Below are 57,671 nucleotides of genomic sequence, written 5' to 3' on the forward strand. Positions count from 1 at the left end.
GACGTCAATCGCCAAAGCCATTCTCACCCTGGAGCGGCAACGCTGAAGAGGCTCAATCACACACACCGGGCACCGCACAACGTCCTGATCAGCGTGTTTGTTGCCAGCAGTCACTGGCGTCGTGTGTGCACTCGGTGAAGCCGTATTACCGACGGGTACCCAAAGCCTCCGTCGCCGCATACCCTGCGCCTCATGACGGACGCGCAGGCCGCTGAGAAGACGGCAGAGACCGGCACGGCACAGACCGGTACGAACCCCCTCGCCCCCGCACCGGAGGGCGCCCGCACCGCCGCGGACGTGGTCACGCCCGAGCTGGTCGCCCAGCTCACCAAGGGCGTGGCCGGCTCCGGCCGGACCGCCAACCACACGCCGTTCACCGGTGAGAAGCTGGCCGACCTCCCCGAGTCGACGCCCGAGGACGTGGCGGAGGCCTTCGAACAGGCCCGCGCCGCCCAGGCGGTGTGGGCGCAGACCCCCGTACGGCAGCGCGCCGCCGTCCTGCTCCGCTTCCACGACCTGGTGCTGGAGCGCCAGGCCGAGGTGCTCGACCTCATCCAGCTGGAGACGGGCAAGGCCCGGCTGCACGCCCACGAGGAGGTCCAGGCCGTCGCGGTCGCCGCCCGGCACTACGGCCGCAAGGCCCCCGCCTACCTCCGGCCGAAGCGGCACGCCGGCGCCATGCCGACCCTGACGAAGGTCACCGAACTGCGCCACCCGCGCGGTGTCATAGGCCAGATCGCCCCCTGGAACTACCCTCTGGAACTGTCGGTCGGCGACGCGCTCCCCGCCTTCGTCGCGGGCAACGCGGTCGTCATGAAGCCGGACACGGAGACCTGCCTCACGGCCCTGTGGGCCCGGGACCTGCTCATAGAGGCCGGCCTGCCCGCCGACGTCTTCCAGGTCGTCCTCGGCGACGGTCCGGTCGTCGGCCCCGAGGTCGTCCGGCACGCCGACTACGTCTCCTTCACCGGCTCCACCCGCACCGGCCGCGAGGTCGCCCAGGGCGCCGCCGCGCGGCTGGTCGGTGTCTCCCTCGAACTCGGCGGCAAGAACGCCATGCTGGTGCTGGAGGACGCCGACATCGAGAAGGCCGCGGCCGGCGCCGTCCGCGCCTGCTTCTCCTCCGCCGGCCAGCTCTGCATCTCCATCGAGCGGCTCTACGTCCACGAGTCGGTCGCGGACGCCTTCCTGGAGCGCTTCGCCGCCCGCACGAAGGCGATGCGCCTCGGCACGTCCCTGGCGTACGGCGCCGACATGGGCTCCCTGGTCGGCGAGCGTCAGCTCGAGACGGTCACGCGGCACGTGGAGGAGGCCGTCGCCAAGGGCGCGAAGGTCGTCGCGGGCGGTGTGGCCCGCCCCGACATCGGCCCGTACTTCTTCGAGCCCACGATCCTCGACGGCGTCGCCACGGACATGTCCGTCTGCGGGGAGGAGACCTTCGGCCCGGTCGTCTCGGTCTACCGCTTCACGGACGAGGACGAGGTCGTCGAGCGCGCCAACGCGACGGCGTACGGCCTGAACTCCTCGGTGTGGACGAAGAACGGCCGCCGCGGCCAGGAGGTCGCCGCCCGCCTGCGCACCGGCACCGTCAACATCAACGAGGGCTACGCCCCCGCCTACGGCAGCGTCCAGTCGCCCATGGGCGGCATGAAGGATTCCGGCCTCGGCCGCCGCCACGGCTCCGAGGGCATCCTCAAGTACACCGAGGCCCAGACGGTGGCCCACCAGCGGGTGCTCCCGATGGCGCCCTCGCTGGGCATGGACGACGAGAAGTACGCCCGGTTCATGAGCAGGAGCCTCCGCCTGATGAAGGCGTTCCGCTTCAACTAGACGACCCTTCGGGGGCGCGGGGAACCGCGCGCTCCACCACAGACGGCCCGCACGCGACACTCGACGAGGAGAACACGTGCCTCAGGACGCTTACGACTACGACGTCATCGTCGTGGGTTCCGGATTCGGCGGCTCGGTGACCGCCCTGCGCCTCACGGAGAAGGGCTACAAGGTAGGCGTCCTGGAAGCCGGCCGCCGCTTCACCCGCGAGACCCTCCCCAAGAACTCCTGGGACCTCAAGAACTACCTCTGGGCCCCGAAACTCGGCATGTACGGCATCCAGCGCATCCATCTGCTGGGCAACGTCATGGTCCTGGCGGGAGCGGGCGTGGGTGGCGGCTCCCTCAACTACGCCAACACCCTCTACGTCCCGCCGAAACCGTTCTTCGAGGACCCCCAGTGGCGTGACATCACCGACTGGCAGGACGAGCTGAAGCCGTACTACGACCAGGCACGGCGCATGCTCGGCGTCCGGCTCAACCCGACCATGACCCCCTCCGACGTGCACCTGAAGGCCGCCGCGGAGCGGATGGGCTGCGGCGACTCCTTCCACCTCGCGCCCGTCGGCGTCTTCTTCGGCGACGGCGAGGACGCCGACGGCACGGCGAAGGCGAAGCCGGGCCAGGAGGTGCCCGACCCCTACTTCGGCGGGGCGGGCCCGTCCCGCAAGGCCTGCGCGGAGTGCGGCGAGTGCATGACGGGCTGCCGCCACGGCGCGAAGAACACCCTCAACGAGAACTACCTGTACCTCGCCGAGAAGGCCGGCGCCGTCGTCCACCCCCTGACGACCGTCGTCTCGGTCACCGACGACTCGCGCGGCGGATACGCGGTCGCCACCCTGCCCACCGACGACCGCCGCAAGGCGAAGGGCCGTACCTTCACGGCCCGCAAGGTCGTCCTCGCCGCCGGCACCTACGGCACACAGACCCTGCTCCACCGCATGAAGGCGGGCGGCCGGCTGCCGCACCTCTCGGACCGGCTGGGCGAGCTGACCCGCACCAACTCCGAGGCCCTGGTCGGCGCCCAGACCGACGACCGGCGCTACCGCAAGGCCCACGGCGTGCCGAAGGCCGACTTCACGCGGGGCGTGGCCATCACGTCCTCGATCCACCCGGACGCGAACACCCACATCGAGCCGGTCCGCTACGGCAAGGGCTCCAACTCCATGGGCGGCCTGTCCATCCTCCAGGTCCCCTACACCGGGCGGAACTCGGGCACCTCGCGGGTCCTGGGCTTCCTCGCCCACGCGGCGAAACACCCCTTGCTGGTGCTGCGTTCGCTGTCCAACCGCCGCTGGTCGGAGCGGACCATCATCGGTCTGGTGATGCAGTCGCTGGACAACTCCCTGACGACGTACGTGAAACCGTCGGGCGTCGGCCGCGGCCTGCTCACCGCCCGCCAGGGACACGGCGCCCCCAACCCCAAGCAGATCAAGGCCGCGACGGAGAGCGCGTCGGCACTGGCCGCCGAGATCAACGGCTTCGCGGGCTCCAACGTCGGCGAACTGATGGGCACCCCGCTCACGGCCCACTTCCTGGGCGGCTGCCCCATCGGCGACTCCCGCGCGTCCGGCGTGATCGACCCGTACCACCGCCTCTACGGCCACCCCGGCATCTCCGTCGTCGACGGCGCCGCGGTCTCCGCCAACCTGGGCGTCAACCCGTCCCTGACCATCACGGCCCAGGCCGAACGGGCGATGTCGTTCTGGCCCAACAAGGGCGAGCCCGACCCGCGTCCCGAGCAGGGCACGGCCTACGAACGCCTCCAACCGGTCGAGCCGAAGGCCCCGGCGGTCCCGGCGGAGGCGTTCGGCGCGCTGCGGCTGCCGTTCCTGGGCCTGCCGGCGGTGCCGCCGAAGAACTGAGCGACAGCGGGATACAGAAAAGGGACCTGATACAGAAGAGGGACCTGCGCCCCCCTCCGAGCGCAGGTCCCTCTTCTGCTTGGTGCTACGGCCTGTGGGCCGTCATGGCTTACGCCTCAACGCCGGCCTTGCGGCGACGGACCACGAAGATCGCGCCGGCACCGGCGACGACCGCGGCACCACCGACGAGGCTGATCATCGGCAGGGCGGAGCTGGAGCCGGTCTCGGCGAGGCTGCCGGTGACCTCCGGCGTGTTGCCGCTCGGCTTCTCGTCGGTCACGGGCGCCTTGCCGCCCTCCTGCGGCTTGGTGCCCTCGGTGTCCGTACCGGAGGAGACGATCTGGAACTTGTACGACACGTCACCGAAGCCGACGCACTCGCCGTCGCTGTCGCCGTAGATCGTCGCGCCGAGCGAGAAGCCGGAGCCGACCGGGGCGGACGGCTTGACGTTGAGGCGCAGCGGGATGTTGACCTCGTAGTCGGGCTTCAGCTCGTCGGTGTAACCGACGTAACCGACCGCGTAGCCGCCCTCGTTGAGGTCGACCCAGATCTTGTCCTGGGGGTCCCAGGCCTGGAGCTGGACCTGCTTGCTGGAGAACAGCTCCTCGCCGTTCTTGTCGGGGGAGGCCCCGGCGAAGAAGTCGAGGTCGTTCAGCGTGGAGTCGGAGTTGTTCACCACGTTCAGCGAGAACTTGTGCCAGCCGCTGCCCGCCGCGATCTTGCCGGACAGACCGGAGATGCCGACGTCGACCTTGGTGTCCTCACACACCGAGGGCTCGGGGTCCGGGGACTCCGACTCCTCGGGCTCCTCGGGCTCGGAGGCGCTGGGCGCGGGGGAGGACTCGCTCGCGGACGCGCTCGGCGAGCTGGACGTCTCGGGAGCGGACTCGCTCGCGGACGTGCTCGGAGCCGGCGTCGACTCGGGAGCGGACTCGCTCACCGACGGCGAGCTGGACGTCTCGGGAGCGGACTCGCTCACCGACGCGCTCGGGGTGGGCGTCGTTTCGTCGGTCGCGTACGCGGCCGGTGCCGCGAGCAGTGCCACCGGGGCTATGACCGCCGTAGCGGCCGCTGCTGCCATGGCGCGGCGAAGCTTCATGAAGACCTCGGAGAGTCCGGCGTACCGCGGGCTGCGGTACGAACGTTGGGGGAGGCCTCCGCGTGTGGGGCGCGGGTGTGGCCCTTGGTTCGGCAGGTTTGATCAGTGAGACCTGTGAATGGTTGTGCTGGCATTCACAGGATTCTTATGTGGCCTGAGTCACACCCGGGGTCTTCTTGTGAAGATGCGTTCCACACGCTTAGATCTTGGCTTCGTGTCTGAAAAGCCCTCCGACGACGCGTCGGCCTCGGAGATCCCCGACGACGTCTGGGAGCAGTTCACCCGCGACACCGAGCGGGACATCCGCACCTCCGCCCCGAAGGAGCCGTCCGCCCGAGCGCGCCTGGTGACCGAACGCCTGCGCGGGCAGGACGCCCGGGGCGAGTTGCCGCCCGGGTGGCGCACCGGACCCGCGTGGCAGGAGATGAACGGCAGGGCGGCCCGGCGCCGCAAGCTGTGGGCCGTGCTCGGCGTGCCGGTCGCCGCGGCCGTGGCGCTGGTGGCCATGAAGCCGTCGCTGCTGCCCGGCGACCCCTTCGGCGCCGGGACGGCCGAGGCCGCCGACGCCTCGCCCCTGCCCGAGGAGACGGCGCCGCCCACCGCCGCGCCCGGATCGCCGGATCCCGAAACCCCCACCCTGGACGAGCCGTTCGCCGGCTCCCCGGCCCTGCGCTGGGCCGACGGCGACGCCGGCATCGTCCTGCCCGCCGCGAAGGCCGTCGGCCCGGTCTCCAAGGACCGTGTGGAACAGGCGCTGAAGCTGACGAAGAAGCTGCTGGTGGGTGCCAACCTGGAACCGAAGGCGCTGCGTGGCGCACGCCCCGGGGCCGCGTTCTCCGTGCTGGACCCCAAGCAGCCGGACGTCGTCGACCGTCTCGACACCGCCCTGCGTTCGCCGAGCAGGAAGAACGACCCGGTGGCCCTGTTCAGCCGGTTCGACCCCGACGAGATACGGCTGGTCGGCGACGTGATCAAGACGCGTGGGCACATGACGTTCGAGAAGGGTTCGCACGGGGGCGTGGCCGTGCACGCCGACTACACCTTTGTCTACCCGGTGAGCCGCGCGGACGGTTCCACGGAGGTCACCCGCACCATCGTGCGCCGCGTCCTCACGATGGAACTCGCCGACCCCGCCCGGTACCAGGTCACCCCGGGCCGGCTGCTCGTCGTCGAGTACGACCAGGAGATAGGCAACTCCTCGTGCTTCGTCTACGACGGCTACCTGCACCCGGAGTTCTCGTCGAGCGCCTCTGCGGGCCCGACTCCGAGCGGCCCGGCCGTGGATCCGTACGACCGGAGCAGGGACATCGACGACGGCGACCGTGAGGACTGCGGGACCGTGACCCGCACCTGACGCTCCGCGGACAACCGCCGACGCAGAGCGAAGGGCCCCGCGGGGTGGAGCCGCGGGGCCCTTCTTCTCGTCAGCACCGACGTCAGGGCAGCGCCGGTGCCTGGAAGCGGCGCCGGGGGGTTGCGCCGCTGGCCTGTACCTCTGGCGTGGGGCAATGCGGGTGCCCACGGAGGGACTTGGACTGTCTACGCATCGTGCTGGATGAACGCGGCGCCCGCAACCGTTTGACCCAGACTTGTGCATTTATGCAAGGTCCGCCGGTCGGCCCCGGGCGTCCCCGGAGCCGGCCGTTCTCTTGGGTGACCGGGCTGCTGTCCCCTGCCGTCCGGTCACTTCCCTGGAGCGAGGTCCCACGACGCACGGCACGATCCGTGCGCCTCATCGCCCCAGTGAGCCACGCGTGGTTCTTTCGGGCCCGCGCCTGGCTGGCACGGACACCGGGACCAACGAGGCGGTGCGGGGGCGGTCACGCGCCGTACGGGTGAGAACGGTGCGTACGTCTGTCCCGGGAACACGGATCCCGGGCCCGGGGGCGGCGTCAGATCTTGCCGCGGCACAGCTCCAGCAGGGTCATCGCGAGCGTGGTGCCCGGCTTGCCCAGCGCCTCCCTGTAGTGGCCGAGGACGTCCATCTCGCGGGACAGGTTCACGCGCCGGCCGCCGGAGGCGATCCGCGCCTCCTGGATGACGGCGGACACGGCCACCCGTTCCTGGATCAGGCCGATGATCCGGTCGTCCAGCGCGTCGATCCGCTCGCGCGCGCCGGTGATCACGTCGGCGGCCTCGGGGGTGCGGGCGCCGGTCACGTCGATGGCGGTCATGGGGGCTCCTCGTCGTCAGGGGCTGCCCCGGGGCGGCACGGCCCGGACGACGGCAGGCGCCCCGGGCCTTGTCGGCCCGGGGCGCCTGGGAAGTCGCTTGTCAGTAGCTCAAGCAGCACGACCATGGCGTCCGGCGGGCCGGATGCCATAGGTAAAGACGAACGTCTGGTGCTTGAACATGGGGGCAAGTATGCACCGCGTACCGGACCCGTCCAAGCCGGTTCGCATCCTGAGACGGGGTGGGTGTCCGGCACACGGAAGGAGCCCGGCGGCCCCCCGGTAGAATCAGGTGGCACAAGACCCCCGCCCCACCGCCGGAAGGCACCCCGTGTCATCAGCGACTCCCGCTGCCAACGCCGCCGACACCGTCCTGGTCGTCGACTTCGGCGCGCAGTACGCCCAGCTCATCGCCCGTCGTGTCCGCGAGGCGCGGGTCTACAGCGAGATCGTGCCGAGCACCATGCCGGTCGAGGAGATGCTCGCCAGGAACCCCGCGGCGATCATCCTCTCCGGCGGCCCCTCGTCGGTCTACGAGGAGGGCGCGCCCAGCCTGGACCGCGCGCTCTTCGAGGCCGGCGTCCCCGTCTTCGGCATGTGCTACGGCTTCCAGCTGATGGCGCGGATCCTCGGCGGCACCGTCGACAACACCGGCGCCCGCGAGTACGGCCGCACCGGCCTGCACGTCTCCAAGGTGTCCTCCACCCTCTTCGAGGGCACCCCCGCCGAGCAGGCCGTCTGGATGTCCCACGGCGACGCCTGTTCCGCCGCCCCCGAGGGCTTCGCCGTCACGGCCTCCACGGACGTCGTACCGGTCGCCGCCTTCGAGAACGACGAGAAGAAGCTCTACGGGGTCCAGTACCACCCCGAGGTGATGCACTCCACGCACGGGCAGCAGGTGCTGGAGCACTTCCTCTACCGGGGCGCGGGCCTGACCCCGTCCTGGACCACGGGCAGCGTGATCGAGGAGCAGGTCGCCGGTATCCGTGAGCAGGTCGGAGACCGGCGCGCCATCTGCGGCCTGTCCGGCGGCGTGGACTCCGCGGTCGCCGCGGCCCTCGTCCAGAAGGCCATCGGCTCCCAGCTGACCTGCGTGTACGTCGACCACGGCCTGATGCGCAAGGGCGAGACCGAGCAGGTCGAGAAGGACTTCGTCGCCGCGACCGGCGTGCAGCTGAAGGTCGTGGACGCCGAGGAGCGGTTCCTCGAGGCGCTGGCCGGGGTCTCCGACCCCGAGGAGAAGCGGAAGATCATCGGCCGCGAGTTCATCCGGGTCTTCGAGCAGGCCCAGGCCGAGATCATCGCCGACCAGGGCCCGGCCGTGGAGTTCCTCGTGCAGGGCACGCTCTACCCGGACGTCGTCGAGTCCGGCGGCGGCACCGGCACGGCCAACATCAAGTCCCACCACAACGTGGGCGGCCTCCCCGAGGACCTCGAGTTCCAGCTGGTCGAGCCGCTGCGCAAGCTCTTCAAGGACGAGGTCCGCATGGTCGGCCAGGAGCTCGGCCTGCCGGAGGAGATCGTCCAGCGCCAGCCCTTCCCCGGCCCGGGGCTCGGCATCCGGATCGTCGGCGAGGTCACCAAGGAGCGCCTGGACCTGCTGCGCGAGGCCGACGCCATCGCCCGCGAGGAGCTGACGGCGGCCGGCCTCGACCGCGACATCTGGCAGTGCCCGGTGGTCCTGCTCGCCGACGTCCGCAGCGTCGGCGTCCAGGGCGACGGCCGGACCTACGGCCACCCCATCGTCCTGCGCCCCGTCTCCTCCGAGGACGCCATGACGGCCGACTGGTCGCGTCTGCCGTACGAGGTCCTCGCCCGGATCTCCACGCGGATCACGAACGAGGTCAAGGACGTCAACCGTGTCGTCCTCGACGTGACCTCGAAGCCGCCGGGGACGATCGAGTGGGAGTAGGCCCTAGGTGCGCTTGATCACGCGCAGGGGCTCACCGGGCTGCCAGACCTGGACGACGAGGTACTTGTCGTCCTCGACGTAGGTCCTCACGACCTCGGTCAGTTCGGTACGGAAGAGGTGGAACGGCTCCGGCGGTTCCACCTCTTCGACGTACCCGGCCTTGGCCGGCGCGTCGTCGACCTCGATCGCCCGGCCGCTGATCCGGACGTCGCCGCCGCCCATGCCCGTGCCCTCCCCGGGGTTCGCCTGGAGCGCGAAGCGCGGGTCGCGCCGCAGGTCGAGCGCCTTGAGCGAGCCCTGCATTATGCCGAGCCACAGTTCGCCGTTCAGGAACCGCACCTCCAGGCCGCTGGTACGGGGCGAACCGTCCTTGCGGAGGGTGGCGAGGATGTGGTGGGTGTAGACGCCGAAGCGCTTCTCGACGGTGCCGGCCAGATCCGGTTCGGCGGTGGCGAAAGCCGCCCAGTTCGCTGTCATGGAGAGAGTGTCGCGCCGAAATCCGACATCCTCTGTCGGCTATTCGTGGGGTTGGGGAGCCAGGGGGCACACGGGTGGGCACACGGTGCTCACAGGGGCGCTCGGGTCATCTTCACGAAACGCTTCTGTTCTTCCCGGCCTCACGGACGGTAACTTCCGCCCGTACGCAGAACCAGTGCTGGAGGACCTATGCACGGGCCCACCCCGCCCCTGCCGTTGCCCACCGACCGGCTGCGGTTCGCCATGCCGCCGATGCACGAGTCGGTCGAGGACGAGCGCCGGCACCGCAAGGAACGGCTCGCGGGCGCCCTGAGGATCTTCGGCCGGTTGGGCTTCGAGGACGGCGTGTCCGGGCACATCACCGCACGCGACCCCGAATTCACCGACTGCTTCTGGGTCAACCCGTTCGGGATGCCCTTCCGGCACGTGACCGTGAGCGACCTCGTGCTCGCCAACCAGGACGGCCAGGTCGTCGAGGGCGGCTACCACGTCAACCAGGCCGCCTTCACCGTGCACGCCCAGGTCCACGCCGCCCGGCCCGACGTGGTCGCCGTCGCCCACTGCCACTCGGTGCACGGCCGGGCGCTCGCGGCGCTCGGCGAACTGCTGGAGCCGATCACCCAGGAGAGCTGCGCCTTCTACGAGGATCACGCCCTCTACGACACCTACACCGGCGTCTCCGTCGACGCCGAGGAGGGGCGGCGCATCGCCGCCGTGCTCGGCTCCCGCAAGGCGCTCGTCCTGCGCAACCACGGGCTGCTGACCGTCGGCGACTCGGTGGACGCGGCGGCCTGGTGGTTCGTGTCGATGGAGCGCTCCTGCCAGGTGCAGCTGATGGCGCAGGCGGCCGGGCGGCCGGTCCGGATCGATCACCGGATGGCGGTGGCGACACGGGAGCAGCTGGGCGGCGACCTGGTGGCCTGGATCAACTACCAGCCCATGTGGGAGGACGTCAGCCGGACCGAGCCGGGCCTGCTGAGCTAGGCCGACCCCTCAGAGGCCCCCCGGCACCACCGCCTTCGTCCTCGCGAACTCCTCGTCCGTGAGGACGCAGGTGTCAACGCGCCTCATCGACGGCACCGGCACTCACCCACACTCGCCGACACGCGCGTGCGCTCGGCCGGGCGGCAGCAGGACCAACCCCGGTCCGGTCGGCGTCCACCGTCAGCCGGTAGGGATCGGCCGCGTCCGGCAGCCGCCCGCCGGTGGCCGGACCGCGTCTCCGTCGAGGCCCAGGTCCCGTCCCGCTGGATGCTCTCGGCTATAGGGGAGTTCTCCCAGCCGGGTCAACAGGGCACGCCGAACTTCACTCGTGTTGACCAGACCGGGCGGACGTGAACCGGGTGGTGTAGGGCACAATTCGCTGTCGTCGCAGGGGAGTCGCACAGCGGTGTTTCCGGGGTCCGGAAGGCCGGCGGTGGTTGGGTCGCGGGAAGGCGGGCGTCGGGCGTGGCGGTGCGGGAGGCGGGACAGGGCGGCGCGGACGCGGGCGGGTACGCAAGTACGCGTGCGGGTGCTGGTGCTGGTGCTGGTGCCAAGGGGTATGCGGGCGGCTATGCCGGTGGGTACACCCTGGGGCAACCGGGCGGACCCGGAGGTGCCCACGGGGGTGGGTGCGCCTGCGGGGACTGCCCGCACGGGGCGCGCGAGGGACATCGGCGGGCCGTCGCCGCGTTCCTGCGCCGGCGCGACGAGTTCGCGGCGGGGCAGGGGCTGCCGGCCGCGGTCGCCCACTCCGCGTCGGCCTCCCGCCAGTGGGTCTCCGAGGAACTGGCGCAGTCCGCGGAGCAGGTCGCCGAGAGGGGGCGGGCCGAGGGGCAGGCCTGGCTGACGGGCCTGTGGCGGCGCACGGCGGGTGTCGTGTGGGCCGCTGTGGTGCTGTTGCTGCTCGGTCAGGCCCTCACGGCGGTCGGGGCGGGCTGGACGGCGGCGCGTACGGCCGGGCTGGCCGCGGCGCTGGTGATGGCGCTGTCGCTGACCGCCGCGTCGTGGTTCCACCGGGCGAAGGGTGGGGTGCTGGCGCCCGTGATCGGTGAGGACAACCGGCTGTCCACGTCTCGTGCGGTCGCCGCCGCGTGGGTGCTCTTCGTGGCCTACGCGGTGCTCGTCCTCGCGGGGCGGCTGGCCGCCGCCTCCCGGCACCGGGAGCGGGACGCGCTGATCTCCGGGCTGGAGCTCGCCCGGGGCGCGGGGGCCGTGACCGTGCTCGCCGTGGTGTGCGGGATCGCCGTGCTCGTGCGGCGGGTGGTCGGGCTGCGGGTGCTGGGGCAACGGCTGCAGAAGGTACGTGCCGACCGGCCCCGGGCCGCCGACCTGCTGACCGACGACGCGGGGCGGGGCGCCTTCGCCGACATCCAGTACGTCGTCATCAGCGGTGTCGCCCTGGTCTTCGCGGCGGTACGGCTGGCCAGGCGGCCCGAGCAACTGCCGGATCTGCCGTGGGGGCTGGCGGTGGTGGTACTGGTGTCGGCGGCTACGTACCTGGCCGGCAAGTACGCGGAGGGCGGCCGGCCGGTCATCCTCTCCGTGGTCCGGTCCCGGGAGGCGGGCGACCTGGACGGGCCGATCCGCACGGGAGACGACATCGAGATCCGGGGCGCGGGCTTCGTGCCGCCGGGGGCGCAGGGAGCCGACCGGCTGGCCCGGATGGTCGTGCGCGTGGGCGCGGTGCACGTCCACGTGCCGTTGGTGCCGGTGCCCGGCGGGTTCCGCAACCCCACGGACACCCTGCTGACGGTGCCGGTGCCGGCGGATGTGGAGCCGGGGAGGATCGAGGTGCAGGTGGTCACCGCGGCCGGGGTGGAGACGAACCGGTACGCGGTCGACGTGACCGAGTGAGTGACCCCGCCTCTGAGGCACCCCGCGGCACCGGCGCGTCGAGAAATGCCGTTCGCGCAGGATTGAGCGCGGTTCGTTCGTCGTACGTATCGTCTGTCGAGGGGGTCTCGGTACCGGCGGCGAGAGGCGGCTTGCAGCGATGACTCACGGTAGGCGAACGGACACGCACGACCCCCGTTTCGGCAACGGGGGAGGCTGGCGGGACACCGCCACCCGCTACGCCCTGCTGCCTCTGCGTATCTTCCTCGGCGTCACCTTCATCTACGCCGGCCTGGACAAACTCACCGACAGCGCCTTCATGAAGGACTCCGGTGCCGGGTCGATCGGCGACATGATGCGCGCCGTACGCGACTCCTCCGCCATTCCCGCCCTGGTCGACCTCTCCCTCAAGAGCCCTGTCGGCTTCGGCTACGCCATCGCCTTCGGGGAGCTGGCCGTCGGCATCGGTACGCTGCTCGGTCTGCTCGCCCGTCTGGCCGCACTCGGTGGCGCGCTGATCTCCCTCAGCCTGTGGCTGACCGTGAGCTGGGCCTCCGACCCGTACTACTACGGCAACGACCTCGCCTACCTCATGGCCTGGATCCCCCTGATTCTCGCGGGCGCGCCCCTGCTGTCCCTGGACGCCGCACTGCGGTCGCGGCGAAGGCAGCGGAGCGGCGGGTACCGGTAGCAGGCCGCTCACCGTCAGGCGAGGTCCGCGCCCGCACGGCCTCCCCGGCGGCGCCGGCGCACGCGGCCCGTCAGGAGCGCCACCGCACCCGCCAGGCACAACCCGCCCGTGACGAGGGGGATCGCCACGAACCACGGGATCTCCCAGGCGCCGCCCGCGTCACCGGCGTAGAGGACGCCCGCCAGCACGAGGACGGTGCCGGCGATCAGCTTTCCGGGCTGGAACTCATGGCGTAGCACGGGTCACCTCCGCCTGCCCCACGCCGACCTGGAGATCCAGGTCGATGGTGCCGGACTTCTCGACGCCCTCGGCGGGAGAGAGGGTGATCTCCCTGCGCTGGTCAGGCTGCACGTCCACGTCCTTCGGGTCGTCACCCGGCAGCTGGAGGTCGCCCATGCCCACCTCCACGTTGAGCCGCACCGTCACGTCCTCGGGTACGAGCACCTTGATCCGGCCCATGCCGACCTCCGCCCGTGTCGTGACCGTCTGTTTCCCGGACACGTCCAGCCTGCTCAGATCCAGGGTGCCGACGCCGGTGCCCAGGTCGTAACGCTGCCGTACGTCCGCCGCGGTGGCGGGCGTCCAGGTGGTGCGTGCCCAGTGGGTGTCGATGTCCTTGGGTAGGGCCGCAGCCCCGGCGAGCAGGCCGGCCGTGATGATCGCCAGGAAGATCGAGCCCGCGCCGGTCCGGCCCAGCAGGGCGCTGACGGCTATGCCCAGGCCCAGGACGGCGAGCGCACAGGACAGGCCCGTCTGCAGGCTGGTGCCGAGCGGATGCCCGTCCCATGTGCGGCTCGTGCCCAGGGCTCCCGCGAGAAGCGCCAGCAGGAAGACCCAGCCGCCGATCCAGCGGGGCCCGCGCGGCGCGGGGGGCCCGGGACGCGGGGCGGGTATGTCCTCGCGGGCGCCGGGCCGGGTGCCGAGGCTGATGTTGACGGCCGCGGCGACATCCAGGTCGTGGGTGTCGCGCGGGCCCCACAGGTAGCCCGTGCCGCCGATGTGGGTGCCGTCCTTGACGATCGGGTCACGCCACCAGGAGGGGGCGGTGAGGAACACCGGCGGCGCCTGGGGCTCCGGCGGGGCGTCGGCGACGGCCTGGGCGGCGATGGGGTCGGGGCCGGGTGCGCCGCGCTGGCGCGACCAGTAGCCGGCGCCGGCGAGTATGACGGAGAGGACGACGGCGAAGGTCAGCACCCCGCCGTTGTTCAGCATGGTCAGGAACACCCCGCAGCCGACGAGCGCGAACAGCACGGCCGTCAGGGCCTGGCCGTCGACACGGCCGGTGAGCAGCTTGCGGACCTCGTTCTCGTCCTCGTCGTCGTACGGGACGAAGAGCCAGGCGAAGCCGTAGAAGAGGAGGCCGATGCCGCCGGTGGCGGAGAGCACGGCGAGGGTGATGCGGAAGATCACCGGGTCCATGTCGCACTGCCGCCCCAGTCCCGCGCAGACGCCGGCCAGGGCCTTGTGGCGGCGGTCGCGGCGGAACGCGTGGGGCGGACCGGCCGGGGCCGCCTCCTCGGCGGGGGCGGCCGTACCGGGCGCTCCTCCCCGCTCTCCCGCGTCCGCGCGCCCGGGCGCGGAGCCCGCGGCGGGCGCGGCATCCCGCGGCCCGGCGCCCCGGGCGGGGCGCGGGCCGGAGCCGGGTCCCGGACCCGTCGCGGCGTGCTCGTGATCGGTCATGGGTCCATGGTGACGGGCGCGGCGCCCCGGCGGGAGTCGGAACGACCCTGGCCGGACCCTGATATCGGCCCTGAGAGGCGGCTCGGGAAGCGTTCGAGGAGCGGCACGCCGAGATCAGGGGAGTCTTAGGGGACGACCCTGATGCTCCGGCTTCCCGCACGTGTGACCATCAATGGCATGTCGGAAGCCGCAGCAGCGCCACTCGCCGAACCGCGGCCGCCGCGCAAGCTCTACCGCAGCAGTGACGGACGCTGGCTCGGGGGCGTGGCGCGAGGCCTCGCCGGGCACCTCGGGCTGCCCGTGATCTGGGTACGGCTCGTCTTCATCGGCCTGTTCATGGCCGACGGCCTCGGCACGCTGCTGTACGCCGCGTTCTGGTTCTTCGTCCCGCTCGGCGTCGGCGGTGTCGAGGCACAGAGGCCGCTGTCGCCGGCGGCCGCGGAGACGTCACCCGACGGCCGCCGCAGACGCGTCGCGCGCAGGCCCGACAAGGGCCAGATCGTGGCCCTGCTCCTCATGGTCGTGGTGGCCATGGTCTTCGTGGGCAACGTGAACCTCAGCGGCGGCGCCAGGGCGTACCTCTGGCCGATGGTGCTGGTCGGCGCGGGCGTCGCCCTGGTGTGGCGGCAGGCGGACAACGCCCGCCGGGCCCGCTGGGCCGAGGTCGGCCGCCGCCGGCGCACGGTCACGCTGCTGCGCTCGGTGGGCGGGGTGCTGCTGGTGACGGCCGGCGTCTCCGGCATCTTCGTCCTGCAGGGTTCCGCGGCCCACCTCGGCTCCGTCCTGCAGGCGGCTCTCGCGGTCCTCGTCGGGATAACGCTGCTCGCCGGGCCGTACCTGGTGCGCATGACGCAGGACCTCTCCGAGGAGCGCCTGATGCGCATCCGCGCCCAGGAGCGCGCGGAGGTCGCCGCCCATGTGCACGACTCGGTGCTGCACACCCTCACGCTGATACAGCGCAACGCGGAGAACGCGAACGAGGTCCGCCGCCTGGCCCGCGCCCAGGAGCGCGACCTGCGCACCTGGCTCTACAAGCCCGAGGGCACCGGCAAGGACGAGGCCGACGAACCGACCACCCTCGCCGACGCCGTCCGGCGCAACGCGGCCGAGGTGGAGGACAAGCACGGCGTGCCCATCGAGGTCGTGGTCGTGGGCGACTGCCCGCTCGACGAGAGGACCGCCGCACAGATGCAGGCCGCGCGGGAAGCAATGGTGAACGCCGCCAAGTACGGTGGCGAGGGCGGCGCCGTACAGGTCTTCGCCGAGGTCGAGGGGAAGACGGTCTTCGTGTCCGTCCGGGACCGCGGCCCCGGCTTCGACCTCGACTCGATACCCGCCGACCGGATGGGTGTCAGAGAATCGATCATCGGCCGTATGGAGCGCAACGGCGGCACGGCGCGGCTGCGCGCGGTGCCGGACGGCGGCACGGAGGTCGAGCTGGAGATGGAGAGGGCGGAGAAGACGTCATGAGCGACCCGACCGAGGCGAACGGTACGGCGGGACCGGCACAGGCGGCAGGGCCCGCGGAGTCGGGCGGCGGCCCCGGGCGTCACGTGCGCGTGGTCCTCGTGGACGACCACCGCATGTTCCGCACGGGGGTGCAGGCCGAGATCGGGCAGACCGAGCAGACCGGTGTCGAGGTCGTCGGCGAGGCCGCGGACGTCGACCAGGCGGTCACGGTGATCACCGCGACCCGGCCCGAGGTGGTCCTCCTCGACGTGCATCTGCCGGGTGGGGGCGGCGTAGAAGTGCTGCGCCGCTGCGCCCCGCTGATGGGCGACACCGAGCAGCCGGTCCGCTTCCTCGCGTTGTCCGTGTCGGACGCGGCGGAGGACGTGATCGGGGTGATCCGCGGCGGGGCCCGCGGGTACGTCACCAAGACGATCACCGGCACGGACCTCGTGGACTCCGTCTTCCGCGTCCAGGAGGGCGACGCGGTCTTCTCTCCCCGGCTGGCCGGGTTCGTCCTGGACGCCTTCGCCTCCACGGACGCGCCGCCGGTCGACGAGGACCTGGACCGCCTGACCCAGCGCGAGCGTGAAGTGCTGCGGCTCATCGCGCGGGGCTACGCGTACAAGGAGATCGCCAAGCAGCTGTACATCTCGGTGAAGACGGTCGAGTCGCACGTCTCGGCGGTCCTGCGCAAGCTCCAGCTCTCGAACCGGCACGAGCTGACGCGCTGGGCGACGGCTCGCCGGCTGGTCTGACACCGGCGCTCACACCACCCGTGTCGCCCCCGCGTACGGCATCTCGTCGAGCGGGGCGACGCGTACCGGCGCCGAGGGGTTCGGCGCGTGGATCATCCGGCCGTTGCCCACGTAGATGCCGACATGGCTGATGCCGGTGTAGAAGAAGACCAGGTCACCCGGGGCGAGTTCGGAGCGGGAGACGCGGCGGCCCGCGGCGATCTGGGAGTACGTCGTGCGGGGCAGGGAGACGCCCGCGGCCCGGTACGCGGCCTGGACGAGGCCCGAGCAGTCGAAGGCGTTCGGGCCGGTGGCGCCCCAGACGTACGGGCTGCCGAGCTTCTGGTAGGCGTAGGAGACGGCGGCGGCCGCCCGGGAGTTGGGTGCCTGGGACGAGCCGGAGCCGGGGGCCGCGAGGGTGCCCCGTGCGCTTGTCGAGCGCGAGGCGCGGTCCTGCGGTGCGCCGGGCCGGGAACGTTCCTGCGGGTCGAGCCGGGACAGCAGCTGCCGCGCCGAGCCCAGTTTGCCGGTGATCGTCTTCTTGTGCTGTTCCAGCTCCGACCGGCGCGACTTCAGGGAGGTCAACTCGATGTGGGCGGCCCCGCGCAGCTGCTCGATCTCCCGCAGCTGCTTGCGTACGCCCGCGACGGCGGCGTTCTGCCGGCTGCCGGCCCGCTCGACGAACTCGGCGTTCTCGAGGTACCGGTCGGGATCGTCGGACAGGGCGAGCTGCACCGCGGGGTCGAGGCCGCCGGCGCGGTACTGGGCGGCGGCGACCGAACCCAGGGCGTCACGGGCGGAGTTGAGCCGCTCCTCCTTGCGAGCCGCCTGGTCCTGCAGGTCCTTCAGCCGCTGCCCGGCCGCCTCGGCCTTCTCCTTCGCGCCGTTGTACTTCTCGGTGGCGACCTCCGCCTCCTGGTACAGCTTGTCCACCTTGGCCTTGATCTGGCCGGGGGTGAGCTGTGGTTCGGCGTGTCCGGTTCCGTCGAAGCCCGTCGCCGTCGCCGCGCCCGCGAGGGCGATCGTGGCGGCCGTACGGGCCTTGCCGCCACCCATCGAGCGCTGTCGGGGCTTGCGGTGCGCTGCCACCTGGAGGCCACGTCCTTTCCTCGACCGCCGACGGTGTGTGCGGCCGCCGGGTGGGGAGCGGACGGGCGGCCTGCGCGTCCGGCGACGGCCCGCACAGGGGGAGCGGACCGCCGCCGGACTTCTCGGCGGTGGTGTCCGACTGCCGCCCCTGGCCCGGGCGGCGGTGGGGAGCCGGGCACCTGGTGGAGGACGCTAAGTGGCGCCGGGGCGGCCCGGTGGCAGGTGTGCGGAAGTGACGTGAGAGGACCGGCGGTGACCGTATGCGACCGTGGATCCACCCTGGCGCCGTCGACTTCACTCAGCGTGATGACCGATGTGTCGAATCGTGAGTGAGTGACCGTGATCGGGTGCTATGGGGCGCATGTGTGCATCACTGGCCCGGTGCCGGATGGCTCCGGAGCACCTGGTTAGGCTCCGGCCTCATGGACGTACTCATCCACCTCTTCGTCGGCCTCCACATCATCGGCATCGCCTCGCTGCTGGGCGGCTTCCTCACCCAGGTGAAGGCGATGGGCGAGGGTACCGCCCGCTTCACCCCCGCGATGCTGCACGGCGCGCTCACGATGCTGGTCACCGGTGTGGTCCTGGTCGGTCTCAACCAGGCCGACGACCAGTCCGTGAACAACATCAAGATCGGCGTGAAGCTGGCCCTGCTGATCGTGGTCCTCGGTCTCGTCTACGTGAAACGGGACGACGAGAAGGTGGACAAGGGCCTCTTCGGCCTGGTCGGTCTGCTGACCACGGCGAACATCTTCATCGCCGTGCTCTGGACCTGACCCGGGAGCGCCGGGCGCCGGCCCGGGCCGAGGCGAGGGCCCAGGCGGTGCACCCGAGCCAGGCGGCCACCGCGATCCACAGCAGCACCTCTCCGGCGACGTCGAGCCAGGGGACGTCGAGGGCTGCGGCGACCGCCAGCGCGGCCGTGGCCGTCACGGCCGCGGCGAACACGGTCGCCCAGCGTCGCACGTCGTAGTGGTGCCGGGGCCAGAAGAGCTCGGCGAGGAGCAGGGCGACGCAGGCGATCAGCGCGAGCACGAGCAGCGTGACGGTCGTCGTGCGCAGGGCGCTGACGTTGTCCTCGTTCCACAGGTACAGGCGAGCGCTGTCGGCGCTGAGGAGCTTCGCCGCGGCCAGTGCCGAGAAGGCGAGGGCGCCGGCCGCGAGCCAGTGGTCCCCGCGCCCCTCCTCCACCTGCCGGGGCTGGAAGCGGAACAGGGCGAAGCCGTAGAGCGCAAGTCCCAGCCAGAACAGCACCAGGGCGGCGTGGGCGAGCCAGGCCGCCGCTTCGGCCGCGGCGAGTGTGGCGCCGAGCATGGCGAGTCCCTGAGTGGCCACGCAGCGCAGGAAGACCGTCCCCCGCCGCCCCTCGGTCTCCGCGGTGAGCAGCACCACCCAGAGCAGCGTGGCGAGCGCCAACAGCGCCTCGGCGAGGGGCTGCCGGCCGGTCACGGAGAAGCCGGTGCCGAGGACTGCGGTCGCCGCCACGGTGGTGAGCGCGGCCGGCGTCTCGGCCCGCCGTCCGCCGTGCGCGCGCTGGGCGAGGCCCGCGGCCGCCACCAGCCAGGCCGCGCAGGCCAGGGTGAGGGTGATGCGGGAGAGGACCTCGAAGCCCGCCGAGTCGAGACCGACCGGCAGGACGCCGGTCGCCAGCGCATACGTCGCCCACCAGGTGGCAAACGGGGAGGGACCGGACATAGCGCCGATGCTAGTGCCCCGGCAGGCAACGGTCGCCCCGTCGCGACGCCCGGCACGCTCCCCCAAGCTCTTCGAGCAGGGGGGACCCTCACTCGCCGCACCGGCCGAAAGCCCACGTACGTCCGGTACGAGAGGGGCACGCGCGCGTGCCCCTCTCGTAACGAGACTTCTCAGGCCGGGCGCACCACGCTGTGGATCGCCGACTCGCCGTCGTAGTAGACCGACTCCTCGCGCACATACGTGCCGGGCTTCGGGGCGTGGATCATCATGCCGTTGCCGATGTAGATGCCGACGTGGGAGAGGTCGTCGTAGAAGAACACGAGGTCGCCGGGCTGGGCCTGGGAGAGCGGGACCGTGGTGCCGGCGTTCACCTGGTCGTAGGTCGTGCGTGGCAGGGTGACGCCCGCGGCCTTCCAGGCGGCCTGGGTGAGGCCGGAGCAGTCGTAGGAGCCGGGGCCGACGGCACCCCACACGTACGGCTTGCCGATCTGGGCGCGGGCGAAGGCGAGCGCCTTGTCGGCCTTGGTGGCGTACGAGGAGTCGGCCGGCGCGGTGGAGGAGGATGAGCCGGAGCCCGGCGAACCCGACGACGAGGACCCGCTGTCCTGCTGCTGGGCGGCCTCGTCCTGCGCCTGCTGCTGCGCGGCCTGCTGCCGGGCCAGCTCGTCGGCCTTGCGGGCGGCCTCCTCCCGCTTCTCCTTCTCGATCGCCGCGAGCCGGGCCTTCTCCTCGGCGGTCAGCTTCGACATCAGCTCGCGCGCGTCGGCGAGCTTGCGCTGGACGGTGGCCTTGGCCGTCTTGAGATCGCCCTGCGACTCGGTGAGCGTCTCGAGGCTCTCGGTGGCCTCCTGGCGCTTCTCCATCGTCTCGGACTGCTGCGTGACGTAGTCGTCGACCGCGGCCTTCTGACGGCCGGTCATCCGGTCCATCAGCTGGGTCCGGTCGAAGTAGTCCTGCGGAGTGTCCGCGAGCAGGAACGTCGCCGTGTCCGGGGCGGCGGCGCCGGTGCGGTACTGGGCGGAGGCGAAGGAACCCAGTTCCTCGCGGGCCTCGTTGAGCTTCTGGGTGCGCTGGGCGACGTCGTCCAGGAGGGTGTCGACGCGCTTGCGCTGCTTCGCGGTCTTCTCCTTGGCCGCGTTGTACTTGCCGGTCGCCGACTCGGCCTGGCGGTACAGGTCGTCGACCTTCTTCTCGACTTCCTCGAGGCTGGGCTTGTCGTCGGCCTCGGGGGCGGCGTTGGCCGACTGGGACAGCAGGGCCACGGACGTGAGGGCCGCCGTTGCGAGGGCGGGGGGCCGTATGCCTGCCACGCGCGTACCCGTAGGACGCGACTTGCGGTGCGACGCCAAGGGAGGCGACTCCTTCCATGTTCCGCCTACCGGGTTAGCTGTCGGGTTCGGGCGGGTGCTTCGGAAGGTTTGCCCTACGGCCTTCTCCGCACAGGGAGTCGGGCCGATTCACCCCAGGTTCACGGTTGGGTCCCCGGCTCCGGCTGCCGCTGCGGCACACCGGACTCGGCGGAGGCCGCGCGGCCCGGCGACGTTCGCCGGTGGGGGTCATGCGGCCCGGTCGCACCGTAGCCAACTCGTGTGGCCCTTGTGAAGGTTGATGGGTGATATGCCCGATACATTTTCGTGACCTCGTTCCTGAGCGTTGCGGAGAGTGAACGATCGAGGAGGTTTGGTCATGGATGGTCCGCATTTGCGGGGGGTGTAGCAGGACGTGATCATGCGGTCATGGAGGGCGACAATGCGCCGCCGGGCGGTCGGCGGGCGTGCGGGCGGGCGGCGATGTTCTCGGGGCGGCGGCGGGCTGTCAGTGAGGCGCCCTAGACTCGGAGAGCGATGAGCAGCCTCTTTGACGACAACTTCCTGGCGAACCTCCAGGCCCAGCGGGGCCCCGCGGACGAGCCCCCGCCGCCGCCCGAGGACGATCACGCTCCGGAGCCGGTTCCGGACGATCTGTTCGGCGGGAAGTTCGACGTGCCCCCGGACCGGGACGCCTACTACCGGGACGGTGCCCCCCGCCCGGCGGTGGACACCGCCGCCCTCCTGGAGGGGCTGAACGACAACCAGCGCGCCGCCGTCGTGCACTCCGGCTCCCCGCTGCTCATCGTGGCCGGCGCCGGCTCCGGCAAGACCCGTGTGCTCACGCACCGCATCGCCCACCTGCTCGCCGAGCGGGACGTGCACCCCGGCCAGATCCTCGCGATCACCTTCACCAACAAGGCCGCCGGCGAGATGAAGGAGCGCGTCGAGCAGCTCGTCGGCCCGCGCGCGAACGCCATGTGGGTCATGACGTTCCACAGCGCGTGCGTCCGCATCCTCAGGCGGGAGAGCAAGAAGCTCGGCTTCACCTCCTCCTTCTCGATCTACGACGCCGCCGACTCCAAGCGCCTGATGGCCCTGGTCTGCCGCGACCTGGACCTCGACCCCAAGCGCTTCCCGCCGAAGTCCTTCAGCGCCAAGATCAGCAACCTGAAGAACGAGCTGATCGACGAGGAGGACTTCGCCGCACAGGCCACCGACGGCTTCGAGAAGACCCTCGCCCAGGCCTACGCCATGTACCAGTCGCGGCTGCGCGAGGCGAACGCCCTCGACTTCGACGACCTGATCATGACGACGGTCAATCTCCTGCGCGCCTTCCCGGACGTCGCCGAGCACTACCGCCGCCGCTTCCGGCACGTCATGGTCGACGAGTACCAGGACACCAACCACGCCCAGTACGCCCTGGTCCGCGAGCTGGTCGGCACCTCCGAGCACCCGGTCGACGTGCCGCCGGAAGCCGAGGTCCCGCCCGCCGAGCTGTGCGTGGTGGGTGACGCCGACCAGTCGATCTACGCCTTCCGCGGTGCGACGATCCGCAACATCCTCCAGTTCGAGGAGGACTACCCGGACGCGACGACGATCCTGCTGGAGCAGAACTACCGCTCCACCCAGACCATCCTCAGCGCGGCCAACGCGGTCATCGAGCGCAACGAGTCCCGCCGCCCCAAGAACCTGTGGACCAACGCCGGCACGGGTGCGCGCATCACCGGCTACGTCGCCGACACCGAGCACGACGAGGCGCAGTTCGTCGCCGAGGAGATAGACCGCCTCACCGACGCGGGCGAGGCGAAGGCCGGCGACGTCGCCGTCTTCTACCGCACCAACGCCCAGTCCCGTGTCTTCGAAGAGGTCTTCATCCGCGTCGGCCTGCCCTACAAGGTCGTCGGCGGTGTCCGCTTCTACGAGCGCAAGGAGGTCCGGGACGTCCTGGCCTACCTGCGCGTGCTGGCCAACCCGGAGGACTCGGTGCCGCTGCGCCGGATCCTCAACGTCCCCAAGCGGGGCATCGGTGACCGCGCCGAGGCCATGATCGACGCCCTGTCCCAGCGGGAGAAGATCAGCTTCCCGCAGGCGCTCAAGCGGGTCGACGAGGCGTACGGCATGGCCGCGCGTTCCACCAACGCCGTCAAGCGGTTCAACACGCTGATGGAGGACCTCCGTACCGTCGTCGAGTCCGGCGCCGGACCGGCCACGGTGCTGGAGGCCGTACTGGAGCGCACCGGGTACCTCGCCGAGCTGCAGGCCTCCACCGACCCGCAGGACGAGACCCGGATCGAGAACCTTCAGGAACTCGCCGCAGTCGCCATGGAGTTCGAGCAGGAGCGCGGCGAGGAACAGCCGAGCACCCTGTCCGACTTCCTCGAACAGGTCGCGCTGGTCGCCGACTCCGACCAGATCCCCGACGAGGAGGACGGCGACGGCGTCATCACCCTGATGACCCTCCACACCGCCAAGGGCCTGGAGTTCCCGGTCGTCTTCCTGACCGGCATGGAGGACGGCGTCTTCCCGCACATGCGCGCCCTCGGCCAGACCAAGGAACTGGAGGAGGAGCGGCGCCTGGCCTACGTCGGCATCACACGCGCGCGGGAACGGCTGTATCTGACGCGGTCCACGCTGCGCAGCGCATGGGGCCAGCCGTCGTACAACCCGCCCTCCCGGTTCCTGGAGGAGATCCCGCCGACCCACGTGGAGTGGAAGCGGACGGGAGCGACCGCACCCGCGTCCTCCGGGCCGGTCTCGGCGGTGGCGGCCTCGCTGTCCTCGTCCCGCTCGCGCTCCTCGGCGTCGGGCGCCTCGGGTTTCGCCACGCGCCGCACCGCCGAGAAGCCGGTGGTGTCACTGGCGGTCGGCGACCGGGTCACGCACGACCAGTTCGGGCTCGGCACCGTCGTCGGGGTCAAGGGCACGGGCGGCAACGCCGAGGCGACGATCGACTTCGGCGACACCAAGCCGAAGCGGCTGCTGCTGCGGTACGCGCCGGTGGAGAAGCTGTAGCACCGTGAGGTGAGCCGGTGGGCCCCTGCTCGCCCGACGGGCGGGGGCTGCCGGGACGTTACGTCGGGTCGATGCCGTGGCTGCGCAGCCACGGGAGCGGGTCGATCGCCGAGCCGCCGCCCGGGCGCACCTCGAAGTGCAGGTGCGGGCCGGTGGAGTTGCCGGAGTTGCCGGAGCGCGCGATCGGATCGCCGGCCTTCACGGTCGTGCCCGAGGCGACCGTGTAGGTGGAGAGGTGGCAGTACCACGTCTCCGTGCCGTCCTTCGCGGTCAGGATCAGCATGTTGCCGTACGCGCTGTTCCACTGCGTGCGCACGGTGCCGTCCGTCGCGGCCATCACGGTCGTGCCGTACGAGACGGGGAAGTCGATGCCGGTGTGCAGGGACATCCAGTTGATGCCGGACTGGCCGTAGGTGGCGCTGAGTCCGTGCCGCGCGACCGGCAGGGCGAACTTGGGGCGCAGCCGCTCCTTGCGGGCCGCCTCCTCAGCCGCCCGCTTCTTCTCGGCCGCCTGCTGGGCCTTGAGATCGATGCGCTCCTGCGTACGGCTGGCCCGGTCGGCGAAGTCGTCGGCACCGGCGGAGAGGCTCTGCAGCTGTGTGTCCAGCTTGTTGTTGGCGGCGGCTGGTTTGACCGGCTGCGCGTCCGCCGCCATCGTCTGCGCCTCCGCGGCACTGTCGTCGGCGAAGGTGCCGACGGAGGCGGCGGCGATCCCGGCGACACCCATCACACACGCCGAGGGCACCGCGATGGTCATCAGCGCCGAGCGCTTGGGGGGCGTACGGCGGCGGGAACGGGAACCGGCGCGCGCGGCCGCCCGCGACGACGGGGCCGGGGTGACGTCCTCCTGGCCGTCCAGGAGAGGCGTGACGACGGGCAGTTCACCGGTGGTTTCCGGCTCGTCGCCCTCCGCGGCGGGGTCGTGGTAACCGGTCCCGTCGGACTCGCCGTAGCCGACCTGCTCGAACGTCGCGGTCTCGTACTGGTCGAAGGTTTCAGCGGGGTGCTCGTACGCGTCGGGATCCGGTGCGGCGGTGCCGTCGGAGTTCCACTGCGTGGCGTCGTAGGCGCCCGTGTCGAAACTCTGCGTGCCCCATTCCCACTGCTGGGTGTGGTCGGCGGGGTTGCCGGACTGGTCGGGCTGGAGCCAGGCGCCGGTCTCCCACTGCCCGGTGGCGTCGGGAGACGGGGCCTGGGACGGGATGGCCGACATCGGCTGCTGCTCGGCCGTCCAGGAGGCCGTGTCGTAGACGCCGGTGTCGTAGGCGGCGTGGTGCTGGGCCGCGTACGCGTCGTAGTGCACGTTCTCGTGCGTGCCGGTGGGCCAGTGACCGGCGTCGTAGGCGCCCGTGTCGTGGCCGTTGCCCGGCATGTCGCCGAAGAGGGGGTCGGTCGCGAAGCTCGCGGTGGCGTGCCCGGTGGCGTCGAAACCGGTGCCGTCGGTACCGGTTGCGGTGGCACCGGTGGCGTCAAATCCGGTGGCGGCGTAGTCGCCGTACGTGGTGAAGTCGCCGTACTGGGCTTCCTGGGTGCCGTACGACCCGTAGTGCGCGGAGGCGGCGTCGGAAGCCGGAGCCGGGGTCATGGTCCCCGACGGGTGACGGTCGTTCACCAACTTCTCTTTCGCCTCGACAACAGGGGCTGCCAGAGCAGTGCGGTGACTGTACCCGGCGGTACGCGGGCACGACAATCTTCGGCAGGTTTCGCGCGCGCAGGAAACGGGCATTCGGCCGTGTTTTGGCGGACTGCGGGCACGGGTTTGGTTCTGTGTTCGAAGTTTGTTCGAGGTTGATCAGGGTTGTGGTGTCGAGTGACCGCAGTGTGACGAGTCTCAGGCGACCGTCAGATCGCCGGTGTGTTCGGCGGACGGTTCACCCGGGTGGGCCGTGTCGAGGACCTGCCGTATCCCGTGGGCGACGGCGGGGTGCACGGGCAGGGCGAGATGGCCGATGCCGGTCACGCGCACGTTCTGCGCCGTCAGATCGGGATGGTCGATGCAGGCCGTCTCCAGCGGGTCCATCACATGGTCCAGGTCGCTCCAGAAGCTGACGAAGTGCGTTCGGCAGTCAGGGGCGGGCAGAGTGAGCTCTTCGAGCACCGGTGAGCCGGGGCGCATCTGGCGCACGATGGGGTGCGCGTCCGCCAAGGGCATCACTCGGGTTCCCGAGTGCGGCGTGCCGAGCGTGACAAGGGTCCGCACGCGTGTGTCACCGCCGAGCCGCTGCACGTAGTAGCGCGCTATCAGGCCGCCGAGGCTGTGCCCGACGACATCGACCCGGCCGGCCCCCGTGCGCTCGCAGACCTCTTCGATGTGCCGGCCGAGCCGCTCGGCGGCGGCCCGTATGTCCCAGGTCAGCGGCGAGTAGTTGAGGGACTCGATCTGCTGCCTGCCGTGCTGGGCGAGGCTGCGGCGCAGCAGGACGAAGACCGAGCGGTTGTCGATGAAGCCGTGCAGCAGGACGACCGGCGGCTTGGCTTCCGTGGGCAGTTGGGCGGCGCCGTCCGCGGGCAGTGCCGGGGCGGGGGCGCGCCGCTCCTGGGTGATGCCGGATGGATAGAGAAGGAGATGCCCGGCCAGGATCGCGATCTCCAGGGCGGTGGCCTTCAGGAGAGCCAGGGAGAGTCCCGCCAGTCTGCCCGGCAGCAGGCGCTCGCAGAACGGAAGAAAGGGCAGAGCAGCCCTGGTGACCTTCATGGCCGACCTCCTGTCGGCACGCGGGAGGACGGCTCCGCCCCCCGTGTGCCCTCGTGGAAAGCAGCTGCGAAGACGGCCGTCGGTGACCGCACGAGCGGCGTGAGCCGCGTGAGCCGCGGGGGCAGAGCGCGGCGTGTGGCGTGTGTGACGCCGGTGGTACGACGGAGGTCCCCGAACGGTGGGGTGACGAGGTTCCCCGCTGATGCGCCGTGTCTGCCCTGCGTGCCGTGCGTGCGGTACGTGCCCTGCGTGCCTTCGCCGAGGTGCCGTGCCGCCGTGGTGCGTCTGGATGGCGCGGCGGTACGGCAACCTCGATGCGGCTCCCCTTGCGCTTGTCCCATCGTGTGATTTCCCCCTCGGTATCCGCCGCGAAACTGCCGGTTGCGGGATCCTGGAGATAACGTTCGTTCACTTGCCCGGACGGTTCGGGGCGGGTTGTCCGTGCGGTGCGGCGTGTACGGCTTGCCCGATGTGTGCGGTACTTGTCGGTACGGATGGATGTAGTCGCTTCATGGAGGCAGTGATGGGTGTGGCAGCCGGTCCGATCCGCGTCGTGGTGGCCAAGCCGGGGCTCGACGGCCACGATCGCGGGGCCAAGGTGATCGCGCGGGCCCTGCGTGACGCCGGTATGGAGGTCATCTACACCGGGCTCCACCAGACTCCCGAGCAGATCGTCGACACGGCGATCCAGGAGGACGCCGACGCGATCGGGCTGTCCATCCTCTCCGGAGCGCACAACACGCTCTTCGCGGCGGTGATCGACCTGCTCAGGGAGCACGACGCGGAGGACATCCTGGTCTTCGGCGGCGGGATCATCCCCGAGGCGGACATCCCCCTGCTGAAGGAGAAGGGCGTCGCGGAGATCTTCACCCCGGGCGCGACGACGGCGTCGATCGTGGACTGGGTCCGGACGAACGCGCGCCAGCCCGCGGAGGCGTAGACCTCCGGCGGTCCCACCGGGGCGCCCCTGCCCGGCCAGGGGCGACGCACTCTCGGTTCGACGGGGACGGGCGACTGCCTCCGGCGGCCGTCCCGATCGGTGGCATGCCTCGCGGCAGCCGGTTGCCGTAGGGCACGTGAGGCCGGGTGCCGCGAGGCGCCCGTCATCGAGCGGGTCGCGGCGCGCGCCGCCGCAGGCGCGGAAGAGGGTCAGGCGGCTCCCAGCTCGTCGGTCATCGCCGCACGCAGGCGCAGGGTCGTGACCAGGCGCTGGAACGCCTCCGCCCAGTAGCCGCCGGCTCCCGGGGACGCGTTCTCCGGTTCGTCGGGTACGGCCAGCAGAGCATCGAGCCGGGCGGCCTCGGACGGGTCGAGACAGCGCTCGGCCAAGCCCATGACTCCGCTGAAACTCCATGGATAACTCCCCGCGTCCCGAGCGATGTTGAGCGCGTCCACCACCGCCCTGCCGAGCGGCGCCGCCCAGGGCACCGCACACACCCCGAGCAGCTGGAAGGCCTCGGACAGGCCGTGCGCGGCGATGAAGCCGGCCACCCACTCGGCCCGTTCGGCAGCACCCAGCGTGCCCAGCAGCTTGGCGCGCTCGGCCAGGGACACCGCGCCCGGACCGCCCGCTTCCGGCGCCGACGGCTCGCCCAGCAGCGCGCGTGACCACTCGGCGTCCCGCTGGCGCACCGCCGCCCGGCACCACGCCGCGTGCAGTTCGCCCTGCCAGTCGTCCGCCACCGGCAGCACCACGATCTCCCGGGGCGTGCGCCCGCCGAGCCGCCGCGACCAGGTGCCCAGCGGTGCGGCCTCCACCAGCTGACCCAGCCACCAGGACCGTTCACCGCGACCGGCCGGGGCCTTCGCCACGACGCCGTCGCGCTCCATGCCCGGGTCGCACTCGTGCGGCGCCTCGACGGCGATCGCCGGAATGGTCCGCGTGTTCCCTCCGGTTTCCTCGTCCTCACGGCCGGTCCCACTGGCCTGGGCGGCCCGCACGTGGTCGATGGCGACACACGCCTCCGCCCTGACCGCCATCCGCGCGGCGAGCGCCGAACCGGGCAGGGCCGACAGCAGCTCCGCCGCCGTCGCCCGGACGTTGCGGCTGCGGTCGGACAGGGCCTGTTCCAGGAACGGCTCGTCGTCCGGGCCCAGGCCCGCGCGCAGCGAATCGAGGAACATCAGCCGGTCCTCGGCCCGTTCCGTCGCCCACGTCGTCGCGAGCAGGTCGCGTGCGGGAGCCGGTTCGCGCGAGCGCAGGGCGGACAGCAGGGCGACGCGTTCGGCGAACAGGCCCTCCTGCCAGAGCTGCTGGATCCTGTCGTCGTCCTCGGGGTGCGGCAGGGCCGCTCCGCCGCCCGGGGCGGCGCGCAGGGCGAACCGCCAGTCCGGGTTCAGCCGTGCCAGCCACAGGGCCCGCGGCCCCGCGAACTCCAGCGCCGCCGGACGCAGGTCGGTACGCCCCCGGGCCGCGTCCAGCAACGCCGGAAGCACCTGCGGAGGCGGTGCGAAACCACGGGCGTTCGCCGTCGCGAGCCACTGCGGCAGCAGCTCCGTCAGGTCGGGCGCGGTGCCCCGCCGGCCGCCGCCGGACGGGCCGGGGCGGTCGGCCAGCAGCATCGCGAGCCTTCGGGCGGCCGCCGGCGGCAGCGTCGGACGCGTGTCCTGCGGAGCCGGCCGAGGACGTTCGGCCGCCCGCGCCGGGCGCAGACCGGCCCGCCGTCGCACGGTCTGAACGGCCGCCGCGTCCAGCAGGGCCGAAGCGGCGTCCGGGCCCGGCGCGGTGCCCGGCGGGGTGCGCCGGTCGGTGCCCAGCAGCGCGGTGGTGACGAGCCCCTCCCAGGTGTCCGCGCCGGGCGCGTCCACGGGTGTGGAGGTCCTGGTCATGAGCTTCCTTTCCGCGGGGCGCCCGGTGGTTGAAGGCTCGCTCTCACCGGTTGTCCCGTGATGCCTGAAAAATTCGTGGATCTCTGGGATGCGTGGGATCGGCCGACCTGCTGTGCGCGGGACCGCCGCCGGTTCAGCACAGCGCGACCGCGTCGCCCGGGCCCTCGGGCCAGGCCGTCAGCGGGGTGAAGCCCTGGTGGCCGCATTCGCCGAAGACCTTCACCGGGGCCCCGCCCGACAGGGCGACGAGCCGCCACAGGCCCGGCCGGGAACGCGCGGCAGGAGTGAGCGGCAGCGCCCCGTCCTCGTCGGCGTCCGCCAGCTGCCAGGAGTCGCCGTCCGGGGACGGAACGACCCGGTCCAGCGTCACCGGGACGGACTCCAGCCACGGGTCGTCGCGCAGGGCGTCGCCGTAACGGGCCGCCGCCCGCATCGTGGTCGTCCCCGGCGGACGTATCGCCGTGGGAGCGGGCGGGGCGAACTGCTCGCCCAGGGCCACCCGCGGCTGCCCGGCGCCCGGGTACGCGGACACCTCGGCCTCCAGGCTGAGCCCCACCGGCAGCGCCGGCTCCGGGGCGCGGCCGGCGGCGCCGTAGGAGAGGAGCAGCACGGTGCGGTGCGAGGCGGCGCCGTGCAGCCAGATCCGGCGGGTCGTCAGGCGCGGGTCCGTCGTGTCGTACTGGGCGAGGACCAGCCAGCGGTCGCGCAGCGGCGGGCCGTCCGCGGAGGCCGGGAGGCCCATGCGGGAGCGGACCGTGGCGGCGAGGCCGTCCGGGAGCCGCTCGCGGCGCAGCCAGCCCTGGCCGAGGAGATGCAGCAGGGCGCATTCCTCCAGCAGCCGCACCGGCCAGCCCGGCCCTGTGGACGGGATCGCCCCCAACTCCCGCACCCGGCCCGCCAGCCCCTGCGCCTGGGCGTCGACCATCCTGGCCGCCGTCTCCTCCCAGAGGCCGTACCCCGACTGCTCCGCGGCCGCCAGGCCGCCGCGCAGCAGATCGGCCAGGCGCTGCTCCAGCTCCACCGCGCCCGCCGTGACCCGCTCGGCCCGGCGCTCCGCCCGGCGGCGCGCCGCCTCCGGATCAGCCGGCCCGGGCGGCGCACCGGAGCCGTCCCCGGCCTTCTTCTCCTGAGTGCGCCTGCGCCGCCCCGCTGTCCACTGCCCGGCCCACTCCGGCGCCTGCCCCGGCGGCACCGCCGCCGCGTCGGCGGCCCAGAGCAGCAGCAGGCCGAGCGCGTGCTTGCACGGGAACTTGCGGCTGGGACAACTGCACTTGTACGCGGGCCCGGCGGCGTCCGCGATGTCCACGACCGTCTGATACGGCTTGCTTCCGCTGCCCTTGCACAGCCCCCACACCGTCCCCTCGTCGGAACACCCCGCCTCCGACCACGGCCCCGCCGCGCCGAGTTTGCTTCCCGCTTTGCGTGATGCCGCGTCAGGCGCCAGTGCCAGCACCTGCTCCGCGGTCCAGCGCACCCCCTGCTGAGTCATGTCGCCGAAGGTAGATCCCCCCACTGACAATCGGGTCCGCGAGCGCCCCCGGCGGAGCGTTTTCGCAGGTCGGAACGCATTGTCAGTGGTGTGGTGCAACGTTGGTGCCAGATCCGAACCGGGCGAGCTGGAGGGGGACTTTGCCATGACCGTGTCCGTGGAGCCGACGTCCGTCGAAGCGGGGGAGACGAAAGCGACCCAGGCGTTGCGACCGCACGCCGAGGACGCCTTCGCCCAGGAACTCGCCGCGCTGGCCGCCCAGGACGACCGTCCGCGCCCGGCCCGCTGGCAGCTGTCGCCGTGGGCCGTCGCGACGTACCTGCTCGGCGGCACCCTGCCCGACGGCACGGTGATCAGCCCCAAGTACGTCGGCCCGCGCCGCATCGTCGAGGTCGCCGTCACCACGCTCGCCACCGACCGCGCCCTGCTCCTGCTCGGCGTGCCGGGCACGGCCAAGACCTGGGTGTCCGAGCATCTGGCCGCGGCGGTCAGCGGTGACTCCACGCTGCTGGTGCAGGGCACTGCCGGCACCCCGGAGGAGGCGATCCGCTACGGCTGGAACTACGCGCAGTTGCTCGCCCACGGCCCGAGCCGCGACGCCCTGGTGCCCAGCCCGGTCATGCGGGCCATGGCGGAGGGCATGACGGCCCGCGTCGAGGAACTGACCCGTATCCCGGCCGACGTGCAGGACACCCTCATCACGATCCTGTCGGAGAAGACGCTGCCCATACCGGAACTGGGCCAGGAGGTGCAGGCGGTCCGCGGCTTCAACCTGATCGCCACGGCCAACGACCGCGACCGCGGGGTCAACGACCTGTCCAGCGCCCTGCGCCGCCGCTTCAACACGGTGGTGCTGCCGCTGCCGGAGAGCCCCGAGGCCGAGGTCGACATCGTCTCGCGGCGCGTCGACCAGATCGGCCGCTCCCTCGACCTGCCGGCCGCGCCCGACGGGCTCGACGAGATCCGCCGGGTCGTCACGGTCTTCCGCGAGCTGCGCGACGGGGTCACGGCCGACGGCCGGACGAAGCTGAAGTCGCCCAGCGGCACGCTGTCCACGGCCGAGGCGATCTCCGTCGTCACCAACGGGCTCGCCCTGGCGGCCCACTTCGGCGACGGCGTGCTGCGGCCGGGCGACGTCGCCGCGGGCATCCTCGGCGCGGTGGTCCGCGATCCGGCGGCGGACCGGGTCATCTGGCAGGAGTACTTGGAGACCGTCGTCCGCGAGCGTGACGGCTGGAAGGACTTCTACCGGGCCTGCCGCGAGGTGAGCGTGTGAGCGACGCGGGGCGGTGGCCCCGGGTGATGGGACAGCGGTCGCCGACGGGTTCGGGCCCGGACGTGCGGGACGGGAGGGGGATGAAGTGACCGGTGTGGAAAGGGTCGTGGGCCAGGGGGCCGCGGCGGGACCGGTGCTGCTCGGGGTGCGGCATCACGGGCCGGGGTCGGCGCGGGCGGTGCGGGCGGCGCTGGAGGAGGCCCGGCCGCGGGTCGTCCTGATCGAGGGGCCGCCCGAGGCGGACCCCCTGATCCCGCTCGCCGCCGACCGGGAGATGCGGCCGCCGGTCGCCCTGCTCGCCCACGCCGTGGACGAGCCCGGCCGTTCGGCGTTCTGGCCGCTGGCCGGGTTCTCCCCGGAGTGGGTCGCCCTCCGCTGGGCCCTGGAGCACGACGTCCCGGCCCGCTTCATCGATCTGCCGGCCACGCACACCCTGGCCTGGGGGAGGCAGGGGGAGGGTGAAGTCCCTCCGGACACAGAGGCGGCGGCGGACGGGGACACCGGCGGCCCAGGCTCCGCCGACCTGCGGATCGACCCGCTCGGAGTGCTCGCCGGCACCGCCGGTTACGACGACCCGGAGCGGTGGTGGGAGGACGTCGTGGAGCACCGGGGTGCGGGGGAGGGCGACGCGCTCGCGTCGTTCACCGCGCTCGAGGAGGCCATGGGCGCGCTGCGGGAGACGTACGGCAGCGGGGGACACGACCGGGACCTGGTGCGGGAGGCGTACATGCGGCTCCAGGTGCGCGCCGCGCAGCGGGAGTTCGAGGACGGCGTGGCCGTCGTCTGCGGCGCCTGGCACGTGCCCGCCCTGCGGCAGAAGACCACCGTCGCCGCCGACAAGGCGCTGCTGAAGGGACTGCCCAAGGTCAGGACGGACATGACCTGGGTGCCGTGGACGCACCGCCGGCTGTCCCGGACCAGCGGGTACGGGGCCGGCATCGACTCGCCCGGCTGGTACGGGCACCTGTTCGGCGCCCCGGACCGGCCGGTGGAGCGGTGGCTGACCAAGGTGGCGGGACTGCTGCGCGCCGAGGACCGGATCGTCTCCTCCGCGCATGTCATCGAGGCGGTGCGGCTGGCCGAGACGCTCGCGGCGATGCGCGGCCGTCCGCTGCCCGGCCTGAGCGAGACGACCGACGCGGTGCGTGCGGTGATGTGCGAGGGCTCGGACGTGCCGCTGGCGCTGGTGCGGGACCGGCTGGTCGTGGGGGACGTGCTGGGGGAGGTGCCGCCGTCGGCGCCTGCGGTGCCGTTGCAGCGGGACCTCACCCGGCTGCAGCGCCGGCTGAGGCTGAAACCGGAGGCGCTGGAGCGGGAGGTGGAGCTCGACCTGCGCAAGGAGAACGACGCCGCCCGCAGCAGGCTGCTGCACCGGCTGCGACTGCTCGGCATCGCCTGGGGCGAACCGGCCACCTCGCGGGGCAGCACGGGCACGTTTAGGGAGACGTGGCGGCTGCGCTGGGAGCCCGAGCTGTCCGTACGGGTCGCCGAGGCCGGGGTGTGGGGGACGACCGTCCTGTCCGCCGCGACCGCGAAGGCCGAGGCGGACGCCGTCACCGCGGAAGGCCTCGCCGACGTCACGGGGCTCGCCGAGCGCTGCCTGCTGGCCGAACTGCCCGACGCGCTTCCCATCGTGATGCGGGTCCTCGCCGACCGGGCGGCCCTGGACACGGACGTCGGCCATCTCGCCCAGGCGCTCCCGGCCCTGGTCCGCTCCCTGCGCTACGGCGACGTGCGCGGCACGGACACCGGCGCCCTGGCGGAGGTCGCCGCCGGACTGGCCGAGCGGGTCTTCGTCGGTCTTCCCCCGGCCTGTGCCGCGCTCGACGCGGACGCCGCCGAGGAGATGCGGGGCCATGTGGACGCGGTCCACGGGGCCGTGGGCCTCCTGGGCGACGCCCCCGCGGCCGGGCACGGCCCTCTGAGAGGCCGTTGGCAGTCGGTGCTGCGGGTGCTGTCCGGGCGGGACACCGTGCCCGGGGTCATCCGGGGGCGGGCCGTGCGGCTCCTGCTCGACGACGGGGAGCTGGCCCAGGACGAGGCGGCCCTGCTGATGGGGCTCGTCCTGTCACCGGGTACACCGCCTGCGGACGCGGCCGCGTGGATCGAGGGCTTCGTCGGAGGGGGCTCCGGGGGCGGGATGCTCCTGGTGCACGACGAGCGGCTGCTCGGACTGGTCGACACGTGGCTGACCGGCGTGCCGGCCGAGGCCTTCACGGACGTACTGCCCCTGCTGCGGCGGACGTTCTCGGCCTACGAGCCCGGAGTGCGCCGGACCCTCGGCGAACTGGTCCGGCGCGGACCGGGAGCCCGAGGGGGCGAGACAGCCCCCGGTTCCGGCATACCCGGCTTCGCGGCCGACCTCGACACGGTGCGCGCGGACGCCGTGCTGCCGGTCCTGCGGCTGCTGCTCGGACTGGACGACATGGACGAGAACACCGGCAACAACCTGGTGGGGGTGACGGGATGACGACCGAGGTGCGGACGGAGCGGACGACGGCACCGGAAGCGGGAGACATCGTGACGGGCGGACTCGGGGCGCAGAGGCGGCCGTCGACGACCGTGCCGGTGATCCCGCTGTGGGAACGGCCTCGCAAGGGAGGACGGGGATGACGTCCGAGATCACGGACCCGGCGCAGGAGCGGCTGCGGCGCTGGCGGCTCGTCCTCGGGGGCGACGCGGCGGACGGCACGGGGTGCGCGCTGTCGGGGCGGGACGCGGCCATGGACGGAGCGCTCACCGCCCTCTACGGCAGGAAGGACGGCAGGTCACAAGGGGGCCGGGACCGTTCGGCGGGGCTCGGGACGTCGGCACCGTCCGTGGCGCGCTGGCTCGGGGACATCCGGACGTACTTCCCCTCGTCCGTCGTGCAGGTCATGCAGCGCGACGCCATCGACCGGCTCGGACTCGCCACGCTGCTGCTGGAGCCCGAGATGCTGGAGGCGGTAGAGGCGGACGTGCACCTCGTCGGCACGCTGCTGTCACTCAACAAGGCGATGCCGGAGACGACGAAGGAGACGGCCCGGGCCGTCGTGCGCAAGGTCGTCGAGGACCTGGAGAAGCGGCTGGCCACCCGTACCCGGGCCACCCTCACCGGCGCGCTCGACCGCAGCGCCCGGACCAGCCGGCCCCGCCACCACGACATCGACTGGAACCGCACCATCGCGGCCAACCTCAAGCACTACCTGCCCGAGTACCGAACGATCGTGCCGGAGCGGCTCATCGGGTTCGGGCGGGCTGCCCAGTCCACGAAGAAGGAGGTCATCCTCTGTATCGACCAGTCGGGATCCATGGCGGCATCGGTCGTGTACGCATCGGTGTTCGGGGCGGTGCTCGCCTCGATGCGGACGATCTCCACGCGACTCGTCGTCTTCGACACGGCGGTCGTCGATCTCACGGACCAGCTGGACGACCCGGTCGACGTGCTGTTCGGCACGCAGCTCGGCGGTGGCACGGACATCAACCGGGCGCTCGCGTACTGCCAGTCGCAGATCACCCGGCCCGCGGAGACGGTGGTCGTGCTGATCAGCGACCTCTACGAGGGCGGCATTCGCCACGAGATGCTCAAGCGGGTCTCCGCGATGAAGGCGTCGGGGGTGCAGTTCGTGACGCTGCTGGCGCTCTCGGACGAGGGAGCACCGGCGTACGACCGGGAGCACGCGGCGGCGCTCGCGGCGCTGGGGGCACCGGCGTTCGCGTGCACGCCCGATCTGTTCCCGGAGGTGATGGCGGCGGCGATCGAGAAGCGGCCGCTGCCGATACCGGACGCGGCGTGAAGGGCCCGGCGTGAAGGGCCTGGCGTGAGGGGGAAGACGGCGGCTGGCCGATGCGTCGTCGTCCGACGCGGAGCAGCAAAACGGACATGACGGTCCATCGGTAGCAAGGGCTTGCGCAACCTCCGCACTCCCGTGCGAGGATCGGCGCCTGCCTGGCCGTGCGTGGTGACGGCCCGGCGGTACCGCTTCCGTCGCACGGGAGGAAGCTCCCCCTCTTGAGCTGGTCAGCAGCCCTGCCCGATGCCGCGTTGCGCACGCTGCGCACGGCGGCCGGGCGGCGTGCGCTCCAAGTGACGCTGTTGCTGGCCGGGTTGCTGGTCTTCGGGCTGCTGTCGGAGGAGCGGGCCCATGCGGAGAACGGCGGAGGGGCGCTGCCGGAGGGCCGGGCCGGGCAGACCGTCGGCGTTCACATCCCCGGGGGTTCGGGGCACCGGCTTGCTCGGAGTGCCGGTGCTGTGGGGGAGGCGGTGGGCGAGGGGCTGCCAGACACCCGGGTGGAGGTCCCGCCGTCCTCGTCCCTGCGGTCACAGCAGCCCCGGCGGCCGTCGCGCGCCGAGCAGCCGCCGCACGTGGAGCACCCGGAGCTGCCCACGCAGCCGACGCACCCGGTGCTGCCCAAGCCACCGTCGGGCCCGGTGCTGCCCAAGCCACCGTCGGGCCCGGTGCTGCCCGACCTCCCACCCCTGCCGCACCTCCCGGTTACGGCCGACATGCCGGCGCCGCCCTCCTTGCCAGGACTGTCCGGCTCACCCGGGCTGACGGCGCTTCCGGGCCTGTCCGGCTCACCCGCGCTGCCCGCGCTCCCGGGACATCCCCAGTCACCCGGGCTGCCCGTTCTCCCGGGACCGCCCGAGTCGCCCGGGCTGCCGGGGCTGCCGGGTCTGCCCGCGCCCCCCGGCAGTGACGTCGCCCACCCGGAGGCGCCCGCTCTCCCCGCGTTCCCCGGGTTCCCCAGCAACCCGGAGCTCCCCGGCCGCCCCCTCCCCGTCCCGGTCACGGCTGACCCGCAGAGGGGTGGGACGACGGCGCCGACGGCGGGTGGGACCGGCTCCCCGAGGCGGCCCGGGACGCCGGGCCCCCCGGCCCACGGCAAGGAGCCCTACGCCGTCCACGCGGGCCCGATGGTCTCCGATCCTCACACCCACCACGTCAGACACGGAGCTCACGCAAACCTCGCCGACCACACCAGCCGCCCAGGCCGCCCAGACCGCCCAGACCGCCCGGAACCGTCCACGCACGCCGGACGTACCACGACCGCCGGACACGCGTCCGGCGGTCGTCCCGACGGCGCGCTCGGCAGCCGGTTCCTGGCCGACAACGGCTCACCGCGGCACGGCGACGCTCACGCCGTCACCCCGAGCCCCGGAGCGCCGCTCAGGCTCGTCCCCGGTGCCGCGGGCCGCGCTCTCGCTGGCGGTGCCCGGTGCGGTCACCGGGACGTCCCCCTCTTCCCCGGCTAGAGCGGATCTTCCCCGGCTGGAGCGGACGGAGAGACCGCCGGGGTCGCCCCGCCGCTGGCCCGGCCCCCCAGGGGCGAAGAGCCTCGTCGGCCGACCCCGCCCGGGGTGCCCCACCGGCACCCCTCCCCCTCCCAGTGCTTCACGAGGCGCCACCTCCGGACGGCCGAAAACCGTCGGTGGTCCGAGGCCGAAACCTCGTGGATGGGGCGGGTGGTCCCCATTGGGGTGGGGAGCACCGCCCCGCGCCCCGGAGAGCGGGCCCTGAACAGGGCCTTCGTGCTCCTTCGGAGGTGTCCGGCGGGCCTCACCGGGTCAACCCCAGCCCGGTGAGGCCCCTCACCTCCGGCACCCCGTGCCAGAGAGTGCGACATCATGTGACAGGTATCACCGCTCAGGTGTGACCCTCGATTTAGAGGCCTCGCGGAAGCAGCGATAACCTGCGAGACGGACATGCCGCGCGCTCGGACACCGTGTGCGCCTCCCTTGTGACAGACAGCGGACGTCACGTTGCCCTCGCGGCACGCCCACGCAGACAACGAACCGCGAGATCACTGATAGGGACGGAAGCGCGTGGACCTGTTCGAGTACCAGGCGAGGGACCTCTTCGCCAAGCACGATGTACCGGTGCTGGCCGGTGAAGTCATCGACACGCCTGAGGCGGCCCGCGCAGCCACCGAGCGCCTCGGTGGCAAGTCCGTCGTCAAGGCCCAGGTGAAGGTCGGCGGCCGTGGCAAGGCCGGCGGCGTGAAGCTCGCCGCCACCGCCGACGAGGCGGTCGAGCACGCGACCAACATCCTCGGCATGGACATCAAGGGCCACACGGTCCACAAGGTGATGATCGCCGAGACGGCCCCGGAGATCCTTGAGGAGTACTACGTCTCCTTCCTCCTGGACCGTGCCAACCGCACCTTCCTCTCCATCGCCTCCGTCGAGGGCGGCGTGGAGATCGAGGAGGTGGCGGCCACGCGCCCCGAGGCCGTCGCCAAGACGCCGATCGACGCCAACGAGGGCGTGACCGAGGAGAAGGCCCGCGAGATCGTCGCGACCGCCAAGTTCCCGGCCGAGGTCGCCGACAAGGTCGTGAACGTCCTGGTCAAGCTGTGGGACACCTTCATCGAGGAGGACGCCCTCCTGGTCGAGGTCAACCCGCTGGCCAAGGTCGCCTCCGGTGACGTCATCGCCCTGGACGGCAAGGTCTCCCTGGACGAGAACGCCGAGTTCCGTCAGCCGGAGCACGAGGCCCTCCAGGACAAGGCCGCGGCCAACCCGCTCGAGGCCGCCGCCAAGGAGAAGAACCTCAACTACGTCAAGCTCGACGGCGAGGTCGGCATCATCGGCAACGGCGCGGGTCTCGTCATGAGCACCCTGGACGTCGTCGCGTACGCCGGTGAGGCGCACGGCGGCGTGAAGCCGGCCAACTTCCTCGACATCGGTGGTGGCGCCTCCGCCGCCGTCATGGCGAACGGCCTGGAGATCATCCTCGGCGACCCGGACGTCAAGTCCGTCTTCGTCAACGTCTTCGGTGGCATCACCGCCTGCGACGAGGTCGCCAACGGCATCGTGCAGGCGCTGCAGCTGCTCAAGGACAGGGGCGAGGACGTCACCAAGCCCCTCGTCGTCCGTCTGGACGGCAACAACGCCGAGCTGGGTCGCAAGATCCTCTCCGACGCCAACCACCCGCTGGTGCAGCGCGTGGACACCATGGACGGAGCGGCCGACAAGGCCGCCGAGCTCGCGGCTGCGAAGTAAGGGACGAGGGACTAAACAGCCATGGCTATCTTCCTCAACAAGGACAGCAAGGTCATCGTCCAGGGCATGACCGGTGCCACGGGCATGAAGCACACCAAGCTCATGCTGGCCGACGGCACGAACATCGTCGGTGGCGTGAACCCCCGCAAGGCGGGCACGTCCGTCGACATCGACGGCAACGACATCCCGGTCTTCGGCACGGTCGCCGAGGCGATCGAGAAGACGGGCGCCAACGTGTCCGTCCTCTTCGTCCCGCCGGCCTTCGCCAAGGCGGCCGTCGTCGAGGCCATCGACGCCGAGATCCCCCTCGCGGTCGTCATCACCGAGGGCATCGCGGTCCACGACTCGGCCGCGTTCTACGCGTACGCCGTGTCCCAGGGCAACAAGACCCGGATCATCGGCCCGAACTGCCCCGGTCTCATCACGCCGGGCCAGTCCAACGCCGGCATCATCCCGGGCGACATCACCAAGCCGGGCCGCATCGGTCTGGTCTCGAAGTCCGGCACGCTGACGTACCAGATGATGTACGAGCTGCGGGACATCGGCTTCTCCTCGGCCGTCGGCATCGGTGGCGACCCGGTCATCGGGACGACCCACATCGACGCCCTCGCCGCGTTCGAGGCCGACCCCGACACCGACCTGATCGTCATGATCGGTGAGATCGGCGGCGACGCCGAGGAGCGGGCCGCGGCCTTCATCAAGGAGAACGTGACGAAGCCGGTCGTCGGCTACGTCGCGGGCTTCACCGCGCCCGAGGGCAAGACCATGGGCCACGCCGGCGCCATCGTCTCCGGCTCCTCCGGCACGGCCGCCGCGAAGAAGGAGGCCCTTGAGGCCGCCGGGGTCAAGGTCGGCAAGACCCCGACCGAGACGGCGAAGCTGGCGCGCGCGATCCTCGCCGGCTGAACATCGCCGTCACGCGCGCTGATGGGCCCGCCCCCGTACGGGGGCGGGCCCACTCCCTTGTTACCGCGGCTGCGGCATCAACCGCTCCGGCCCCTTCTGTTCCTCCTTGCGCAGCTTCGCGCGCAGTTCCCGCTCCGACTCCGACAGCGGTCCGGGCGCGACCGGTGGTGGTACGCCCTGAACCGTCTCTCCCGCCGGTACGGGTGGTTCGTAGTGGGTGGGGGCCGTGCGGGCGGTGAGGGCCGTGGCGCCGATCAGGGCGACGGTGAAGGCGATGGCGGCCCGGGTCCAGAAGCGGGCCCGGCGTTCCCCGCCCTTCCGCACGACCGGGGGCTTGGCGGCTCGCAGCCGCTCGGTGGAGGCCAGTTCGACCAGCCGCCAGTGCAGCGTTTCCGGGTCCGCCAGCTCCGGCAGCCGCTCGGCGACCGCCTCGCGTGCGTGCGCCAGGCGGTTCACGGCCGCGCGGGTGCTCGCCTCCGTCTCCGCCGCCGTCTCCGGCAGGCCGAGCCCGACCCCGTCGTAGAGCACCAGCGTGCGGCGGTAGGACGGCGGGAGCTTCAGCAGGGTGTCCATCAGAGCCCGGTCGAACGCGTCGGGTGGCGGCGGCTCGGGGTGCCGGTAGCGCGGCCGGAACCGGTGCCACGGGGAGAGCGCGCACTCGTACGCCATCGCGCGTACCCACCCCGCCGGGTCGCGGTCGCGGGCCACCTCGGGCCAGCGCTGCCAGGCGATCTGGAAGGCCCGCTCCACCGACTCCCGGGCCAGTTCACGGCGGCCGGTCAGCAGATAGGTCTGCCGGACGAGCGCGGGGGCGCAGAAGGCGTACAGCGCGTCGAAGGCCTGATCGGGGGTCAGAGCGGAGACGGCGTCGTCCGGCCGGCGCGGGGGCGTGGTGCGCGGGCGCTCGGTGAGGATGACGCGGTGTCCGTGCGGGACGGGGTTGTGGCTCCGGTCGGGGACCGTGACGGGGCCGCGGTCCCGGTCCTTCGCGGCGGGTCGCTTCCGGTCGGTGGCGGTGGCCCTGCGCCTGGCCCGGGCGCCTCGCCGTGAGGCCGCCGCCCCGGGCGCCGGTTCCGGGCCGTCGGCATCGGCGGCGCCGTCCTGAGGAGGCGTCACCTCCGTCTCGTCACCCAGCGAGTTGAGCAGCTTCGCGTACTTCTCCCCCTTGCGGCCGCGCGGCGTGGAGCGGCCGGTCTCCCACCCGCGCACCGTCTCGCTGGTGACGCCCACCCGGGAGGCCAGCTGAGCACGCGTCAGCGAGGCGGCCTCGCGCAGACGTCGGCGTTCCTTGGGTGGGGGGAGCGGGATGGCAGGGCTCTGCGTCACCGGGCGCCCCTCCGTCCGGAAAAGTACATAAACGTATATTGAGCGACACAGCGATGGTTCGCCTGTTACGACGGGAAAGCGCGTGTCGTTGGGAGCATGGCGGTCGTGATCGAGATGACCGCGCGCCGGCGTTCGCCGTCGCCCCTGCTCACCCGGATGCGCGACCGTTCGCCCGGCCTGGTCGGCGGCCTCATGGGCGGTGCGCTCGCGGCGGGCCTCGGACTGGCGGCGTTCGCCGTGCTCGTGATGCTGCTGTGGATCAGCTCGCCCTACCCGGACAGCGGGCCCGGTGGCGCCATGCACGTGGCGGCGGCGCTGTGGCTGCTGGCGCACGGTGCCGAACTGGTCCGCACCGACACGCTCTCCGGCGTCCCCGCCCCCCTCGGCCTCCCGCCCCTGCTGCTGCTCACACTGCCGGTGTGGCTGTTGCACCGGGCGGCGCGGGATGCCACGGACGGCGGGGGAGGGAACGAGGACGACGGCTTCGAGGAGGACGTCGAGGTGGCCGCGAGCCCGCCCCTGGTCCCCCCTCGCATCGCGTGGACGGGCGTCGTCCTCGGCTACCTCACCGTCGCCGCGCCCGCCGCCCTCTACGCCGCAGGCGGTGTGCTGCGGCCGGTGTGGGTGTGGACGGGGGTGTGCGTCCCGCTGGTCGCCGGCGTGGCGGCGGGGGCGGGCGTGTGGTCGGCGTACGGCCGTCCGGGCCGGCCGCTGCGGCGGCTGCTGGGCGTACTGCCGGTGGGAGTGCGCCCGCTGGTGCTCGGCCCGGACGGGCGCCCGGGAGTCGCGGCCCGGGCCGCGGCGGCCGGGGTGGCGGTGCTGCTCGGGGGCGGCGCGTTGCTGGTGGCGGTGTCGCTGGTGGGCCATGGGGCGGCGACCCAGGCGTCGTTGCTCGGGCTGACCGAGGGGTGGTCGGGGCGGTTCGCGGTAGTGCTGCTGTGCGCGGCCCTGGTCCCGAACGCGGCGGTGTGGGGCACCGCGTACGCCCTCGGCCCGGGCTTCGCCCTCGGGGCCGGTCACGCGGTCGGCCCGCTGTCCTCGGCACCGGCTCCGTTCCTGCCGCCGTTTCCGCTGCTGGCGGCGGTGCCGGAGGCGGGGGCGGGGACGCCGGTGCACTGGGCGGCCGGGGCGGTACCGGTGGTCGCCGCGGTGGTCGTGGGCTGGACGGTGGGCAACGGGGCGGCATCCGCGGAACGCGGCGGGACGAGGCCGGGGGGCGCGCGGGCCGCGGTCTGGTCGACCGGCCGCACCGCCCGGGCCGCCGCGCTGGCGGCGGTGCTCTGCGCGGCCGTGCTCGCGGGGCTGTCCGCGCTGTCGGGCGGCCCGCTCGGCTCTGCCGTGCTGTCCCGCTTCGGCCCGGTGTGGTGGCAGGTCGCCGCCGCGACGCTGGCCTGGTTGGGGCTGCTGGCGATCCCTACGGCGGTGGGCGTGCGGGCCTGGCGGTGCCGGACGCCCGGGGCGGAGGAGCCGAAGATCGGCAGGCAGCGGGAGGAAGCGGCCGGAGGCGCCAAGGGGGAGGGGCGGTTCCGGAAGCGAGGCCGCGGCTGGTTCACGCGTACCGGGGTCGCCGGGGTCGCGGGGGTGGCCGGGGGCGCCGGAGCCGCCGAGGGCGCCCGGGGAGCCGGACGGGCCGGGGGCGCCGGACCGGCTGGGGGAGCCGAGGATCCCGGAGGGCTTTGGGGCGTCGGAGATCTTGGAGCCGCGTGGGGTGCCGAGAGCAGCAAACCGGCCGGACGTGACTCCGCACCGGCGAACCCGGCGCCTCACCCCTCGGGCCCCGCACCGGACACGCTCGACGCCTCTCACACGCCCTTCGGGCACGACGCACCGGACGCGCCCCACGTCCCCCGGGCGCCCTTCGGGCACGACACCCCGTACGGCCCGCGGGGCCAGGATCGCGAGAGGGACTTCGAGCTCTACGACTTCCTGCAGTCCGACCCGGCGCCCGAGCCGTATGACGCCCCGGCCCCGCCCGACCGGTCCGCCCCGCCGGAAAGTGCCTGAGGCGTCAGTCGTCCGTCCCCAGCAGCCCCCTGAGCTCCTCCGGCAGAAGCTGGGAGCAGGACTGCTTCGCCTCGTTGGTGAGGGCGTCGTTGGTGCACGTGTAGTAGTCGCGGTAGACCAGCTGCGCCGTGAAGGACGCGGCGACCAGGGCGATCGCCAGGGAGGCCGTGACCAGGCCGCTCACCGCCGCCGTCGTCTGGGGGCGGCCGCCGCTCTGCTGCTCGGGGGCGGGGGAGTCCGGGTCGGGCTTGCGGGGCCCCGCGCGCAGGGAGCTGATGGCCCAGTAGAGGGCGAGCGCGCCGAGCAGCAGCGCCACGTACGGCCAGTTGAAGAGGGCGAAGAAGAAGGCCCACATGCCCGACAGCAGGGCGTAGCGTGCCCGGCGCTGCGTGGGATCCGTCGGGTCCCAGCGCATGTTCGGGCCGCCGCTCTGGGGGCCGCCGCCCTGGTTCTCGGGCCCGCCGCGGGGCCGCTCACCGAAGCCGCCGGAGGAGCGGCCGGGCTGCTGGTCGCTCCACTGGCTGCCCCAGGGCGAGCGGTCGCGCACGTCACCGTCCGGGGAGTCGTGGGAGTCCTCACCCGAGGGGCGCCGCGGCTGCCAGGGCCGGTCCGGCGTGCCCTCGGGCGGCGGGGCGAAGGGGTTGTCCTCCTGGGACCCGCGCCCCGGTCCCTGCCCGCCGTCGCCGCCCGACGGCGCGTCGGGCGGTGAGCTGGGGCGCTCCCGCAGCAGCACGGCGCCGCGCTCCCCTCCCTGCGAAGACAGCTGGGGGAGGGACGTGAGGAGTCGCAGGCTGCGGTCCGGCATCAGGTGAGCGTCTTCCCGTTGGTGAGGAGGAATGAGTGGACAGAACGGAACAGCGTCGGACCCGGGTCCGTCACCTTCTGAACGCACCACGTCCGGACGTCGTTCCCGAACCGGCTCCGTCCAGACGCTACCTTCCGGCCATGCCCCCGTCCCGTGGGGGCCGTCCGATGTGCCGGTATCGTTGCTGACGGTCGGCCGGTTCGTAGGCTTCCCCGTATCCGGGGACGCAAAGCATTCGTATGAATGTACAAAACGTCAAGCGCCGGTCACCTTGGACAGACGCTCCCCCGAGAAAGGCCCCCACCGTGGCCGCCAAGCCCGTGGCCCCGCGCGCCAAGCGCCTCGTCGTGCTGGTCTCCGGATCCGGCACCAACCTGCAGGCGCTGCTCGACGAGATCGCCGCCGTCGGCGCGCAGGCGTACGGGGCCGAGGTCGTGGCCGTCGGCGCGGACCGCGAGGGCATCGAGGGACTGGCGCGTGCCGAGCGCGCCGGGCTGCCGGTCTTCGTCTGCAAGGTCAAGGACCACGGCAGCCGCGAGGAGTGGGACGCCGCCCTCGCCGAGGCCGTCGCCGCCCACGAGCCCGACCTCGTCGTCTCCGCCGGGTTCATGAAGATCGTCGGCAAGGAGTTCCTGGCCCGGTTCGGTGGTCGGTTCGTCAACACCCACCCTGCTTTGCTGCCCAGTTTCCCCGGAGCCCACGGCGTGCGGGACGCGCTCGCGTACGGCGCCAAGGTCACCGGCTGCACCGTCCACTTCGTCGACGACGGCGTCGACACCGGGCCGATCATCGCGCAGGGCGTGGTGGAGATCCGGGACGAGGACGACGAAGGCGCTCTGCACGAGCGCATCAAGGAAGTCGAGCGAAGGCTGCTCGTCGAGGTCGTGGGGCGCCTCGCCCGCAACGGCTATCGCATTGAGGGACGAAAGGTAGTTATCCAGTGACCGCCGAGAGCAACAAGCGGCCCCTTCGCCGGGCGCTCGTCAGCGTCTACGACAAGACCGGGCTCGAGGACCTCGCGCGCGGGCTCCACGAGGCCGGGGTCGAGCTCGTCTCCACCGGCTCCACCGCCGCGAAGATCGCCGCTGCCGGCGTCCCCGTCACCAAGGTCGAGGAGCTCACCGGCTTCCCCGAGTGCCTGGACGGCCGCGTCAAGACGCTGCACCCGCGCGTGCACGCGGGCATCCTCGCCGACCTGCGCCTGGACAGCCACCGCGAGCAGCTCGCCGAGCTGGGTGTCGAGCCGTTCGACCTCGTCGTCGTCAACCTCTACCCGTTCCGCGAGACCGTCGCCTCCGGTGCCTCGCCCGACGAGTGCGTGGAGCAGATCGACATCGGCGGGCCGTCGATGGTCCGGGCCGCCGCGAAGAACCACCCGTCGGTCGCGGTCGTCACCAGCCCGGCCCGGTACGCCGATGTGCTCAAGGCCGTCCAGACCGGTGGCTTCGACCTCGCCACCCGCAAGCGGCTCGCCGCAGAGGCCTTCCAGCACACGGCCGCCTACGACGTCGCCGTCGCCTCCTGGTTCGCCTCCTCCTACGCGCCCGTCGACGAGTCGCGGTTCCCCGACTTCCTCGGCGCCACCTGGGAGCGCGAGCACACCCTGCGCTACGGCGAGAACCCTCACCAGCCGGCCGCGCTGTACGTCTCCGGCACGGGCGGCCTCGCCCAGGCCGAGCAGCTGCACGGCAAGGAGATGTCGTACAACAACTACACGGACACGGACGCCGCCCGCCGTGCCGCGTACGACCACACCGAGCCGTGCGTCGCGATCATCAAGCACGCCAACCCGTGCGGCATCGCCGTCGGCGCGGACGTCGCCGAGGCGCACCGCAAGGCGCACGCCTGCGACCCGCTGTCGGCGTTCGGCGGCGTGATCGCGGTCAACCGCCCGGTCAGCAAGGAGATGGCGGAGCAGGTCGCGGAGATCTTCACCGAGGTCATCGTGGCGCCCGGCTACGAGGACGGGGCCCTGGAGGCCCTCACCAAGAAGAAGAACATCCGCGTGCTGCGCTGCGCCGACGGCCCAGCCGCCCCCGTCGAGGTCAAGCCGATCGACGGCGGCGCGCTGCTGCAGGTGACCGACCGCCTCCAGGCCGACGGCGACGACCCGGCCAACTGGACGCTGGCGACCGGCGAGGCGCTGAGCGCCGGCGAACTGGCCGAGCTGGCCTTCGCCTGGAAGGCCTGCCGCGCGGTGAAGTCCAACGCGATCCTGCTCGCCAAGGACGGTGCCTCCGTGGGCGTCGGCATGGGGCAGGTCAACCGCGTGGACTCCGCGAAGCTGGCCGTCGAGCGGGCCGGTGCCGAGCGTGCGCGGGGTGCGTACGCCGCGTCCGACGCCTTCTTCCCCTTCCCGGACGGGCTGGAGATCCTCACCGAGGCCGGAGTGACGGCCGTGGTCCAGCCCGGCGGATCGGTCCGCGACGAACTGGTCGTGGAGGCCGCGCAGAAGGCGGGCGTCACGATGTACTTCACGGGGACGCGGCACTTCTTCCACTGACGCACACCTGACCCGGGCGGTGCCGCGCAGGATCGGCGCCTACGTCGAACTGCGCAGCGCCGCCCAGGTGCCGGGTCCCACCTCGCCGTCCGCGGAGAGGCCCTTGGCCCTCTGGAACTTCTTGACGGCGGCCTGCGTGGCACCGCCGAACTGCCCGTCCACGCCCCCGTCGCCGACCTTGAAGCCGCGCTGGGTGAGCATGCACTGCACCTGGACCACACGTTGCCCCCGGTCGCCGTGGACGGTGAGCTCGGTGCCGGAGTAGTGGGTGCACCGAGAGTTCCAGGGAGGGCCGGCGGGAGCGGTGGCCGTCTCGGTGGGTGAGGCGGTCGCGGGGATGCCTCCGTCACTGCCGCCGCGTTCGCCGTTCCCCGGGGCGGCGGTGGGAGTGGCTTCGTCTCCGGTCGTCCTCGGCCCAGGTGACGCCTCGTCCGCTCCCGCTCCCGAGGCGGCTTCCTTCTCCTCCCCGCCCTCTGCCTTCATCTCGTTGTCCTTGGCGCCCGACGGTGAGGCGGAGGTACCGGGGGCAGGGGAGGTCCGAGCACCGTCGCGGGCGGTGCCGGCGACCGCTGTCGGTGCGGCCGAGGCGGTTCCGCCGACGGACGGACGGGTCAGGAAGAAGGTTCCTGCAACGACGGCGCACACGGCGAGACCGACAGCAAGGGCGAGGTACACCTTCCGCTTCCCGTGCCCGGAGCCGCTCGCGCGGGTGGGACCATGCGCGGGGCCGGTGGCAGGGACGGCCGAGCCCCGCACCGGCGTGCGCGACCGGCCGGTCTCGTGGACGGCCTCCTGCACGTCTGAACGTTCCAGTACGTCGCAGGCCTGCCGCCGGGCGAGCAGCCGGCCGCCCAGCGGATCGTGCCAGGAGGGGGAGTGGTGACCCGCGGCGGCCTCGGCGGCCTCGGTCAGCTGCTGTGGGGTGGGGCGGCCGGCGGGATCCTTGGAGAGGCAGGCGGACAGCAACGCGGCCAGTCCGGCGTCCCGGGCCGCGAGTCCGGCCATGATGCCGGCTCCGGGCTCCTCGAACGCGACACGATGCATCACGTCGACGCCCGTCCCGTCACCGAAAGGGGCGCGCCCCGTGGCCGCGTAGATGAGGCTTCCCGCGAGCGAGAAGACATCGGAGGCGGCGTCGCAGCGGCCCTCGCGCAGATACTCGGGCGCCATGAAGGCGGGCGTGCCGACCCGGTTCCCCGTCGAGGTGATCGCGCTGCTGTCGGTGGCCTGCGCGATGCCGAAGTCGATGACGTGCGCGCCCTGCTGCGAAAGGACCACGTTGGACGGCTTGAGATCCCGGTGCACGACACCGGCGACGGCCAGCGCCGCCAGAGCCTGCCCGAGATCGGAGACCAGTCGCCACACCCCGGCGACGTCGAGCGGGCCGCACTCGCGGACGGCGTCGGCGAGGTTGAGGCCGGGCAGGTACTGCGTCGCCATCCACAGCAGGGGGTCGTCGAATCCGGTGCCGAGCAACTGCGGCGCCTGCGCGGTACGTACCCGGGCGTGCAGGGCGGCCTCCCGCTCGAAACGCCGCCGGAACCGGGGGTCCTCGGCGTACTCGGGACGGATCACCTTGACGGCGGCGAGGCCGGGGGTGTGGTCGGCGGGACGGGCGAGGTAGACGCGGCCCATACCGCCGGTGCCGAGGAGGCCGACGGGTATGTAGGGGCCGATCCGTCCCGGGTCCCTGGGCCGTAACGAACGCGCGCCGGCCTGCTTCAGGGCAGCGGCGTCGCTGGACGCCGGAGTGTACGACGGCAGAGGTTGCCGCTGATCTGTCATCGCTCCCCCGAATGCGGTTTCTCCCCAACGTGCTCCTGCGTCACGCCAGTTGGACCGAGGCTATCGGGTCGGGGCGGGGAGCGGCCCGGATGCGACGCAAGAGGGTGGCTGCGGCGCCCGTGACGGACGCCGCAGCCGATTGGCCGCACGCCTCCCCCCGGTGACGCGCGGGAACACGGCGGCCCCCGCCGTGGAGGAAGTCCCTCAGACCTTCTGAATCGCGATCTTGACGGCGGCGGGGCTCCAGTGGGTACCGTCGCCGGGCATCTTGTCGAACGTGTCCTTGTTGCCCTTGGGGCACGCCTGGGGCGAGTAGTCCGTGTCCTTCTTGTCGTCGAAGCCGTGCCACGTGATGACGATCTGGACGCAGTGACTCTCCAGGGTCGGCCTGGGACGCCGGCTCTCCGCGACCCGCCGGTGACGGGAAGGGAGGACGGCTCAGCCGTCCACCTCGTACCGCCCGACCTCCAGGAAGTACCGCAACTCCTCCGGCGTGCCGTCGATGACGTCCTCCGCCGCAGCGCGCAGCGCGTCGCTGATGGCCGGGTCGGCGAGGATGCGGGCGACGGCTACGCGGTCGTCCTCGGCCTGGGCGAGGCGGTAGCCGGTCTCCAGGAAGGCGCGCAGGGCTTCGGGGGTGCCGGTTTCGAGGGCCTCGTTGGCTTCCCTGATGACGGCCTTGTCGTTGTTCTGCCGGGCGATGTGGAGGATGCGGAAGGTGGCGACGCGGTCGTCCTCGAACTGGGCGAGGCGGTAGCCGGTCTCCAGGAAGGCGCGCAGGGCTTCGGGGGTGCCGGTTTCGAGGGCCTCGTTGGCTTCCCTGATGACGGCCTTGTCGTTGTTCTGCCGGGCGATGTGGAGGATGCGGAAGGTGGCGACGCGGTCGTCCTCGAACTGGGCGAGGCGGTAGCCGGTCTCCAGGAAAGCGCGCAGGGCTTCCGGGGTACCGGCGTCGAGGGCCTCGTTGGCCTCCCTGATGACCGCCTTGTCGCCGTTCTTCGTGGCGGTGAACAGGATGCGGGCGACGGCCACGCGGTCGTCCTCGGCCTGCGCGACCCAGCGGCCCGTCTCCAGGAAGTACCGCTGGTCAGCGACGGTGCCGTCCAGGGCGGCCTGCGCGGCGGCGCGGACGGCCCTGCCGGTGTCGGGGTCGGCGATGATGCGTGCGATCGCGACGCGGACGTCGTCGTCGGACATCTCGTCCACCGGCGTGGTGGAGCCGCCCGTGTCCGACGTCGCCGTCACGGTGGTGGACGAGGCGGCGGTGTCGGCGGCGAAGGCGGGGGTGGTGAGCAGGAGGGCCGGCGTCAGGGCGGTCGCGGCTATGGTCAGGGCGGCGCGGGTCAGTCTCACGGGTGGACCTTCCTTGCGAACGTCGGGAACAGGGACTCACACAGGAACCAGAACCGGCGGATGAGGCACAGGCGCTGGGTCGTTGCCGCGTTATCGGGAAACGCGGCATACGGCCCTCCCCCGAGTCCTGTGCCTCATCCGCCGGTGCGGACATCCTCGCTCTGATCGCGCCGCAGTTCATTGCCGGAAGCGGGCAGTCTCCGGGGCTTGTTGTTGCCGTTCGGCTTCCCGCCCTGCAGGAAGCCCGATGAGCGCCGGCGCCTCAGACCTCCCCGCCCCTGCGCAGCTCCTCCCACGTCCTCGCCTCCACGACCCCGTCCGCGTCCAGCCCGGCCCGCTTCTGGAACGTGACGACCGCGCCATGGGTCAGCGGGCCGAAGTCCCCGTCGGCCTCGCCGACCTCGGTGATGCCGTGCAGATACCTGAGCAGGCACTGGGCCTCACGGACCTGGCTGCCGCCGTCACCCTGCTTGATGGTGAAGTCCCAGGTGCCGTTCCAGCCCGCGGTGTAGCCGCGGCCGTGTTTCTCGTCCTCGTACACCGCGGGCTTCTCGCAGCTGGGAGGTGCCGCGGCGGCGGGAGCCTCGTCGCGCAGCGCGTATGTCACCGCCGTCCCACCCAGCACCGCCACCGCCGCGACCGCCGCGACCAGCACTGGACGCCGCCACCGCCGGGGCCGCAGCCTCGGCAGCCGGGCCGAGCGGGAGGCCCCGGCCGCGTCTTCCACCCGGCGCAGGAGTGCCCCGGCGTCCGGGACCCGGGCGACGCGCTCCACGTGCGTGGGGGCCAGACAGTCCCGGACGATCGCCTGCCAGGCTTCGGGGAGTCCGGGCGACAGCCGTAACTCCTCCGCGCCGCGCGCGTAGCGCGTCGCCGCGTCGGTACGTGCCTCGGTGCTGCCGCCCGGCAACGGGAAGGAGCCCGTGAGGACGACATGGGCGAGGACACCGAAGGACCAGACGTCGGCGGTGGGGCGGATGCGCGTGCCGCGCTCGTCGATCTCGGGCCACAGCAGCTCCGGCGGGGTGTAGTCGGGCGTGGCGAAGGCGGGTGCGTAGGCGTGCGTGCCCTCCAGCTCCGCCGCCATGTTGAAGTCGGCCAGTCGTACCGAGCCGTCCTTCAGCAGCAGCACGTTGGCGGGCTTCAGGTCACCGTGCACCCAGCCCGCGTGGTGCAGCTGGTGCAGGCCCGCGCAGATCTGGGCCAGCAGGGCCGGGCCCGACTCCGGCCTCGGCTCGTGTTCCAGTACGGCGTCCAGGGAGCCCTCGGCCTGCTCCAGCACGAGCACGGTGGCGCCGTCCAGCTCCGGGTGCCCCGGATCGTCGACCGTCAGGGTGTCGTACATGCGGATCAGCCGGGGCGCACGCAGGCGGCCCAGCAACTCCACCTCTCGTTCGGCGAGTTCGCGCATGTGCCGTAGCTGCCGAGGTGTGCGGGTGCCGGTGGGCAGGAACTTCAGGGCGGCCCGGCCGGGCATCTCGGGGTCGCTTTCCCCGACGAGCCGCGCCGCGTACACGGTGGCGAACGCGCCGGAGGCCAGAGCCTCGCGCACCTCCCACGGGCCGACTCGGTAGCCCTTCGGGACGGGGACGGCGCACGACCGGCCGGTCATCGGACCACCTCGCCGGTCGCGGCGGCCAGGACCACCAGGTCGTCCTCGCGAACCAGGTCGAAGCGGAGTGCGAGCGAGACCAGCGACTCCTTCTTGCCGTTGACGCGCAGGCCGGGCTCGGCGGTGTCGGGGCCGGGGCGCAGCCGGAGTTTGAGGGCCAGGTAGTCGATGTTCCAGTAGACGGATGAGCGGCTGACCGCCGGCCAGACCGGACGCAGACGCTCCACCAACTGCTCCACCGCCGGAAGCGGCGCGTGCGGTTCCCCGCGCAGCCTGGGCTCGCACAGGGCGGCCAGCACCGCGAAGTACCGGCTGGTGCGGTCCAGAGCGAACGCCGGTGCCGTGGCGGTGCCGGGAAGTCCCCGGCGGTCGGCGCTGCGGAAGGCGTGGCGTGGTGCCCACACGTCGAAGGCGAGCAGGTCTCCCGCGGCGGGCAGGACCACCCGTGCGAACTCGAACGGCACCGGTGCTTCCATACGGCCAGGCGCGATCTTGAGGTGTTCTCCCGCGCCCTCCGGGTTCTCCACCACGTAGGTCTGGTCCTCGCTGAGGTTGCTCAGCAGCCAGAAGGACCGGTGTGCCGTGATCTCCCCGGCGACCCGGGGCACCCCTCCGTGGTCGATGGTCATGCCGCCGTCCGTGCCGGCCCTGCCGAACATCAGCCGCTCGCCCGCGGCCATCCTGACCTGCCCTTCCGCGCTGCCGCACATCGGTGGTACGACGATGACGCTGTACATGGAGTCGTCCCCCTCCTCCTCTGACGCCAGGGTGCGCAGACCCAGTCCGATCAGGGGCAGGGTATGGGACGTTTTTGAACGAGTGCGAAGCATCGCGCCTGATACAGCGCGTCTGTGAAGGGTTTGTGAGAGAAGGTGGCATCTCTCGGAATCACCTTTTTCCTGGCGGCGCGTACTCCTCGAGGTAGCGGGCGACGCGGTCGGCATAGCCGCGTACGTCCGGCGGGACGCCGCCCGCCGCGTTCACCGTCCGGTACGACCTGCGGTACGCGGCGGCGACGAGGATCCGCCGGTCGCCCGGCAGGTCCTCGTGCAGGCGCGGTGCGATCCAGCACAGGTAGCGGCCCATCGCCGGGATGGACTCGGCGGGCGGGAAGGGCGGCTGGGGGACCGTCTCGCCGGGGGTGCCGTCCTCGTTCATCCACCAGCGCAGGACACGGGGTGTCCAGCGGGCGATGCCGTACTCGTCGTTGGCGGGGTCGGAGAGGTCCGGATCGAAGTCGCTCTCCACCTTCAGCATGGCGGCGATCAGGACCGGGGTGACCTCCTTCTGATCGCAGTCGTGCGCCGTCTCGACGATCAGCAGGCGGAAGGGGGGCGGAACGCCCCGGTCGGTGCGGAGTTCGGAGGCGCCGTACGGGGCTGCGGAGACGTTCGCGGTCGCGCCGGAGCCGCTGTCGCCGGCCCAGACGCTGATGCCGTAGCCGAGGGCGGCCAGGGCCGCGGCCGCTGAGGTCAGGACGGCCGCGACGGACCTGTGGCGGAGAGGGCGGCGGGCGGGGCGCGGACGGGACAGGCGGAAGGCGCGCCGGCCCGGGCCCGCGGCCGCCGTCACGCGGCGCACCAGCGCCGCGCCGCCGATGCGCTGCCGGTGCGTCCGGGTCAGGCAGGCGCACACGATGTCCCGCCAGGCGGCGGGCAGTTCCGGCGACAGGCGCAGTTCGTCGACGCCGCGGGCGTAGGCCGCCGCCGCGTCGCGGCGGGCCGCCGGCGTGGCACCGGGAAGCGGGAAGGAGCCGGTGAGCACGAGATGGGCGAGGACGCCGAAGGCCCAGACGTCGGCGGACGGGCGGATGCGGCGGCCGCGCTCGCCGATCTCGGCCCAGAGGAGTTCCGGCGGCGTGTAGCCGGGAGTGGAGAAGGCCGGTGTGTAGGCGTGGGTGCCCTCCAGCTCGGCGGCCATGTTGAAGTCGGCGAGGCGGACCGAACCGTCCGCCATCAGCAGCACGTTGGCCGGTTTGAGGTCGCCGTGCACCCAGCCGGCGCCGTGCAGCTGGGCGAGGCCCTCGGCGATCTGCGCGAGCAGCGCGGGACCGGACGCGGGCCGGGGCGTGGCGGCGAGCAGGGCCGAAAGGGAGCGCTCGGCCTTCTCCAGGACGAGGACGGTGGCGCCGTCCAGATCCGGGTGGCCCGGGTCGTCGACCGTCAGCGTCTGGTACATCCGCACCAGCCGCGGATGCCTCAGCCGCCGGTACAGCTCGACCTCCCGCTCGACCAGTTCGTGCAGGTGGGCCAGCCGACGGGGCGTGGCCGTCCCGGTGGGCAGGAACTTCAGGGCGGCCGTGGGCGGCAGTCCGGTGCCGTCACCGACGCGCCGGGCCGCGTACACGCTGCCGAACGCGCCGGTCGCGATGGGCGCGCACACCTCCCAGACGCCGACCCGGTAGCCCTTGGGCACGGGGACGGCGTACGCCTCGGTCACCGAGCCGCCCCGGCCCGGCCGAGGACGCGCGAGGCGCCGGGCACGGGCCCGCCGAGGGCGAGGCGTTCACCGGGCGCGAGTCCGACCGGGGTGTGGTTTCGCTCGTCCTCCGTGGTCGGCGGAGGTTCCACGACGATGCTGTACAAGGTGCTCTCCCCGTGCCTGAACAGCTACCACCGTCAGACTAGGGCGACGCACCAGGGCCGTGCCCCCCTCGTACGGGTGAGACACGGCCCTTGGAAGTGAATGGCGTGAACTGGTCCGGTCGACCCGGCCCGTTCAGTGACGGGGGCGGTTGAACCAGGCCTTGCCGCCCGCGTTGCCGACGAAGACGGCCACCAGGATGGCCAGGACGGTGTGCACCAGGCCCACGATGAGGAACGGGTAGATGCCGAGGACCGCCGTGATGATGGCGAAGACCAGGATCGTGATCCGGGCGCCGTTGCCGCCGTTCTTGAACTTCGTCGCCAGGACGGCCGCGAACACCAGCCAGGCCAGGCCGAACACCACGTAGCCCCAGATCAGGCCGGTCGAGTCACCGACCAGGTCCTGGAAGGCGGTGTTGTCCCTGAGGGACTCGTCGTCCTTCGCGGCGTTGAGGGCCGCGGCGGCGAAGGCGAAGATGGCCACGCCGACGACCTGCAGACCGACGATGACCCACATCATCACGCGGGCCGCGCCCACCGAGCCGGGCATCGTGGTCGGCGCGGCGGGGCCGCCGTAGGGGGAGACCGGAGGGGCCTGCGGGTAGCCGTAACCGGGAGCCTGCCCCTGGTCCTGCGGGTATCCGTAGCCCGGCTGCTGCGGCTGCTGCCCCTGGGGAGCGCCGTAGGGGTTGTTCGGGTCGCCGTAGCTCATGCTGGACTTTCCTCCGTTGGTCCGGGTGCGGGGACGACGCGTGACATCCGCACGGAGGAAATCTTCAGTATTGCGACCGTCCCCCCGTTGAGCTGCCCGCGGCACTTGTCAGGTCATCGTTCTTCACCACTGACCGGCTTGTCCAGCCGCATTCCCGATGCGTTGTGCAAGTGCAACATCGCTGATCATGGGCGGATACGAGAGGACCGGCCCTGCGGTGCCCGGATTGCGGGCGGATTGGAACCGCGGCGGGGTCATCCGCGAGGATGGGGCCATGACCGCCCAGATTCTCGATGGCAAGGCCACCGCAGCCGCGATCAAGTCCGACCTGACCGCCCGCGTGGCGGCGCTGAAGGAGAAGGGCGTCACGCCCGGCCTCGGCACGATCCTGGTCGGGGACGATCCCGGCAGCCAGAAGTACGTCGCCGGCAAGCACCGCGACTGCGCGCAGGTGGGCATCGCCTCCATCCAGCGCGAACTGCCCGCCACGGCGACCCAGGAGGAGATCGAGGCGGCCGTCCGCGAGCTGAACGAGGACCCGGCCTGCACCGGGTACATCGTGCAACTGCCGCTGCCCAAGGGCATCGACGAGAACCGCATCCTCGAACTGATGGACCCGGACAAGGACGCGGACGGGCTGCACCCGATGAACCTGGGGCGCCTCGTCCTCAACGAGCCCGCCCCGCTGCCCTGCACCCCGAACGGCGTGCTCACACTGCTCCGCCGTTTCGGCGTGGAGATCAAGGGCGCCGAGGTCGTGGTCGTCGGACGCGGCGTGACCATCGGCCGGCCGATGCCGCTGCTGCTCACCCGCCGCAGCGAGAACGCGACCGTGACCCAGTGCCACACCGGCACGCGCGATCTGCCGGCGCACCTCAAGCGCGCGGACATCATCGTGGCGGCCGCCGGCTCCGCCCATCTGATCCGGGCCGAGGACGTGAAGCCCGGCGCGGCCGTCCTCGACGTCGGCGTCTCCCGCAGCGCCGAGGGCAAGATCGTGGGTGACGTCCACCCCGACGTCGCCGAGGTCGCCGCCTGGATCTCCCCGAACCCCGGCGGGGTCGGCCCCATGACCCGTGCCCAGCTGCTCGTCAACGTGGTCGAGGCGGCGGAGCGCAGTGTCGGCTGAGCCTCAAACCCCGAGCGGGCAGGAGACGCCGGGCGGCCGGGCGGCGCCGAGCGGGCCCGAGTCGCCGGAGGACCTCACCGTCCGGGACCCCGTCAGCGCGCCCGACGCCGAAGGGCGGCCGCGGCGGGTCACCCGGCGCTTCCCGCTGTTCACCAAGGACACCGCGCGGCCCGAGGGCGGTGGCCGGGCCGCGCCCGGGGACGCTCCCGCGCCGGCGCGGCAGTGGCCCGTGCTCGCCGTGCTGGGGCTGGCCGGGATCGGCCTGCTGGTGACCGCGTTCGGCCAGTTCCGGGTCGGGACCCTGCTGATCGGCGTCGCCCTGCTGGGTGGTGGCGCGATGCGCTGGCTGCTGCCGGACGTCGGCATGCTCGCCGTCCGCTCCCGCTTCACGGACATCGTCACGTACGGGGGGCTGGGCCTGGTGATCGTGATGCTGGCGCTGATGGCACAGCCGAAGCCGTTGCTGCAGATCCCGTTCCTCCAGGACACCCTGCACTTCACGGTCACCAACGAATGACGGGGCCGGCGGCCCGTCCTCTCCCCCGAGGAAGGACGGGCCGCCGCCGCGAACCACCCTCCTGCACGGCGAACGGCCTGTTCAACGGCTGTCAGAGCGCTGTGGCACGGAAGTGACAGTTCCGGTACGTCTCGCTTCCGATACCGCACAAAGTGGTGCGACGACGGGGTTGGCAGGGACAATCAGGACGGTCCAGGGTGTACCGCGCGCGGTCACCACGCTCCTGTGCGCCCCCCGTCAGGGAACTGAGATCCTGAGTGGGCGCATCCCTGTGGGTATCCAGAACGGGGACTCGGCCAGGGCCGCCACGCGCGGGGCGAACAGCGCGAGAAATTTCAGCACGACCGGGGGGAAGAGGGGGAGCAATGCCTCGTTGGAGGGCCTTGCCGGATGAGCTCGATCCACAGATCAGGGAGTTCACCAGCCAGCTGCGCAGGCTCGTGGACCGCAGCGGTCTGAGCATCGCGTCGGTGGCGGACCGCACGGGATACAGCAAGACGTCCTGGGAGCGTTACCTGAACGGCCGGCTGCTCGCGCCGAAGGGCGCGATCGTGGCGCTGGCCGAGGTCACGGGCACCAATCCGGTGCACCTGACCACCATGTGGGAGCTGGCCGAGCGCGCCTGGAGCCGCTCGGAGATGCGGCACGACATGACGATGGAGGCCATCCGGATCTCCCAGGCTCGCGCCGCGCTCGGGGAGTTCGGCGGGCAGGACTTCACCGACCCCTCGGCCGGTGGCAAGGCGGCTTCGGCGGGCGGGGGCAGAGCGGCCTCCGCGGGCAGCGGCAAGCCCGCCCGCCGGAGCGGCGGCACCACCGTCACGCCGGGCATCGCGGGACCGGCCGGTGTGGCCCCGACCGTGCCGCCGCAGCCGACGGCCCCCGAGGTCCAGGACTCCACCGGGGCGGGTGTGCGGGAGGAGAGCGGCCGGGCCGCCGAGCCCGAGGTCAACTCGTGGGGACTGGCCGGGTACCAGGGCCCGTCGCCGACGGGCGGACGCTCCACCGGGCCCGGCGCGGGCCGTGGTTCCCGGCCCGGACCGGGCCCCGGAACCCCTGCCGGGTCGCCGTCCGGCCCCGGCCGGACTCCCGGCGCCGGGGCGGATCCGTACGGCGAACCGCAGGACGCCGTCCCGGCCCGGGCCGGTGGTGCCGGCGAGGGCCGCCGCGCCGCCTCCGCCGCGGCGGGCAAGAAGCGGACCGCGACCTTCCTCGCGGGTGTGGTGGGTGTGCTCGTGGTGATCGCCGGCGCGTTCTACCTGACCGGCGGCGGTGGTGAGGACGAGGCCAAGGGCGGCCCCACGTCCCCCTCGCCGACCGTCAGCAC

General features: G+C 72.4%; 45 protein-coding genes and 1 riboswitch (1 of these 46 running past the window's edge). Of the genes, 24 read left to right on the forward strand and 21 right to left on the reverse strand.

Going from position 1 to position 57,671, the window contains the following annotated elements:
• Positions 1–192 precede the first annotated feature (192 nt).
• Positions 193–1,830, forward strand: a complete 1,638-nt coding sequence (locus ACFU3E_RS15560; protein ID WP_384157186.1) for a succinic semialdehyde dehydrogenase — start codon at positions 193–195, stop codon at positions 1,828–1,830.
• Between the two features lie 76 nt (positions 1,831–1,906).
• Entirely contained in the window at positions 1,907–3,694 is a 1,788-nt protein-coding gene (locus ACFU3E_RS15565) for a GMC family oxidoreductase N-terminal domain-containing protein (protein WP_384157189.1), read from the forward strand.
• Between the two features lie 109 nt (positions 3,695–3,803).
• Here ACFU3E_RS15565 and ACFU3E_RS15570 read toward each other — a convergent pair whose 3' ends face one another.
• A complete protein-coding gene (locus ACFU3E_RS15570) occupies positions 3,804–4,793 on the reverse strand; it encodes an LAETG motif-containing sortase-dependent surface protein (RefSeq protein ID WP_384157193.1) in 990 nt (329 codons plus the stop codon).
• Between the two features lie 214 nt (positions 4,794–5,007).
• On the opposite strand from ACFU3E_RS15570, the gene ACFU3E_RS15575 reads away from it, so the two are divergent.
• The gene (locus ACFU3E_RS15575) at positions 5,008–6,147 is read left to right on the forward strand and encodes a hypothetical protein (RefSeq protein WP_384157196.1); all 1,140 of its coding nucleotides are present in this window, start codon (positions 5,008–5,010) and stop codon (positions 6,145–6,147) included.
• 538 nt (positions 6,148–6,685) lie between these two features.
• On the opposite strand, the gene ACFU3E_RS15580 is transcribed toward ACFU3E_RS15575, so the two are convergent.
• Positions 6,686–6,967, reverse strand: a complete 282-nt coding sequence (locus tag ACFU3E_RS15580) for a chorismate mutase (protein ID WP_384157199.1) — start codon at positions 6,965–6,967, stop codon at positions 6,686–6,688.
• A gap of 328 nt (positions 6,968–7,295) precedes the next feature.
• On the opposite strand from ACFU3E_RS15580, the gene guaA reads away from it, so the two are divergent.
• A complete protein-coding gene (gene guaA, locus ACFU3E_RS15585) occupies positions 7,296–8,876 on the forward strand; it encodes a glutamine-hydrolyzing GMP synthase (protein ID WP_384157202.1) in 1,581 nt (526 codons plus the stop codon).
• 3 nt (positions 8,877–8,879) lie between these two features.
• On the opposite strand, the gene ACFU3E_RS15590 is transcribed toward guaA, so the two are convergent.
• A complete protein-coding gene (locus ACFU3E_RS15590) occupies positions 8,880–9,353 on the reverse strand; it encodes a pyridoxamine 5'-phosphate oxidase family protein (protein ID WP_384157204.1) in 474 nt (157 codons plus the stop codon).
• A gap of 189 nt (positions 9,354–9,542) precedes the next feature.
• Here ACFU3E_RS15590 and ACFU3E_RS15595 point away from each other — a divergent pair, with 189 nt between their 5' ends.
• The 3 genes from ACFU3E_RS15595 (at position 9,543) to ACFU3E_RS15605 (ending at position 12,861) form a co-directional block, all read left to right on the forward strand.
• Positions 9,543–10,337, forward strand: coding sequence for a class II aldolase/adducin family protein (locus tag ACFU3E_RS15595; protein ID WP_384157207.1), 795 nt, complete (start codon positions 9,543–9,545; stop codon positions 10,335–10,337).
• A 588-nt stretch (positions 10,338–10,925) separates the two neighbouring features.
• Complete coding sequence (locus ACFU3E_RS15600; protein WP_384157491.1) at positions 10,926–12,191, forward strand: hypothetical protein; 1,266 nt, start codon at positions 10,926–10,928, stop codon at positions 12,189–12,191.
• Positions 12,192–12,330: 139 nt separating this feature from the next.
• Entirely contained in the window at positions 12,331–12,861 is a 531-nt protein-coding gene (locus ACFU3E_RS15605; protein WP_384157210.1) for a DoxX family membrane protein, read from the forward strand.
• Positions 12,862–12,875: 14 nt separating this feature from the next.
• Here ACFU3E_RS15605 and ACFU3E_RS15610 read toward each other — a convergent pair whose 3' ends face one another.
• Positions 12,876–13,100, reverse strand: coding sequence for a hypothetical protein (locus ACFU3E_RS15610; protein ID WP_384157213.1), 225 nt, complete (start codon positions 13,098–13,100; stop codon positions 12,876–12,878).
• On the reverse strand, positions 13,087–14,541 hold the full coding sequence (locus ACFU3E_RS15615) for a PspC domain-containing protein (protein WP_384157216.1): 1,455 nt from the start codon (positions 14,539–14,541) through the stop codon (positions 13,087–13,089). Before ACFU3E_RS15615 ends, ACFU3E_RS15610 begins: the two co-directional genes overlap by 14 nt.
• Before the next feature lie 177 nt (positions 14,542–14,718).
• Between ACFU3E_RS15615 and ACFU3E_RS15620 the strand changes: the two genes are divergently transcribed.
• Together ACFU3E_RS15620 and ACFU3E_RS15625 are read left to right on the forward strand one after the other, a co-directional pair.
• Positions 14,719–16,011: a PspC domain-containing protein gene (locus tag ACFU3E_RS15620; RefSeq protein WP_384157219.1), complete on the forward strand. Its 1,293-nt coding sequence runs from the start codon at positions 14,719–14,721 to the stop codon at positions 16,009–16,011.
• Positions 16,008–16,748, forward strand: coding sequence for a LuxR C-terminal-related transcriptional regulator (locus ACFU3E_RS15625; protein WP_384157223.1), 741 nt, complete (start codon positions 16,008–16,010; stop codon positions 16,746–16,748). The genes ACFU3E_RS15620 and ACFU3E_RS15625 overlap by 4 nt, the downstream gene beginning before the upstream one ends.
• Before the next feature lie 9 nt (positions 16,749–16,757).
• On the opposite strand, the gene ACFU3E_RS15630 is transcribed toward ACFU3E_RS15625, so the two are convergent.
• Complete coding sequence (locus ACFU3E_RS15630) at positions 16,758–17,816, reverse strand: NlpC/P60 family protein (protein WP_384157226.1); 1,059 nt, start codon at positions 17,814–17,816, stop codon at positions 16,758–16,760.
• 422 nt (positions 17,817–18,238) lie between these two features.
• Here ACFU3E_RS15630 and ACFU3E_RS15635 point away from each other — a divergent pair, with 422 nt between their 5' ends.
• On the forward strand, positions 18,239–18,592 hold the full coding sequence (locus tag ACFU3E_RS15635; RefSeq protein WP_384157229.1) for a hypothetical protein: 354 nt from the start codon (positions 18,239–18,241) through the stop codon (positions 18,590–18,592).
• Here ACFU3E_RS15635 and ACFU3E_RS15640 read toward each other — a convergent pair.
• Together ACFU3E_RS15640 and ACFU3E_RS15645 are read right to left on the reverse strand one after the other, a co-directional pair.
• Positions 18,570–19,511, reverse strand: coding sequence for a hypothetical protein (locus ACFU3E_RS15640; RefSeq protein WP_384157231.1), 942 nt, complete (start codon positions 19,509–19,511; stop codon positions 18,570–18,572). The two genes, ACFU3E_RS15635 and ACFU3E_RS15640, sit on opposite strands and share 23 nt — an antisense overlap.
• Before the next feature lie 170 nt (positions 19,512–19,681).
• Positions 19,682–20,860, reverse strand: a complete 1,179-nt coding sequence (locus ACFU3E_RS15645) for an NlpC/P60 family protein (RefSeq protein WP_384157234.1) — start codon at positions 20,858–20,860, stop codon at positions 19,682–19,684.
• 8 nt (positions 20,861–20,868) lie between these two features.
• Positions 20,869–21,041, reverse strand: a riboswitch (cyclic di-AMP (ydaO/yuaA leader).
• Between the two features lie 314 nt (positions 21,042–21,355).
• Between ACFU3E_RS15645 and pcrA the strand changes: the two genes are divergently transcribed.
• On the forward strand, positions 21,356–23,833 hold the full coding sequence (gene pcrA, locus ACFU3E_RS15650; RefSeq protein ID WP_384157239.1) for a DNA helicase PcrA: 2,478 nt from the start codon (positions 21,356–21,358) through the stop codon (positions 23,831–23,833).
• 58 nt (positions 23,834–23,891) lie between these two features.
• On the opposite strand, the gene ACFU3E_RS15655 is transcribed toward pcrA, so the two are convergent.
• Both ACFU3E_RS15655 and ACFU3E_RS15660 read right to left on the reverse strand, forming a co-directional pair.
• A complete protein-coding gene (locus ACFU3E_RS15655) occupies positions 23,892–25,445 on the reverse strand; it encodes a M23 family metallopeptidase (protein ID WP_384157242.1) in 1,554 nt (517 codons plus the stop codon).
• A 219-nt stretch (positions 25,446–25,664) separates the two neighbouring features.
• The gene (locus ACFU3E_RS15660; protein WP_384157245.1) at positions 25,665–26,528 is read right to left on the reverse strand and encodes a lipase family alpha/beta hydrolase; all 864 of its coding nucleotides are present in this window, start codon (positions 26,526–26,528) and stop codon (positions 25,665–25,667) included.
• A 523-nt stretch (positions 26,529–27,051) separates the two neighbouring features.
• On the opposite strand from ACFU3E_RS15660, the gene ACFU3E_RS15665 reads away from it, so the two are divergent.
• Complete coding sequence (locus tag ACFU3E_RS15665) at positions 27,052–27,468, forward strand: cobalamin B12-binding domain-containing protein (RefSeq protein WP_384157248.1); 417 nt, start codon at positions 27,052–27,054, stop codon at positions 27,466–27,468.
• A gap of 209 nt (positions 27,469–27,677) precedes the next feature.
• Here ACFU3E_RS15665 and ACFU3E_RS15670 read toward each other — a convergent pair whose 3' ends face one another.
• Together ACFU3E_RS15670 and ACFU3E_RS15675 are read right to left on the reverse strand one after the other, a co-directional pair.
• A complete protein-coding gene (locus ACFU3E_RS15670; protein ID WP_384157251.1) occupies positions 27,678–29,357 on the reverse strand; it encodes a DUF5691 domain-containing protein in 1,680 nt (559 codons plus the stop codon).
• Between the two features lie 133 nt (positions 29,358–29,490).
• Complete coding sequence (locus ACFU3E_RS15675; protein ID WP_384157255.1) at positions 29,491–30,846, reverse strand: SWIM zinc finger family protein; 1,356 nt, start codon at positions 30,844–30,846, stop codon at positions 29,491–29,493.
• Positions 30,847–30,991: 145 nt separating this feature from the next.
• On the opposite strand from ACFU3E_RS15675, the gene ACFU3E_RS15680 reads away from it, so the two are divergent.
• The 6 genes from ACFU3E_RS15680 to sucD all read left to right on the forward strand — a co-directional run bounded on the left by ACFU3E_RS15680 (position 30,992) and on the right by sucD (position 40,013).
• On the forward strand, positions 30,992–32,122 hold the full coding sequence (locus ACFU3E_RS15680; protein WP_384157258.1) for an AAA family ATPase: 1,131 nt from the start codon (positions 30,992–30,994) through the stop codon (positions 32,120–32,122).
• Between the two features lie 85 nt (positions 32,123–32,207).
• Positions 32,208–34,592 (forward strand): DUF5682 family protein, encoded by a 2,385-nt coding sequence (locus tag ACFU3E_RS15685; RefSeq protein ID WP_384157261.1) that lies wholly within the window; start codon positions 32,208–32,210, stop codon positions 34,590–34,592.
• A gap of 139 nt (positions 34,593–34,731) precedes the next feature.
• Positions 34,732–35,898, forward strand: coding sequence for a VWA domain-containing protein (locus ACFU3E_RS15690; RefSeq protein WP_384157264.1), 1,167 nt, complete (start codon positions 34,732–34,734; stop codon positions 35,896–35,898).
• A 215-nt stretch (positions 35,899–36,113) separates the two neighbouring features.
• Positions 36,114–37,358 carry a hypothetical protein gene (locus tag ACFU3E_RS15695; RefSeq protein ID WP_384157267.1) on the forward strand — a complete coding sequence of 415 codons (1,245 nt, stop codon included), beginning with the start codon at positions 36,114–36,116 and terminating at the stop codon, positions 37,356–37,358.
• Positions 37,359–37,928: 570 nt separating this feature from the next.
• On the forward strand, positions 37,929–39,107 hold the full coding sequence (sucC, locus tag ACFU3E_RS15700; protein WP_384157270.1) for an ADP-forming succinate--CoA ligase subunit beta: 1,179 nt from the start codon (positions 37,929–37,931) through the stop codon (positions 39,105–39,107).
• 21 nt (positions 39,108–39,128) lie between these two features.
• Positions 39,129–40,013, forward strand: coding sequence for a succinate--CoA ligase subunit alpha (sucD, locus tag ACFU3E_RS15705; RefSeq protein WP_261682880.1), 885 nt, complete (start codon positions 39,129–39,131; stop codon positions 40,011–40,013).
• Positions 40,014–40,073: 60 nt separating this feature from the next.
• On the opposite strand, the gene ACFU3E_RS15710 is transcribed toward sucD, so the two are convergent.
• Entirely contained in the window at positions 40,074–41,339 is a 1,266-nt protein-coding gene (locus tag ACFU3E_RS15710) for a helix-turn-helix domain-containing protein (protein ID WP_384157273.1), read from the reverse strand.
• A 96-nt stretch (positions 41,340–41,435) separates the two neighbouring features.
• Here ACFU3E_RS15710 and ACFU3E_RS15715 point away from each other — a divergent pair, with 96 nt between their 5' ends.
• The gene (locus tag ACFU3E_RS15715; protein WP_384157276.1) at positions 41,436–43,343 is read left to right on the forward strand and encodes a DUF6350 family protein; all 1,908 of its coding nucleotides are present in this window, start codon (positions 41,436–41,438) and stop codon (positions 43,341–43,343) included.
• Between the two features lie 4 nt (positions 43,344–43,347).
• On the opposite strand, the gene ACFU3E_RS15720 is transcribed toward ACFU3E_RS15715, so the two are convergent.
• Positions 43,348–44,148, reverse strand: coding sequence for a hypothetical protein (locus ACFU3E_RS15720; protein ID WP_384157279.1), 801 nt, complete (start codon positions 44,146–44,148; stop codon positions 43,348–43,350).
• Positions 44,149–44,453: 305 nt separating this feature from the next.
• Between ACFU3E_RS15720 and purN the strand changes: the two genes are divergently transcribed.
• Both purN and purH read left to right on the forward strand, forming a co-directional pair.
• Complete coding sequence (gene purN, locus ACFU3E_RS15725) at positions 44,454–45,092, forward strand: phosphoribosylglycinamide formyltransferase (RefSeq protein ID WP_384157282.1); 639 nt, start codon at positions 44,454–44,456, stop codon at positions 45,090–45,092.
• Positions 45,089–46,651, forward strand: a complete 1,563-nt coding sequence (purH, locus tag ACFU3E_RS15730) for a bifunctional phosphoribosylaminoimidazolecarboxamide formyltransferase/IMP cyclohydrolase (RefSeq protein ID WP_384157285.1) — start codon at positions 45,089–45,091, stop codon at positions 46,649–46,651. The genes purN and purH overlap by 4 nt, the downstream gene beginning before the upstream one ends.
• Positions 46,652–46,690: 39 nt before the next feature.
• On the opposite strand, the gene ACFU3E_RS15735 is transcribed toward purH, so the two are convergent.
• The 7 genes from ACFU3E_RS15735 to ACFU3E_RS15765 form a co-directional block, all read right to left on the reverse strand.
• Positions 46,691–48,436, reverse strand: coding sequence for a protein kinase (locus tag ACFU3E_RS15735; protein ID WP_384157288.1), 1,746 nt, complete (start codon positions 48,434–48,436; stop codon positions 46,691–46,693).
• Between the two features lie 438 nt (positions 48,437–48,874).
• Complete coding sequence (locus ACFU3E_RS15740) at positions 48,875–49,789, reverse strand: ALF repeat-containing protein (protein ID WP_384157291.1); 915 nt, start codon at positions 49,787–49,789, stop codon at positions 48,875–48,877.
• Positions 49,790–50,051: 262 nt separating this feature from the next.
• A complete protein-coding gene (locus ACFU3E_RS15745) occupies positions 50,052–51,401 on the reverse strand; it encodes a protein kinase (RefSeq protein ID WP_384157293.1) in 1,350 nt (449 codons plus the stop codon).
• Positions 51,398–52,138: an FHA domain-containing protein gene (locus ACFU3E_RS15750; RefSeq protein ID WP_384157296.1), complete on the reverse strand. Its 741-nt coding sequence runs from the start codon at positions 52,136–52,138 to the stop codon at positions 51,398–51,400. Before ACFU3E_RS15750 ends, ACFU3E_RS15745 begins: the two co-directional genes overlap by 4 nt.
• A gap of 151 nt (positions 52,139–52,289) precedes the next feature.
• Complete coding sequence (locus ACFU3E_RS15755; RefSeq protein WP_384157299.1) at positions 52,290–53,840, reverse strand: protein kinase; 1,551 nt, start codon at positions 53,838–53,840, stop codon at positions 52,290–52,292.
• Entirely contained in the window at positions 53,837–53,986 is a 150-nt protein-coding gene (locus tag ACFU3E_RS15760) for a hypothetical protein (RefSeq protein ID WP_384157302.1), read from the reverse strand. The genes ACFU3E_RS15755 and ACFU3E_RS15760 overlap by 4 nt, the downstream gene beginning before the upstream one ends.
• Before the next feature lie 133 nt (positions 53,987–54,119).
• A complete protein-coding gene (locus ACFU3E_RS15765) occupies positions 54,120–54,698 on the reverse strand; it encodes a hypothetical protein (protein ID WP_384157305.1) in 579 nt (192 codons plus the stop codon).
• Between the two features lie 274 nt (positions 54,699–54,972).
• On the opposite strand from ACFU3E_RS15765, the gene ACFU3E_RS15770 reads away from it, so the two are divergent.
• The 3 genes from ACFU3E_RS15770 to ACFU3E_RS15780 all read left to right on the forward strand — a co-directional run.
• Positions 54,973–55,827: a bifunctional methylenetetrahydrofolate dehydrogenase/methenyltetrahydrofolate cyclohydrolase gene (locus ACFU3E_RS15770; protein ID WP_384157308.1), complete on the forward strand. Its 855-nt coding sequence runs from the start codon at positions 54,973–54,975 to the stop codon at positions 55,825–55,827.
• Entirely contained in the window at positions 55,817–56,344 is a 528-nt protein-coding gene (locus ACFU3E_RS15775) for a DUF3017 domain-containing protein (RefSeq protein WP_384157310.1), read from the forward strand. Before ACFU3E_RS15770 ends, ACFU3E_RS15775 begins: the two co-directional genes overlap by 11 nt.
• Before the next feature lie 383 nt (positions 56,345–56,727).
• Positions 56,728–57,671 carry the 5' portion of a DUF2690 domain-containing protein gene (locus tag ACFU3E_RS15780; protein ID WP_384157313.1) on the forward strand. The gene runs 352 nt beyond the window's last position, so only the first 944 of its 1,296 coding nucleotides appear in the window; it begins with the start codon at positions 56,728–56,730; the stop codon falls past the right edge of the window.

It is taken from the genome of Streptomyces sp. NPDC057424 (assembly GCF_042803315.1).
Classification (GTDB): domain Bacteria; phylum Actinomycetota; class Actinomycetes; order Streptomycetales; family Streptomycetaceae; genus Streptomyces.

What these genes read in the sequence shown, in the direction of transcription:
- ACFU3E_RS15560 (WP_384157186.1), top strand. Translation starts at nt 193, where the DNA reads ATGACGGACGCGCAGGCCGCTGAGAAGACGGCAGAGACCGGCACGGCA.
- ACFU3E_RS15570 (WP_384157193.1), bottom strand. Translation starts at nt 4,793, where the DNA reads ATGAAGCTTCGCCGCGCCATGGCAGCAGCGGCCGCTACGGCGGTCATA.
- ACFU3E_RS15580 (WP_384157199.1), bottom strand. Translation starts at nt 6,967, where the DNA reads ATGACCGCCATCGACGTGACCGGCGCCCGCACCCCCGAGGCCGCCGAC.
- ACFU3E_RS15590 (WP_384157204.1), bottom strand. Translation starts at nt 9,353, where the DNA reads ATGACAGCGAACTGGGCGGCTTTCGCCACCGCCGAACCGGATCTGGCC.
- ACFU3E_RS15595 (WP_384157207.1), top strand. Translation starts at nt 9,543, where the DNA reads ATGCACGGGCCCACCCCGCCCCTGCCGTTGCCCACCGACCGGCTGCGG.
- ACFU3E_RS15605 (WP_384157210.1), top strand. Translation starts at nt 12,331, where the DNA reads ATGACTCACGGTAGGCGAACGGACACGCACGACCCCCGTTTCGGCAAC.
- ACFU3E_RS15615 (WP_384157216.1), bottom strand. Translation starts at nt 14,541, where the DNA reads ATGACCGATCACGAGCACGCCGCGACGGGTCCGGGACCCGGCTCCGGC.
- ACFU3E_RS15620 (WP_384157219.1), top strand. Translation starts at nt 14,719, where the DNA reads ATGTCGGAAGCCGCAGCAGCGCCACTCGCCGAACCGCGGCCGCCGCGC.
- ACFU3E_RS15625 (WP_384157223.1), top strand. Translation starts at nt 16,008, where the DNA reads ATGAGCGACCCGACCGAGGCGAACGGTACGGCGGGACCGGCACAGGCG.
- ACFU3E_RS15635 (WP_384157229.1), top strand. Translation starts at nt 18,239, where the DNA reads ATGGACGTACTCATCCACCTCTTCGTCGGCCTCCACATCATCGGCATC.
- ACFU3E_RS15640 (WP_384157231.1), bottom strand. Translation starts at nt 19,511, where the DNA reads ATGTCCGGTCCCTCCCCGTTTGCCACCTGGTGGGCGACGTATGCGCTG.
- pcrA (WP_384157239.1), top strand. Translation starts at nt 21,356, where the DNA reads ATGAGCAGCCTCTTTGACGACAACTTCCTGGCGAACCTCCAGGCCCAG.
- ACFU3E_RS15660 (WP_384157245.1), bottom strand. Translation starts at nt 26,528, where the DNA reads ATGAAGGTCACCAGGGCTGCTCTGCCCTTTCTTCCGTTCTGCGAGCGC.
- ACFU3E_RS15665 (WP_384157248.1), top strand. Translation starts at nt 27,052, where the DNA reads ATGGGTGTGGCAGCCGGTCCGATCCGCGTCGTGGTGGCCAAGCCGGGG.
- ACFU3E_RS15670 (WP_384157251.1), bottom strand. Translation starts at nt 29,357, where the DNA reads ATGACCAGGACCTCCACACCCGTGGACGCGCCCGGCGCGGACACCTGG.
- ACFU3E_RS15675 (WP_384157255.1), bottom strand. Translation starts at nt 30,846, where the DNA reads ATGACTCAGCAGGGGGTGCGCTGGACCGCGGAGCAGGTGCTGGCACTG.
- ACFU3E_RS15680 (WP_384157258.1), top strand. Translation starts at nt 30,992, where the DNA reads ATGACCGTGTCCGTGGAGCCGACGTCCGTCGAAGCGGGGGAGACGAAA.
- ACFU3E_RS15690 (WP_384157264.1), top strand. Translation starts at nt 34,732, where the DNA reads ATGACGTCCGAGATCACGGACCCGGCGCAGGAGCGGCTGCGGCGCTGG.
- sucD (WP_261682880.1), top strand. Translation starts at nt 39,129, where the DNA reads ATGGCTATCTTCCTCAACAAGGACAGCAAGGTCATCGTCCAGGGCATG.
- ACFU3E_RS15715 (WP_384157276.1), top strand. Translation starts at nt 41,436, where the DNA reads ATGGCGGTCGTGATCGAGATGACCGCGCGCCGGCGTTCGCCGTCGCCC.
- ACFU3E_RS15720 (WP_384157279.1), bottom strand. Translation starts at nt 44,148, where the DNA reads ATGCCGGACCGCAGCCTGCGACTCCTCACGTCCCTCCCCCAGCTGTCT.
- ACFU3E_RS15735 (WP_384157288.1), bottom strand. Translation starts at nt 48,436, where the DNA reads ATGACAGATCAGCGGCAACCTCTGCCGTCGTACACTCCGGCGTCCAGC.
- ACFU3E_RS15745 (WP_384157293.1), bottom strand. Translation starts at nt 51,401, where the DNA reads ATGACCGGCCGGTCGTGCGCCGTCCCCGTCCCGAAGGGCTACCGAGTC.
- ACFU3E_RS15750 (WP_384157296.1), bottom strand. Translation starts at nt 52,138, where the DNA reads ATGTACAGCGTCATCGTCGTACCACCGATGTGCGGCAGCGCGGAAGGG.
- ACFU3E_RS15765 (WP_384157305.1), bottom strand. Translation starts at nt 54,698, where the DNA reads ATGAGCTACGGCGACCCGAACAACCCCTACGGCGCTCCCCAGGGGCAG.
- ACFU3E_RS15770 (WP_384157308.1), top strand. Translation starts at nt 54,973, where the DNA reads ATGACCGCCCAGATTCTCGATGGCAAGGCCACCGCAGCCGCGATCAAG.